Annotated in this window: 49 protein-coding genes and 1 other RNA gene (1 of these 50 only partly in view); 25 read left to right on the top strand and 25 right to left on the bottom strand. The window is 53.7% G+C overall.

Annotated elements, in window-relative coordinates; all coding sequences use genetic code 11:
- Positions 1 to 128 precede the first annotated feature (128 nt).
- Positions 129 to 1,403, top strand: coding sequence for a CinA family nicotinamide mononucleotide deamidase-related protein (locus ACMHXI_RS11945; RefSeq protein ID WP_044733472.1), 1,275 nt, complete (start codon positions 129 to 131; stop codon positions 1,401 to 1,403).
- Between the two features lie 86 nt (positions 1,404 to 1,489).
- On the opposite strand, the gene ACMHXI_RS11940 is transcribed toward ACMHXI_RS11945, so the two are convergent.
- The 3 genes from ACMHXI_RS11940 to argE all read right to left on the bottom strand — a co-directional run bounded on the left by ACMHXI_RS11940 (position 1,490) and on the right by argE (position 5,958).
- Positions 1,490 to 2,029 (bottom strand): DUF1439 domain-containing protein, encoded by a 540-nt coding sequence (locus tag ACMHXI_RS11940; protein WP_025011585.1) that lies wholly within the window; start codon positions 2,027 to 2,029, stop codon positions 1,490 to 1,492.
- Positions 2,026 to 4,662, bottom strand: a complete 2,637-nt coding sequence (ppc, locus tag ACMHXI_RS11935; protein ID WP_413735030.1) for a phosphoenolpyruvate carboxylase — start codon at positions 4,660 to 4,662, stop codon at positions 2,026 to 2,028. The genes ACMHXI_RS11940 and ppc overlap by 4 nt, the downstream gene beginning before the upstream one ends.
- Before the next feature lie 144 nt (positions 4,663 to 4,806).
- Entirely contained in the window at positions 4,807 to 5,958 is a 1,152-nt protein-coding gene (gene argE, locus ACMHXI_RS11930) for an acetylornithine deacetylase (protein WP_101058334.1), read from the bottom strand.
- Positions 5,959 to 6,222: 264 nt separating this feature from the next.
- On the opposite strand from argE, the gene argC reads away from it, so the two are divergent.
- The 5 genes from argC to argH all read left to right on the top strand — a co-directional run bounded on the left by argC (position 6,223) and on the right by argH (position 11,627).
- Positions 6,223 to 7,203, top strand: a complete 981-nt coding sequence (gene argC, locus ACMHXI_RS11925; RefSeq protein WP_144191256.1) for an N-acetyl-gamma-glutamyl-phosphate reductase — start codon at positions 6,223 to 6,225, stop codon at positions 7,201 to 7,203.
- Positions 7,204 to 7,236: 33 nt separating this feature from the next.
- Positions 7,237 to 8,019, top strand: a complete 783-nt coding sequence (gene argB / locus ACMHXI_RS11920) for an acetylglutamate kinase (protein WP_025011587.1) — start codon at positions 7,237 to 7,239, stop codon at positions 8,017 to 8,019.
- An 11-nt stretch (positions 8,020 to 8,030) separates the two neighbouring features.
- Entirely contained in the window at positions 8,031 to 8,936 is a 906-nt protein-coding gene (locus tag ACMHXI_RS11915) for an ornithine carbamoyltransferase (RefSeq protein WP_413735027.1), read from the top strand.
- A 34-nt stretch (positions 8,937 to 8,970) separates the two neighbouring features.
- On the top strand, positions 8,971 to 10,194 hold the full coding sequence (locus ACMHXI_RS11910) for an argininosuccinate synthase (protein ID WP_025889296.1): 1,224 nt from the start codon (positions 8,971 to 8,973) through the stop codon (positions 10,192 to 10,194).
- Between the two features lie 65 nt (positions 10,195 to 10,259).
- Complete coding sequence (argH, locus tag ACMHXI_RS11905) at positions 10,260 to 11,627, top strand: argininosuccinate lyase (RefSeq protein ID WP_413735025.1); 1,368 nt, start codon at positions 10,260 to 10,262, stop codon at positions 11,625 to 11,627.
- Positions 11,628 to 11,711: 84 nt separating this feature from the next.
- On the opposite strand, the gene ACMHXI_RS11900 is transcribed toward argH, so the two are convergent.
- Entirely contained in the window at positions 11,712 to 14,246 is a 2,535-nt protein-coding gene (locus ACMHXI_RS11900) for a penicillin-binding protein 1A (RefSeq protein WP_413735023.1), read from the bottom strand.
- 182 nt (positions 14,247 to 14,428) lie between these two features.
- Here ACMHXI_RS11900 and ACMHXI_RS11895 point away from each other — a divergent pair, with 182 nt between their 5' ends.
- From ACMHXI_RS11895 to ACMHXI_RS11855, 9 genes are all read left to right on the top strand, one after another.
- Entirely contained in the window at positions 14,429 to 15,508 is a 1,080-nt protein-coding gene (locus ACMHXI_RS11895; RefSeq protein WP_025011592.1) for a pilus assembly protein PilM, read from the top strand.
- Complete coding sequence (locus ACMHXI_RS11890; protein WP_044733478.1) at positions 15,496 to 16,083, top strand: PilN domain-containing protein; 588 nt, start codon at positions 15,496 to 15,498, stop codon at positions 16,081 to 16,083. The genes ACMHXI_RS11895 and ACMHXI_RS11890 overlap by 13 nt, the downstream gene beginning before the upstream one ends.
- Entirely contained in the window at positions 16,080 to 16,700 is a 621-nt protein-coding gene (locus tag ACMHXI_RS11885) for a type 4a pilus biogenesis protein PilO (RefSeq protein WP_144166169.1), read from the top strand. The genes ACMHXI_RS11890 and ACMHXI_RS11885 overlap by 4 nt, the downstream gene beginning before the upstream one ends.
- Positions 16,697 to 17,215 (top strand): pilus assembly protein PilP, encoded by a 519-nt coding sequence (locus ACMHXI_RS11880; RefSeq protein ID WP_413735020.1) that lies wholly within the window; start codon positions 16,697 to 16,699, stop codon positions 17,213 to 17,215. Before ACMHXI_RS11885 ends, ACMHXI_RS11880 begins: the two co-directional genes overlap by 4 nt.
- Before the next feature lie 21 nt (positions 17,216 to 17,236).
- Entirely contained in the window at positions 17,237 to 19,291 is a 2,055-nt protein-coding gene (gene pilQ, locus ACMHXI_RS11875) for a type IV pilus secretin PilQ (protein ID WP_413735018.1), read from the top strand.
- Between the two features lie 331 nt (positions 19,292 to 19,622).
- Positions 19,623 to 20,138, top strand: coding sequence for a shikimate kinase AroK (aroK, locus tag ACMHXI_RS11870; protein ID WP_025011596.1), 516 nt, complete (start codon positions 19,623 to 19,625; stop codon positions 20,136 to 20,138).
- An 8-nt stretch (positions 20,139 to 20,146) separates the two neighbouring features.
- A complete protein-coding gene (gene aroB, locus ACMHXI_RS11865; RefSeq protein ID WP_413735016.1) occupies positions 20,147 to 21,223 on the top strand; it encodes a 3-dehydroquinate synthase in 1,077 nt (358 codons plus the stop codon).
- Between the two features lie 16 nt (positions 21,224 to 21,239).
- On the top strand, positions 21,240 to 22,706 hold the full coding sequence (locus tag ACMHXI_RS11860) for an AAA family ATPase (protein ID WP_413735014.1): 1,467 nt from the start codon (positions 21,240 to 21,242) through the stop codon (positions 22,704 to 22,706).
- Positions 22,707 to 22,754: 48 nt separating this feature from the next.
- Positions 22,755 to 23,594, top strand: a complete 840-nt coding sequence (locus ACMHXI_RS11855) for a Dam family site-specific DNA-(adenine-N6)-methyltransferase (protein ID WP_071237680.1) — start codon at positions 22,755 to 22,757, stop codon at positions 23,592 to 23,594.
- A gap of 21 nt (positions 23,595 to 23,615) precedes the next feature.
- Here ACMHXI_RS11855 and ACMHXI_RS11850 read toward each other — a convergent pair whose 3' ends face one another.
- Complete coding sequence (locus ACMHXI_RS11850; protein WP_025011598.1) at positions 23,616 to 23,804, bottom strand: DUF2970 domain-containing protein; 189 nt, start codon at positions 23,802 to 23,804, stop codon at positions 23,616 to 23,618.
- Positions 23,805 to 24,155: a hypothetical protein gene (locus ACMHXI_RS11845; protein WP_025011599.1), complete on the bottom strand. Its 351-nt coding sequence runs from the start codon at positions 24,153 to 24,155 to the stop codon at positions 23,805 to 23,807. It lies immediately after the preceding gene.
- A gap of 192 nt (positions 24,156 to 24,347) precedes the next feature.
- On the opposite strand from ACMHXI_RS11845, the gene rpe reads away from it, so the two are divergent.
- Genes rpe through trpS form a run of 3 tightly spaced genes read left to right on the top strand, consistent with a single transcriptional unit; the run spans position 24,348 to position 26,719 of the window.
- On the top strand, positions 24,348 to 25,016 hold the full coding sequence (gene rpe, locus ACMHXI_RS11840) for a ribulose-phosphate 3-epimerase (protein WP_025011600.1): 669 nt from the start codon (positions 24,348 to 24,350) through the stop codon (positions 25,014 to 25,016).
- A 3-nt stretch (positions 25,017 to 25,019) separates the two neighbouring features.
- A complete protein-coding gene (locus tag ACMHXI_RS11835; protein ID WP_037475295.1) occupies positions 25,020 to 25,706 on the top strand; it encodes a phosphoglycolate phosphatase in 687 nt (228 codons plus the stop codon).
- An 8-nt stretch (positions 25,707 to 25,714) separates the two neighbouring features.
- The gene (trpS, locus tag ACMHXI_RS11830; protein WP_093981879.1) at positions 25,715 to 26,719 is read left to right on the top strand and encodes a tryptophan--tRNA ligase; all 1,005 of its coding nucleotides are present in this window, start codon (positions 25,715 to 25,717) and stop codon (positions 26,717 to 26,719) included.
- 57 nt (positions 26,720 to 26,776) lie between these two features.
- Here trpS and ACMHXI_RS11825 read toward each other — a convergent pair whose 3' ends face one another.
- Entirely contained in the window at positions 26,777 to 27,667 is an 891-nt protein-coding gene (locus tag ACMHXI_RS11825) for a LysR substrate-binding domain-containing protein (RefSeq protein WP_028780984.1), read from the bottom strand.
- A 122-nt stretch (positions 27,668 to 27,789) separates the two neighbouring features.
- On the opposite strand from ACMHXI_RS11825, the gene ACMHXI_RS11820 reads away from it, so the two are divergent.
- A complete protein-coding gene (locus ACMHXI_RS11820) occupies positions 27,790 to 28,665 on the top strand; it encodes a DMT family transporter (protein WP_342177003.1) in 876 nt (291 codons plus the stop codon).
- A gap of 31 nt (positions 28,666 to 28,696) precedes the next feature.
- Here the strand turns inward: ACMHXI_RS11820 and ACMHXI_RS11815 are convergent, their stop codons facing one another.
- The 4 genes from ACMHXI_RS11815 to ACMHXI_RS11800 form a co-directional block, all read right to left on the bottom strand.
- On the bottom strand, positions 28,697 to 29,266 hold the full coding sequence (locus ACMHXI_RS11815) for a BON domain-containing protein (protein ID WP_025011605.1): 570 nt from the start codon (positions 29,264 to 29,266) through the stop codon (positions 28,697 to 28,699).
- Positions 29,263 to 29,856 carry a phosphoheptose isomerase gene (locus ACMHXI_RS11810; protein ID WP_028780981.1) on the bottom strand — a complete coding sequence of 198 codons (594 nt, stop codon included), beginning with the start codon at positions 29,854 to 29,856 and terminating at the stop codon, positions 29,263 to 29,265. Before ACMHXI_RS11810 ends, ACMHXI_RS11815 begins: the two co-directional genes overlap by 4 nt.
- 96 nt (positions 29,857 to 29,952) lie before the next feature.
- Positions 29,953 to 30,279 (bottom strand): YraN family protein, encoded by a 327-nt coding sequence (locus tag ACMHXI_RS11805; protein WP_025889313.1) that lies wholly within the window; start codon positions 30,277 to 30,279, stop codon positions 29,953 to 29,955.
- 8 nt (positions 30,280 to 30,287) lie between these two features.
- Positions 30,288 to 32,117, bottom strand: coding sequence for a penicillin-binding protein activator (locus tag ACMHXI_RS11800; RefSeq protein WP_413735009.1), 1,830 nt, complete (start codon positions 32,115 to 32,117; stop codon positions 30,288 to 30,290).
- An 88-nt stretch (positions 32,118 to 32,205) separates the two neighbouring features.
- On the opposite strand from ACMHXI_RS11800, the gene rsmI reads away from it, so the two are divergent.
- Entirely contained in the window at positions 32,206 to 33,048 is an 843-nt protein-coding gene (gene rsmI / locus ACMHXI_RS11795) for a 16S rRNA (cytidine(1402)-2'-O)-methyltransferase (protein WP_144134328.1), read from the top strand.
- Positions 33,049 to 33,091: 43 nt separating this feature from the next.
- Positions 33,092 to 33,461, top strand: an RNA gene (rnpB, locus tag ACMHXI_RS11790) — RNase P RNA component class A.
- Positions 33,462 to 33,506: 45 nt separating this feature from the next.
- Here rnpB and ACMHXI_RS11785 read toward each other — a convergent pair.
- The 3 genes from ACMHXI_RS11785 to ACMHXI_RS11775 form a co-directional block, all read right to left on the bottom strand.
- Positions 33,507 to 34,301 (bottom strand): substrate-binding periplasmic protein, encoded by a 795-nt coding sequence (locus ACMHXI_RS11785; protein WP_082050117.1) that lies wholly within the window; start codon positions 34,299 to 34,301, stop codon positions 33,507 to 33,509.
- Between the two features lie 68 nt (positions 34,302 to 34,369).
- Positions 34,370 to 36,019: a ShlB/FhaC/HecB family hemolysin secretion/activation protein gene (locus ACMHXI_RS11780; RefSeq protein WP_345871148.1), complete on the bottom strand. Its 1,650-nt coding sequence runs from the start codon at positions 36,017 to 36,019 to the stop codon at positions 34,370 to 34,372.
- A gap of 156 nt (positions 36,020 to 36,175) precedes the next feature.
- Entirely contained in the window at positions 36,176 to 37,396 is a 1,221-nt protein-coding gene (locus tag ACMHXI_RS11775) for a threonine/serine ThrE exporter family protein (protein WP_413735006.1), read from the bottom strand.
- 216 nt (positions 37,397 to 37,612) lie between these two features.
- On the opposite strand from ACMHXI_RS11775, the gene ACMHXI_RS11770 reads away from it, so the two are divergent.
- Both ACMHXI_RS11770 and ACMHXI_RS11765 read left to right on the top strand, forming a co-directional pair.
- On the top strand, positions 37,613 to 38,017 hold the full coding sequence (locus tag ACMHXI_RS11770) for an MAPEG family protein (RefSeq protein ID WP_101058325.1): 405 nt from the start codon (positions 37,613 to 37,615) through the stop codon (positions 38,015 to 38,017).
- A 175-nt stretch (positions 38,018 to 38,192) separates the two neighbouring features.
- Positions 38,193 to 40,559, top strand: a complete 2,367-nt coding sequence (locus tag ACMHXI_RS11765) for a YgiQ family radical SAM protein (protein ID WP_335901472.1) — start codon at positions 38,193 to 38,195, stop codon at positions 40,557 to 40,559.
- A 58-nt stretch (positions 40,560 to 40,617) separates the two neighbouring features.
- Here ACMHXI_RS11765 and ACMHXI_RS11760 read toward each other — a convergent pair whose 3' ends face one another.
- Complete coding sequence (locus tag ACMHXI_RS11760; protein ID WP_335901471.1) at positions 40,618 to 41,229, bottom strand: TetR/AcrR family transcriptional regulator; 612 nt, start codon at positions 41,227 to 41,229, stop codon at positions 40,618 to 40,620.
- 559 nt (positions 41,230 to 41,788) lie between these two features.
- Here ACMHXI_RS11760 and ACMHXI_RS11755 point away from each other — a divergent pair.
- On the top strand, positions 41,789 to 43,246 hold the full coding sequence (locus ACMHXI_RS11755) for an MFS transporter (protein ID WP_208169141.1): 1,458 nt from the start codon (positions 41,789 to 41,791) through the stop codon (positions 43,244 to 43,246).
- On the opposite strand, the gene ACMHXI_RS11750 is transcribed toward ACMHXI_RS11755, so the two are convergent.
- The 5 genes from ACMHXI_RS11750 to speFL form a co-directional block, all read right to left on the bottom strand.
- Entirely contained in the window at positions 43,243 to 45,936 is a 2,694-nt protein-coding gene (locus ACMHXI_RS11750) for a DEAD/DEAH box helicase (RefSeq protein ID WP_413735003.1), read from the bottom strand. The two genes, ACMHXI_RS11755 and ACMHXI_RS11750, sit on opposite strands and share 4 nt — an antisense overlap.
- A gap of 272 nt (positions 45,937 to 46,208) precedes the next feature.
- Positions 46,209 to 47,363, bottom strand: a complete 1,155-nt coding sequence (locus ACMHXI_RS11745; RefSeq protein WP_107006159.1) for a porin — start codon at positions 47,361 to 47,363, stop codon at positions 46,209 to 46,211.
- Positions 47,364 to 47,440: 77 nt separating this feature from the next.
- A complete protein-coding gene (potE, locus tag ACMHXI_RS11740; protein WP_028780970.1) occupies positions 47,441 to 48,760 on the bottom strand; it encodes a putrescine-ornithine antiporter in 1,320 nt (439 codons plus the stop codon).
- Between the two features lie 58 nt (positions 48,761 to 48,818).
- On the bottom strand, positions 48,819 to 50,984 hold the full coding sequence (speF, locus tag ACMHXI_RS11735; RefSeq protein WP_025011933.1) for an ornithine decarboxylase SpeF: 2,166 nt from the start codon (positions 50,982 to 50,984) through the stop codon (positions 48,819 to 48,821).
- Positions 50,985 to 51,253: 269 nt separating this feature from the next.
- Complete coding sequence (gene speFL / locus ACMHXI_RS11730) at positions 51,254 to 51,352, bottom strand: leader peptide SpeFL (protein ID WP_352167380.1); 99 nt, start codon at positions 51,350 to 51,352, stop codon at positions 51,254 to 51,256.
- A 440-nt stretch (positions 51,353 to 51,792) separates the two neighbouring features.
- Here speFL and ACMHXI_RS11725 point away from each other — a divergent pair, with 440 nt between their 5' ends.
- The gene (locus tag ACMHXI_RS11725; protein WP_025011932.1) at positions 51,793 to 52,128 is read left to right on the top strand and encodes a YkvA family protein; all 336 of its coding nucleotides are present in this window, start codon (positions 51,793 to 51,795) and stop codon (positions 52,126 to 52,128) included.
- A gap of 36 nt (positions 52,129 to 52,164) precedes the next feature.
- Here the strand turns inward: ACMHXI_RS11725 and ACMHXI_RS11720 are convergent, their stop codons facing one another.
- The 5 genes from ACMHXI_RS11720 to ACMHXI_RS11700 all read right to left on the bottom strand — a co-directional run.
- A complete protein-coding gene (locus tag ACMHXI_RS11720; RefSeq protein ID WP_208155549.1) occupies positions 52,165 to 53,223 on the bottom strand; it encodes a porin in 1,059 nt (352 codons plus the stop codon).
- 103 nt (positions 53,224 to 53,326) lie between these two features.
- Positions 53,327 to 54,292 carry a formate dehydrogenase subunit gamma gene (locus ACMHXI_RS11715; protein WP_044733495.1) on the bottom strand — a complete coding sequence of 322 codons (966 nt, stop codon included), beginning with the start codon at positions 54,290 to 54,292 and terminating at the stop codon, positions 53,327 to 53,329.
- An 18-nt stretch (positions 54,293 to 54,310) separates the two neighbouring features.
- Positions 54,311 to 54,934, bottom strand: a complete 624-nt coding sequence (locus ACMHXI_RS11710; protein WP_208184366.1) for a molecular chaperone — start codon at positions 54,932 to 54,934, stop codon at positions 54,311 to 54,313.
- A complete protein-coding gene (locus ACMHXI_RS11705) occupies positions 54,931 to 55,479 on the bottom strand; it encodes a 4Fe-4S dicluster domain-containing protein (protein ID WP_107111687.1) in 549 nt (182 codons plus the stop codon). Before ACMHXI_RS11705 ends, ACMHXI_RS11710 begins: the two co-directional genes overlap by 4 nt.
- Positions 55,480 to 55,490: 11 nt before the next feature.
- Positions 55,491 to 57,671, bottom strand: partial view of a molybdopterin-dependent oxidoreductase gene (locus ACMHXI_RS11700; RefSeq protein ID WP_208184367.1) — the 3' portion only. 21 nt of this gene lie beyond the right edge of the window; 2,181 of the gene's 2,202 nt are visible here — the last part of the coding sequence; its start codon lies beyond the right edge, outside the window — the gene reads right to left on this strand; the stop codon is at positions 55,491 to 55,493.

The following is a 57,671-nucleotide window of genomic DNA, read 5'->3' as shown; positions in this document are numbered from 1 at the left end:
CTAAACTGCGTGTCATGCTGGTTTTCCACTCTCCCTGTTTCTCCCTTTCTTGTGTCTTCCAAGCCGTGCTTGCTATTCATCCAGCTGTTACTTAACGTATATGCAGTTTTTGCCAAAGGGATCTTTGAATGAAGTTAGAGATGATTTGTACCGGAGAGGAAGTGTTGTCCGGTCAGATAGTAGATACCAATGCCGCCTGGTTTGCCAATGTGATGATGGAGCATGGGATTGAGGTGCAGCGCAGGGTCACAGTGGGGGATAGACTCGAAGATCTGATAGCCGTATTTCAGGAGCGTAGTCTCCATGCCGATATCATTCTGGTTAATGGTGGTTTGGGGCCAACCAGCGACGATCTCTCGGCCGAAGCTATGGCCAAGGCTAAGGGTGAGCCTCTGGTTGAGAACGCCGAATGGCGTGCCAAGATGGAGGCCTGGTTCAGCCGTAACAACAGAGAGATGCCGGCCAGTAATCTGAAACAGGCTTTACTGCCTGAGTCTGCCGTCATGGTCGATAATCCGGTTGGCACGGCCTGTGGCTTTAGAGTCAAACTCAATCGTGCCTGGCTCTATTTCACTCCAGGGGTGCCATTTGAGCTGAAACATATGGTTCAGGAGCAGTTTCTGCCCTTTATCAAACAGGAGTTCGGCCTGGATGCAAAAGTCGCATTGAATAAGCTGTTGACCCTGGGCCATGGCGAATCGACGCTGGCCGATAAGCTGGAAGCATTGGAGTTGCCAGCAGGGATCACCGTAGGTTATCGCTCCTCTATGCCACATATAGAGATCAAGTTGTTTGCCCGCGGTGATAAGGCCATTGCACTGTTGCCCCGAGTAACCAATCATGTGCGACAGGTTTTGGGCACTGCGGTTGTTGCCGAAAATCGCGCGACACTGGCGGAAGAGATCCATCATAGGTTGTTGAATTCCGGCCTTAGTCTTAGCCTGGCCGAGTCCTGTACCGGAGGTATGTTGACCAGCCAATTGGTGGCTTTCCCTGGCAGTTCTTCCTATTTACATCAGGGGTTGGTGACCTACAGCAATGAGAGTAAGGTGCGTATTCTTGGGGTACAACCTTCAACACTGGATGACCATGGCGCTGTGTCGATTGCCACCGTTGAGGAGATGGCGATGGGGGCCAGGGAGATACTGGATAGTGACTATGCTCTGGCCACCAGTGGTATTGCCGGTCCTGATGGTGGCACAGAGGAGAAGCCTGTCGGTACTGTCGCCATAGCCTTGGCAACCAAAGGAGGTTGTTACAGCCAGATGATTCAGCTGCCAAGACGTTCTCGAGAGCTGGTTCGCAGCCTCAGCAGCGCAGTAGCCTATGACATGCTGCGTCGCGAGTTGCTGGGCGAGGCGGTTATTGTTGACTACTCCTCTATTGGTCGATTTGCCAAATAGTCAAAGGCAGCAATAGGTTAAACCAGTAATAGGTTAAATAAAAAGACGCAGCCAAGGCTGCGTCTTTTTTGTGCTCTGAATATCGATTATTTAAACTCCAGCACCAGCTTGCCTGGTTTAACCTGAAGGCTCTTGGTCATATCGGCCAGTCTCGCTTGGTTGCTGTCCTGGGGGTCCAGAACATAAACCGGCTGACTTTCGAGGAAGTTGCGGATAAAGCCCATCAACTGTGGGGCAATACCTTGCAAAGCCCGCTGAATATCCTTGGGATTGGACTCGACAGAGGTCAACTCCAAACCACGGAGATAGACGCCATGGGTTTGGTTGTCATACCAAGGCTTGGCCTCAAACTCTGTTGTCAGGCTGGCACGCAGGGGAAACAGCGGCGTTCTGAGTATCAGTTCCGAGGTGGCTTTCACCGCCATGGTATCCGGCTTGTGCCCCAATTTGACTGTTACCCGATTCAACTGGATCTCTGTTGCCAGTGGCCCCTGGGTGTCTTGCATATCCAGTTGCAGCTCTTTATTCAGATAGGATTCCAGCTGTCCTTCGCTGATGCTGTATTGGCTGACACAGCCGCCCAACATCAGCATCAACCACAGAGACAGCAGTAGGGGCAGCCTCATCCTGTATTCCTCATGCCCGCCGCGACACCGGCTATGGTCAGCATCAGCGCCAGTTGCAATTGTTCCGAAGTTTCCTGTTCCTTGCGACTTCGGGCCAACAGCTCGGCCTGCAGGAAGTTGAGCGGGTCGATATAGGGGTTGCGAAGCCGCACCGATTCCCTGTTCCAAGGAGTATGCGACATCAGGCTGTCAGAGCGGGTCAGTTCGAGTACCGCCTGGATCCCCTGTTGCAGCCTCTCCCTGAGGGCCTCCCCCAAATGACGCAGATCTTCAGGCACCAGGCAGGTGTCGTAATAGCGGGCGAGGTTGGGTTCTGCCTTGGCATACACCATTTCCAGCATGGAGATACGGGTGTTGAAGAAGGGCCACTGGCGTTCCATTTCCTGTAGCAGAGAAAGCTCTCCTCGCTTGGTCGCGGCTTCAAGAGCCTCACCGGCACCGAGCCAGGCCGGCAGCATCAAACGGTTCTGTGACCAGGCGAATATCCAGGGAATGGCGCGCAGGCTTTCGATACCGCCATCCACCCGGCGTTTGGCCGGTCGGCTGCCGAGTGGCAGTTTACCCAGCTCTACTTCAGGCGTTGCTGCTCTGAAATAGGCAACAAAGTCAGCTTCTTCCCTGACTATGCTGCGGTAGGCCAGTACAGACTCATCGGCCAGTCGCTGCATGCATTGCCGCCACTCCTGTTTGGGCTCAGGAGGTGGAAGTAAAGTGGCTTCCATCACCGCCGATGTGTAAAGCGCCAGTGACTGCACCGCCAACTTGGGGAGACCGAACTTGAAGCGGATCATCTCTCCCTGCTCTGTCACCCGGATCCGTCCGTCAACTGAGCCCGGAGGCTGTGACAGAATCGCCTGGTGAGCCGGGCCGCCGCCACGGCCGATAGTACCGCCACGGCCGTGGAATAGGGTCAGTTTGACGCCGGCCTTCTTACATACCGCAACCAGTTGCTCCTGAGCCCGGTATTGTGCCCAGGCTGCGGCCATGACTCCGGCATCCTTGGCCGAATCCGAATAGCCAATCATCACTTCCTGCATGCCTTTGGTGTAACCCAGATACCAATCGATATCGAGCAGGGCAGAGATACAATCGGCGGCATTGTTGAGGTCATCCAGGGTCTCAAACAGCGGCACTACCCGCATGGGATAGTGACAGCCGGTTTCCTTGAGCAGCAAGAGTACCGCCAGCACGTCGGATGGTTGGCTGGCCATGGATATCACATAGGAGCCCAGCGCTTGTTGAGGCTGAGTGGCTATCAAGCGGCAGGTTGCCAGTACCTCGGCCACCTCGTCTGATGGCTGCCAGTTTACCGGGATCAATGGTCTGCGATTAGCCAGTTCCCTGAGCAGGAATGCCTGCTTTTCTGTCTCATCCCAATGGTTGAAGTCACCCATTCCTAGGTAGCGGGTAAGCTCGGCAATGGCATTGGCATGGCGCTCTGCATCCTGGCGGATATCCAACCTCAGCATATGAATGCCGAAGCAAGCCAAGCGACGCAACATATCCAGCAGCAAGCCATTGGCTATCAGGCTCATGCCGCAATCGCACAGGCTTTGATACAGCATCAGCAGCGGCTTTTTCAGGTCGTCCTGGTGCCAGATGATGCTATGGCTATCGATTTCGGGCTGATGACCTTCGAGGCGGGCATTGAGATAGTCTATGGTGTTGCGCAGCTTTTGGCGCAGATCTCTGAGCACGTCACGATAAGGTTCACAGCTGCCGTTGGTATACTGGCTCAACTCCTCGTTGGCTTCTTCCATGGACAATTCGCCAACCAGAGAGACGATATCTTTGAGATAGAGTCTGGCGGCGGCATGGCGGTTACGATCCAATACTTCCTGAGTGACCTTGGCGGTAACAAAGGGGTTGCCGTCACGGTCGCCACCCATCCAGCTGGAGAATCGCACCGGAGCGATATCAATCGGTAGCTGGCTGCCGGTGCGCTCTTCTACCTGGTCGTTGAGCTGGCGTAAAAAGTCGGGAATCGCCTGCCACAGTGAGGTTTCGATAGTCGCCAAACCCCAGCGGGCTTCATCTACCGGCGTCGGGCGTTCGCGGCGGATCTCATTGGTATGCCAAATCTGGGCGATCAGCTGCCGCAGTCGCAAATTGATCTGCTTAAACTCGCGCTCGCTGAGCTGATCGTTTTCCAGAGCCGTCAGACAATCGACCACAGATGAGTACTTCTGGATCAGGGTGCGGCGGGATATCTCGGTCGGGTGTGCCGTCAGTACCAGATCTATGTTCATCTCCCTCAGACAGGACAGCATCTGCTTCTGATCTATCGGGCCGTTCAGCATACGTCCGAGCAGTTGCTCCACGGGATCCGGTACACACACCAGTTCATCACAGTTGCGGCTGATGGTATGAAACTGCTCGGCGATATTCGCCAGGTTGAGAAATTGGTTAAAGGCTTTGGTGACCGGCACCAGTTCGTCATCGGGCAAGGCCGTCAGCAGTTCCAACATCTGCTGACGGGCGCTTTCATCACCCTGACGGGAACTCTTGGCCAGTTGACGGATCTGCTCCACCTTATCGAGAAATGGCTCCCCCAGATCGGATCGCATGGTGTCGCCGAGGATCTGCCCAAGCATACTGACGTTGGATCTTAAGGATGCATACATATCTGCCATCGTGTTGATTGCTCCAAAGAATAGTGAGAAAGAGTCGTCGTTTCGGGCGGACTTGAGTAGAGCACAATAACCAGCACTGTGCCCTGTGGTCAATACGCTGAGGTATTTGCCTCACGTTGTTTCCAGTGGCTGTGGGCTGGATCATTATTTTATACAGGCATGATAAATAAGCTGTTTCAGCAAGTTTATCGTAGGTTTGATCTGCGCCGTATCCAAATATTCATCCGGTTGATGAGCCTGCTCTATGCTGCCGGGTCCCAATACCAGAGTGTGGCACCCCAGTTGCCGAATATAAGGCGCCTCGGTGGCATAGTTCACCACTTGAGGTGCCTGTCCCGCCAGGCTGGCGACCAGTTGGCTCCAGGGAGAGTCTCTATCATCGGCAAACGGCTCCGAGCCGGGATAGAGTTCGCTGATGGAAACTGACCCTGGGAATTGTTCGCAGACCGGCTGTAAATACTGCTGCAGCATGAGTTGCAGATCGGTCAAAGCCAAACCGGGAAGCGGGCGAATATCCAGATGCAGATCACAGCAACCACAGATACGGTTGGCTGCATCGCCGCCGTGGACATGGCCAAAGTTCATGGTTGGGTAAGGCACACTGAAGGCATCTTCGCGATAGTGTTCGCTCAAATGCTGCTTGAGTTTAAGTAGTCGGCCTATGATCAGATGCATCACTTCTATGGCATTGAGTCCCTTGGCCGGATCTGACGAGTGGCCGCTGCGGCCCGTTACCCGAATGCCTTGAGCCATGTGCCCTTTATGCATATAAACCGGCCGTAGGCTGGTGGGTTCGCCTATGATGGCAAATTCAGGCTTGATTGCAGCGTTGGCGGCAAAGGCCTTGGCCCCATTCATTGTGGTTTCTTCATCGGCACTGGCGAGAATATAGAGAGGTCGCTTCATTTGTGTCAGCGGCAGTTGTTTCAAGGCCTCCAATATCAAGGCAAAGAAACCCTTCATGTCACAAGTTCCCAAGCCATACCAAAGGTTATCTTTTTCGGTTAGCCGAAAGGGATCATGCTGCCAACGGCCTTCATCGAACGGTACTGTGTCTGTGTGCCCGGCCAGCAGTAGGCCACCTTGGCCAGTGCCCAGGTTGGCCAGCAGGTTATGTTTGTTGCGACTGCCGGACACCGGCTGGCGGCGGCACTCCAACCCCAAATCGGCAAACCAGTTGGCCAGCAAGTCGATAACGGCAGCATTGGATTGATCTTGCTCGGGCTCCAAGGCACTGATGGAGGGCGAGGCGATAAGCGCACTGAAGCTTTCTGTGAGTTCCGGCAGTTTTTTCATGACTATTCCGCAAAACATTAAAAATAACTATTCATATATATTGCATAAATAAATTGCTGTGTTAGTCTAGCAAACAGCTAAAGCCAGTGTCATCTTTCATGGTGACTAAATCCAGTGAGACTAAGTATGTTGAGTTCGACCTTGAGCTTGATTCAGACCAAAAACTGCAATAACTCCCTGCGACGATAAACTTGTCATTAGGCGCTGAGCCACGGGCTTTCGTTGTGCCCTTCCTTTTTTGATTAGCTTGAAGAATTAGAAACCATGAAAAATATCGCCATCATAGGGGCCAGTGGATATACAGGTGCCCAGTTAACCGCCCTGATCCAAACTGAGCCAGAGTTAAGCATTCAAGGGTTGTATGTCTCTGAAAATAGTCTGGATAAGGGCAAAAGCCTGGCCGAGCTTTATCCTGTATATCAACATATCTCTGCAGTGTTGCAGCCGTTAACGCCAGAGGCCAAACAGCAGATAGTGGCACAGGCCGACGCCGTGGCGCTGGCGACCGAACATTCGGTAAGCCTGGAATTGGCAGCTTGGTTTTATGCCCAGGGGCTGGCGGTATTTGATTTGAGCGGTGCTTATCGTTTCAGCGATGCTGCAAACTACCCCAAGTGGTATGGCTTTGAGCATGACCAAGCCGAAGTATTGGCACAGGCGGTTTATGGCCTGGCCGAGTGGAATGCTGAGGCCATTGCCAACAGCAAGATGATTGCGGTTCCCGGTTGTTATCCCACGGCATCTCTGTTGGCGCTTAAGCCGCTCAAGTCACTGATGACAGATGCCTTCCCCGTTATTAATGCCGTTAGCGGTGTGACCGGAGCCGGGCGCAAGGCGCAGCTGCACACCAGTTTCTGTGAAGTGAGTTTAACGCCCTACGGTGTGCTTGGTCACAGGCATCAGCCCGAAATCGCCAGCCAACTGGGGCAGGAAGTGATTTTTACTCCGCACCTTGGCAACTTCAAACGCGGCATTCTCGCCACCATTACGCTGCAGCTCAAGCCGGGTACCAGGACTGAGGACGTTGCCGAGGCTTACAGCATCTACCATGGCTCGAGCATTGTCAGCGTAAAACAGAACCAATTTCCCAAGGTGGATGACGTGGTACACACAGGCAATTGTCATCTGGGGTGGAAGTTTGATGAACAGAACCATTATCTGGTGGTGGCCAGTGCCATAGACAACCTGATGAAGGGCGCTGCCAGTCAGGCGCTGCAATGCATAAAGATTCACTTTAAATACTAATGATTCCCGGAACGGTTAGAGAGAGTTGTCACTATGAGCACGAAAGACAAGGTGTTGGTTCTGAAAGTTGGCGGCGCACTGATGCAGTGTGAGATGGGAATGGCCAGGCTGATGGATACGGCGGCGAAAATGCTGGCCCAGGGACAGAAGGTGGTTCTGGTTCATGGTGGCGGTTATCTGGTGGATGAACAGCTCAAGGCCAATGGCATGGATACGGTGAAGCTCGATGGCTTGCGGGTCACCCCGCCGGAGCAGATGCCGATCATCGCCGGCGCCCTGGCCGGTATGTCCAACAAGATACTGCAGGCGGCGGCCATCAAGGCTGGTGTCGCCAGCGTTGGCATGAGTCTGGCGGATGCCAACTTGGTCGATGCGGTAATTAAAGATGAACGTTTGGGGCTGGTGGGTGAAGTTTCCCCCAAAGACGGCAGCTATATCAATTTCGTCCTGTCTCAGGGTTGGATGCCCATTGTCAGCTCCATTGCAGTATCCAGCGAAGGGCAACTGCTTAACGTCAATGCCGATCAGGCTGCCACAGTGCTGGCCAAGCTGGTGCAGGGCAAGCTGGTGCTGCTCTCCGATGTTTCCGGAGTATTGGACGGTAAGGGGCAGTTGATCGCCAGTCTTAATCGTAGCGAAATCGACGACCTGGTGAAATTGGGCGTGATAGAGAAAGGTATGAAAGTCAAAGTAGAGGCGGCGTTGGAAGTCGCAGAACTCATGGGGCAGCCGGTACAGGTTGCTTCCTGGAGAGATGCGGCGCAACTGGCTGCATTGGCTCAGGGCGAAGCCGTGGGTACGCAAATAAAACCATAGGAGAAGGCAGTATGAAGCACCTGTTGACCATTAAAGAACTCACCCAATCCCAGTTGCTGGCGTTGTTGGACTTGGCCAAGAAGATCAAGGCCAATCCGGCAGACTACCGACACGCGCTTGCGGGCAAGAGCGTAGTGATGCTGTTTGAAAAACCTTCCCTGCGTACCAGGGTCAGTTTCGATATCGGTATCCATAAGCTGGGTGGTCACTGTCTTTATTTGGATCAACAAAATGGTGCTTTGGGCAAGCGCGAATCTGTTGCCGATTTCGCCGGTAACCTTTCCTGCTGGGCCGACGCCATAGTGGCACGGACTTTCAGCCACAAGACCATAGAAGGCCTGGCCGAGTTCGGCACTGTACCTGTGATCAATGCGCTGTCGGACTTGTACCACCCTTGTCAGGCCCTGGCGGATTTTCTGACCCTGTCAGAGCAGCTCGGTGACTTGAGCAAGGTGAAATTGGCCTATGTGGGTGATGGCAACAACGTGACCCATTCATTGATGATAGGCGCTGCTATTCTGGGTGCCAGCATGACGGTTATCTGCCCCGAAGGGCATTTCCCCGATGGTCTGATTGTCAATGAAGTACAGCAACTGGCGGCAGAGAATGGAGGCAGCCTGGTATTGACTTCGGACATCGCCGCCCTGGAAGGTCAGGATGCCGTCTACACTGATACTTGGATTTCCATGGGCGATCAAACAGAACTTTCTGATATTGAAACAAAATTTAATCCTTATCAGATCAATCAGCCGCTGATGGATCAGCATAAGGTGAAGTATTTTATGCATTGTTTACCCGCTCACAGAGGGGTAGAAGTGACAGATGAGGTGATGGATGGCAAAGGTTCTCTGATCCTGCAACAGGCAGAAAACCGCATGCACGCGCAGAATGCCGTTCTGGTAACACTTTTGAGCTGATGGCCAAGGGCCAGTTGAATCTAGGAAAATTAAGATGTCTATTGCACAGAAAAACACAGATGTGAAAAAAGTTGTTCTGGCCTACTCCGGCGGCCTGGATACCTCGGCCATTATTCCCTGGCTGAAAGAGAACTATAACAACTGTGAGATCGTTGCCTTTTGTGCCGATGTTGGACAAGGGGAAGCCGAACTCGAAGGTTTGACAGAAAAGGCGTTGGCTTCCGGCGCCAGTGAATGTCATATTGTTGATTTGAAAGAAGAGTTTGTTAAAGACTACATCTATCCCACCATAGCAACCGGTGCCATCTACGAGGGAACCTATCTGTTGGGCACCTCCATGGCCAGACCCATCATCGCCAAGGCTCAGGTGGAAGTGGCCCGTAAGGTCGGCGCCGACGCCCTGTGTCATGGTTGTACCGGCAAGGGTAATGATCAGGTGCGTTTCGAAGGCTGTTTTGCCGCACTGGCGCCGGATCTGAAAGTGATTGCCCCTTGGCGTGAGTGGACCATGGAGAGCCGTGAAGATCTGCTGGCTTACCTGGCCGAGCGCAACATCAAGACCTCGGCTTCGGCCACCAAGATCTATAGCCGCGACGCCAACGCCTGGCATATCTCCCACGAAGGTGGGGAACTGGAAGATCCCTGGAATGAGCCCAGCAAAGAGGTGTGGACCATGACAGTCGATCCGCTGGATGCGCCAGATGAGCCTGAGTATGTCAGCCTGAAAGTGGAAAACTGCCGGGTGACTGAAGTCAACGGTGAAGCCCTGAGCCCCTATGCGGCGCTGATGAAGCTGAACCAGATTGCTGCCGCGCACGGTGTTGGCCGTATCGATATCACTGAAAACCGGCTGGTGGGGATGAAGTCCCGTGGCTGTTATGAAACACCGGGCGGCACTGTCATGTTTGCTGCTCTGAGAGCGGTTGAGGAGTTGGTGCTCGACAAGACCAGCCGTAACTGGCGGGAACAGGTCGCCGCTCAGATGGCACATCTGGTCTATGATGGCCGTTGGTTTACACCTCTGTGCAACTCGCTGTTAGCGGCATCCGAGGCACTGGCCCAGGACATTAACGGCGAAGTGGTGATCAAACTCTTCAAGGGCCAGGCGGTTGCCGTGAAGAAACGTTCTCCCAACAGCCTGTATTCCGAGGCGTTTGCCACCTTCGGTGAAGACACGGTTTACGATCAGAAACACGCCGAAGGCTTTATCCGTCTTTACTCATTGGCGAGCCGTATCCGCGCGCTCAACAGCAAGTAAGCGTCAGTATATTAGGGGCGCATTGGCGCCCCTTAGTTTTTATGCCCGAGAAAGAGGACCTTATCATGGCTTTATGGGGTGGCAGATTCAGCGGCCAAAGCAGCGAACTTTTCAAGCTCTTCAACGATTCCCTGCCGGTGGATTTCCGTTTACTGGAGCAGGATATCCAGGGCTCAGTCGCCTGGGCTGAGGCGATAACCCAGGCCGGCGTGTTAACCCAGGAGGAATGCCAGACCCTGACTCAGGCGCTGGCTGAGTTGCTTGCAGAAGTTAAAGATACGCCGGAGCAGATCATCGCTTCCGGCGCCGAAGATATTCACAGTTTTGTGGAATCACAGCTGATCGCCAAGGTGGGTGACTTGGGTAAGAAGCTGCACACCGGCCGTTCGCGCAATGACCAGGTGGCGACCGATCTCAAGCTGTGGTGCAAACAGGAAGGCGCACACCTGCAGAGTCTGTTGATTGAAGTCAAACAGGGGCTGCTGGCCTTGGCCGAGCGTGAGTTGGATGCCGTGATGCCGGGATATACCCATCTGCAGCGGGCGCAACCCGTGACCTTTGGCCATTGGGCTTTGGCTTATGTGGAAATGTTTGAGCGGGATATTAGCCGCTTGCAGGATGCACTGAATCGCCTCAACACCTGCCCTCTGGGTTGTGGCGCCTTGGCGGGTACAGCTTATGCCATCGACCGTCAGGCGCTGGCGGCCAGCCTGGGCTTTGCCTCTGCTACCCTCAACAGCCTGGACAGCGTGTCTGATCGTGACCATGTCATAGAGCTCTGCAGCGATGCCTCTATCAGCATGATGCACTTAAGTCGTATGGCCGAAGATATGATCTTCTTCAATTCCGGCGAAGCCAACTTTATCGAGCTGGCCGACAATGTCACCTCAGGCTCTTCCTTGATGCCGCAGAAGAAGAACCCCGATGCGCTTGAGCTTATCCGCGGTAAAGCTGGCAGGGTATACGGCAGCTTGATGGGGATCCTCACCACCATGAAGGCGCTGCCACTCGCCTACAACAAGGATATGCAGGAAGACAAGGAAGGCTTGTTCGATGTGATGGACAGCTGGAGCCTGTGCTTGAAAATGGCGGCTCTGGTGCTTGAAGGTGTCAAGGTTAACCGAACCAATGCGTTGGCCGCAGCTCAACAGGGATACGCCAATGCCACTGAGTTAGCGGACTATCTGGTGGGTAAAGGCATGCCCTTCAGGCAGGCGCATCACGTTGTGGGTGAAGTGGTGCTGCATGCCATTGCCGAGGGTAAGCCGCTGGAAGCCTTGCCACTTGAAGTCTTGCAAAGCTATGCCGACATCATAACGGAGGATGTTTATCCGCATCTGGGTATAGACTCCTGCTTGGCGAAGCGCAATATTCTCGGTGGTACCGCGGTGGAACAGGTCAAGGCCGCACTGACAGCCAAGCAGGCCAAATAGAAGCTATCCCTCGGATTCGAGCCAAACAAAAACGCGCCAATTGGCGCGTTTTTTAATGTTTAGCAGACGGTGTTAAACAGACAGTTACTGGAACAGCTCTTCCGGCGGTGTTTCGATAAAGATGTCGCTGTCATCTTCGGCGCCGGTGGCGTACTCCTTGGGTTCGGTACCCTGAATAAAGTACTCGAAGTCGCTGGTGTAGTCTGTCTTACGCGACAGCTTGCCGCTATCCAAATCAATACGCACCGAAACGATTCCAGCCGGTGGAATGCTGGGTTCTTCCGGCGTTCCTTCCAGGGCATCGCGCATAAACTCGTTCCAGCCTGGGCCCGCGGTCTTGGCACCGGATTCGGCCCCTGAAATCTGATCTTTGGCGCCGCTGGCATTCCAGGCGGTACGTCCCAGCTCACGGCCATGGTCATCGAAGCCGACCCAGACGGTGGTGGCAAGCTTGGGATTGTAGCCACTGAACCAGGTGTCCCGCGATTCGTTGGTTGTTCCCGTTTTACCGGCTATGTCATGGCGTTTGACCACTCTGGCGGCGCGCCAGGCGGTACCGTTCCAGCCAGTGCCCTTGCTCCAGTTACCGCCACCCCAGATAACACTCTTGAGGGCATCGGTGATCAGGAATGCGGTCTGCTCGCTGATCACTTGCTTGGCGTGACGGGCACTTGGGCTATCACAGCTGAAAGGATCTTCCTGAACCAGGGGCTGCAGCGGCTGTTGCATAGTCAAATCGGTTATCGCGTTATCCGCCATATCTTCTTCAGGCTTAAGTGGCGCGTCGCAGGCCAGGGCAGGATGAGCCAGCTCAAGGATTTCGCCCTGAGCATTCTGGATCCGTTTGATGAAGTAAGGCTCAACCAGATAACCCCCGTTGGCGAAGGTCGAGAAGGCTGTGACCACCTGCAAAGGTGTTGCCGATGGCGAACCCAGCGCCAGAGACTCGTTGCGGTTGAGCTCTTTGGCATCGAAACCAAATTGCACCAGTTTGTCGATGGCGGCATCCAGTCCAACATAGCGTAGGGTTCTCACCGACATTACGTTGATAGACTGGGCCAGTCCCAGACGTAGCCTGGTGGGGCCGCCGTATACGTCGGGTGAGTTTTTGGGGCGCCATGCCGTACCTTGGCTGAGGTCGGGCTTGTTGATCGGCGCATTGTTGATCAGTGTCGCCAGGGTATAGCCTTTCTCCAGCGCCGTAGCATATAGGAAAGGCTTTATGTTGGAGCCCAGCTGACGTTTGGCCTGAGTTACCCGGTTGTACTGGCTCTGACTGAAGCTGTAACCACCGACCAGAGCCTGAATTGCACCATCTTTGGGATCTATCGAGACTATGGCGCTGGCAACCTGAGGCACCTGAGCCAATTGCCAGATATCGCCGTTGTTACGCACCCAAATCTGCTCGCCCACTTTCAGGAATTGTTCGGCTTTCTTCGGTGGTGCACTCTGGCGTTTGTCATTGATAAACTTGCGGGCCCATTTGAGGCCATCCCAAGGCAGAGTGAGTTTTTCTCCCGAGGCGAGCAGCACCTGTGCTTGCTGTTCCTCTACTTGCAATACGGCGGCTGGCCTGAGCTCCTGAATAGGCATAGTTTTCTTCAGGGTGGCAATCAACTCGTTCTCATCAGGCTGCTTGTCTGTCCATAGAACCGCTTCAGGGCCTCGATAGCCATGGCGTTCATCATAGGCGTAGACATTGTTGCGCAGTGCCTTCTGGGCTTTTAACTGCAGTGATGAGTCTATGCTGGTGTAAACATCGTACCCACCGGTATAGGCTTCCTCTTCACCATATTTCTGCACCATATAATCTCTGGCCATCTCTGAAATGTAGGGGGCGTAGAGATCGATTTCGGCGCCATGGTATTTGGCGGTAATAGGTTGAGCACTGGCTTCGTTATATTCACTCTGGGTGATATAGCCGACCTCCAGCATACGGTTGAGCACCAGGTTACGACGGGTCAAAGCTCGGCTGGGGGAGGTGATAGGGTTGAGTGTTGAAGGGGCTTTTGGCAAACCTGCGATAACTGCCATTTCAGCAAGCGTCAAGTCTTTGACTTCCTTGCCATAATAAACTTGAGCCGCGGCGCCAACCCCGTAAGCACGCTGTCCAAGATAGATACGGTTGACATAGAGCTCCAGAATTTCATCTTTGGTTAGCAGCTGCTCTATGTGGATAGAGATAAATATCTCTTTGACTTTACGAATAATTGTCTTATCTCGAGTCAGGAAGAAGTTCCTGGCCACCTGCATGGTAATGGTACTGGCACCCTGCTTTTTCTCGCCGGTGGCCAGCATAACCAATGCGGCGCGCACCACACCTATGGGGTCGATACCTTTATGCTCATAAAAGCGTGAATCTTCGGTTGCCAGGAAGGCCTGCAATAGTGGTTTGGGCACATCGGCCAACTCCAGCGGGATCCTGCGTTTTTCACCGAATTGCGAGATCAGTTTGCCGTCACTGGAGTACACCCTCAGTGGCGTTTGCAGTTGAACTGTCTTGAGTGTAGCGACATCCGGGAGTTCGGGCAGGACGTAGAAGTAGGCTCCAACGATAGCTGCAACCCCAAGAAGGGCCAGACTGAATAGAGCTATGAGTATACGTTTTAACCACTTCACGAGATTATTCCAAAACTTGCTGCGGGCACAATAGTATATAAGGCGTTTTGTGCAGGGTGAAGCAAAAAGGCAGCGTCAAAAAATTAGCCGTTGTAATGTGCTCAAACATTTTATACAAAGGGGCGTAACAATTTGAAAATGTGCTAATCTAAAACCTAACAATAACAAAGTGACAAAGGACTATGCTTTCGAATCTATGGAAGCGTCAGGCTCCGCAAATGGTGGGTATTGACATCGGTTCTCACGAGGTCAAAGCGATCCTGCTGGGCAAGACAGGCGATGGTTATAAAATCCAGGCTTATGCCGCTGCTCCTGTAAAAAAAGGAGCCATCAATGATCATGATATTCGCGATCCTGAAGCCGTTATTGAAGCAATGAGACAGCTGAAGAGGCAATTGCCCAAATCAACTAAATTTGCTTCTGTCGCTGTATCCGGATCAGCCGTAATGACTAAAGTCATCTACATGGACGCCTCCTTGAGTGAGGTTGAAATGGAGGCACAGATTGAGATTGAAGCGGATAACCTCATTCCCTATTCACTTGATGAAGTCAGCATTGATTTTGAAACGCTGAGCGTCAACAAGACAGACCCCAGCAAGGTTGATGTCTTGCTTAGTGCTTGCCGTACTGAAAATATTGATGCCAGAATCGATGCGCTGGACAGTGTCGACCTTGAACCTAAAGTTGTTGATGTAGAAGGCTATGCTCTGGGACGTGCCCATGAATTGATCCTGGGGCAGCTTCCGGATGGCGCAGCAGATCAGGTTGTCGCTTTGGTTGATATCGGTGCCAACATGACCACCTTCGCCGTGGTGGAAAAAGGGGAAACAGCCTTTATCCGTGAGCAAGCATTTGGTGGTGAACTCTTCACTCAATCTATATTGTCTTTTTACGGTATGTCCTATGAGCAGGCGGAAAAGGCCAAGATAGAAGGTGATCTACCTCGCAATTATATGTTTGAGGTGTTATCGCCATTTCAAACGCAATTATTGCAACAGATAAAACGTACGCTGCAAATATATTGCACTTCCAGTGGTAAGGATAAAGTCGATCATTTGGTGCTTTGTGGCGGCACTTCCAAATTAGAAGGTATGGCTAATCTTCTAACCAATGAATTAGGTGTTCACACTATAATTGCCGACCCCTTTCAGGGAAGTTTGCATGCGGACGATTCAGTAAAAAATGCCCTGCAACCCCATATCAGTAAATACATGGTGGCCTGCGGCCTGGCACTGAGGAGTTATGCTCAATGGCGAACATAAACTTATTGCCATGGCGTGAAGAAGCCAGGGAAAAACAGAAGCGCGATTATATAGGTATTCTGGCTGCTGTTTTTATTGGCGCCGCGTTATTGGTTTATTTGGCACTGAACTTTATCGACTTGATGACAGAGGATCAGCGTCAGCGAAATGCTTATCTCCAGTCAGAAATTAGCCTGCTTGACAAGCAGATAGCTGAAATCACCAAGATAAAACAGCGCAAAAAGGATATTGAGCGTCGCACCGAGATTATTCTTAACTTACAGCAGTCGCGTAATTTACCCACCCATGTATTGGATGAGCTGGTACGGGTTATTCCGCCAGGTATCTATCTTTCCAGCATAGAAAAGAAAGGCAGCCTTATCTGGATCGAAGGACGCAGTGAGTCCAATAACAATGTCGCCAACATGATGCGAAAAATTAAAGCATCAGAATGGCTTCAGGATCCGAGTATGCAGTCGATAGTCTCTCAACAGGAAGAACTCAGAGAGCTGCAACGCTTCAGTCTCAAAGTCAGTATCAAGGGAGCAAACCGGCTTGAAGGGACGGCACAGATGGCGAAAGGAGCGGGCAAATGAGTTTCGATTTGAGCCAGTTCAATGATCTGGACATGGAGAATATCGGCGGCTGGCCGACTCAGGTCAAGGCCGTATTTGCAGGCTTGCTGGCGATTCTGGTGTTCGTCGGTGGCTATTATCTGTTTGTTTCAGACGCCATAGATATTTACCAGTCTGAACAGGCGAAAGAGCAACAACTGCGTGATGATTTCAAGCAAAAGTATCTGTTGGCCGCTAACCTGAAATTATATCGGGAGCAATTGGTACAGATGGAGGCACAATTTGCCGAATTGTTGAAGATGCTGCCATCAGAGAATGAAATGCCGGGTTTGCTCGATGACTTGACCTATGTCGCCACAGATGCGGGTCTGAAGATCCAGAGTTTGGATTGGGATGCAGAGATCCAACGGGATTTCTATATTGAGTTTCCGATACGCATGGCAGTGACCGGTGACTATCACCAATTGGGGCACATGGTCGGCGGAGTTGCCAAGCTGCCACGGATCGTCAGCCTGCATGACTTTGTGGTTAAGCGCGATCCATCCGGCACCTTGGCAATGGAAATTCTGGCCAAGACCTACAGATTTAAAGAGGGAACGGAATTACCGCCGGAGAAGGCTAAGGGGAAAGGTAAATGAAACAACTCATCCCCCTGATCGCGGCGGCGTTAATGCTTGGCGGCTGTATCGGTGACAGAACAGATCTTGAAGCCTTTGTCACCAGCACCAAGGCTCAGCATGTTGCCAGGATCCAGCCGTTGAAAGAGCCGCCTCAGTTTGAGCATTTTGATTATCAGGCAGATATGTTGCGTAGTCCCTTTGTGCCGCCCTCCCGGGAACTGACGGAAGAGGTGATAGATACCACCAAGGATTGCCTGCAACCGGATCTCAAGCGTCGTAAGAGCCGTCTCGAAACCTATGCGCTGGACAACCTCAAGATGCGCGGCACCCTGAGCGAAGACAACGTGGTTTGGGCCTTGGTGGAAACAACCGATGGCAATGTCTATCGGATGGGAGTGGGCGAGTATTTGGGACTCTATCACGGCCGCATCGCCAAAGTATCAGCACAGAATATCGACATCATTGAATTAGTACCGGACGGTTCCGGCTGTTGGACAGAGCGCAACAGCAGCCTGGAATTGACCGGAGAATAACAAGCGAAGGATGAGGGAATAATGGAATCTTCTGCCGCGAATATCACCCCGAAGAATGCAGCCAAATGGATGCAGTTTATCCTGGGCAGCCTGCTCGTCCTGGGGCTCAGTCCCTACGCTTGTGCTGCCAACAAGCTGGTGGATGTAAAGTACCACGCCATTGTGGATCATCAACTGGAGCTGGAGTTGGTGTTTGACAAGCCGATATCTGAGCCGGAAATCAATTTGAGTGCCGATCCAGCCAGTATCCAATTGGACTTCAGCGACAGTATTTCGGCGCTGGAGAAAGCACAGATCCCTATTAATACTGCCGGTGTCGAGCAGCTGTCCAGCATGCAGGACGGCGATAATTTACGACTGGTTCTGGCACTGAAAAAAGTGAAACCTTATCAGGGTAAGGCGGTAGACAACGTTTATCGTTTGACTGTCAATGATGAGGTCATGGATCCCCAGAGCAAGGCCAGCAGTCCTTTCGTCAATAGCATAAAGAATATTGATTTCCGCCGCTTGGGTGACAATGGCGGAGAATTGCTGGTTGAGCTGCGTAATTCATCGGTTGCCGCCAATGTGGAGCAAGTTGGCTCCAGGCTGGAGCTGAAGTTGTATAACACAGATATTCCATCTGACATGTTATATGTCATGGATGTGCAGGACTTTGCCACTCCGGTGAAGAGCTTTGAGACCTTCAAAGAAGATCTGACTACCCGGGTGCTAATCGATATCAAAGGTGACTACGAATATAACTACAAGCAAGATGGCAATATGTTCACCTTGGCGATGAACAAGGTCGAGCGTGAAGTTCAACTGGAAGAAGAGAAGAAATACTCAGGTAAGACTCTGTCACTTAACTTCCAGAATATTTCCGTCAGGACCGTGCTGCAGATTATCGCCGATTACAATGATTTCAATCTGGTGACCAGTGATACAGTCGACGGCAGCATCACCCTGAGACTGGACGATGTCCCTTGGGATCAGGCGTTGGATCTTATCCTGCAAACCAAGGGGCTGGATAAGCGAATCGAGGGTAATATCCTGATGGTGGCGCCGGCGGAAGAGCTGGCCATACGTGAGGAAAATCAGCTCAAGAACAAGAAAAAGGTTTCAGAAGAGTTGGCACCGCTTTACTCAGAGTATCTGCAGGTGAATTACGCCAAGGCCAATGATATTGCCAACCTGCTGAAGGGAGAAGGCTCCAGCCTGTTGTCCAAGCGTGGCACTGTTGCCGTGGATGAAAGAACCAATACTCTGTTGGTTAAAGACACGGCCGATATTCTGGAAAATGTGCATAAGTTGATTGAAGTATTGGACGTGCCTATTCGTCAGGTGCTGATTGAAAGCCGAATGGTCACGGTCAAAGATGATGTTTCGGAAGACCTGGGTATCCGTTGGGGAATTACAGATCAGCAGGGCAATAAGGGCACATCGGGTAGCCTGGAAGGTGCTCAGGACATAGCCAACGGCACCATTCCATCAATTGGCGATCGTCTCAATGTGAATCTGCCGGCAGCACCAAGCAATGCTACCAGCATAGCTTTCCATGTGGCCAAATTGGCTGACGGTACCGTCTTGGACCTGGAATTGAGTGCGCTGGAGCAGGAAAACAAGGGTGAAATTATTGCCAGTCCGAGGATTACCACTTCGAATCAGAAAGCCGCTTATATTGAGCAGGGTGTCGAGATCCCTTACGTGGAATCGGCTTCCAGTGGGGCGGCAACTGTACAGTTCAAGAAAGCGGTACTGTCGCTGCGGGTAACACCTCAGATCACCCCGGACAACCGCGTGATACTGGATCTGGAAATTACTCAGGACTCGCAGGGTAAGGTAGTACAAACTCCGTTGGGAGAGGCTGTCTCCATCGATACCCAGCGCATAGGTACTCAAGTGCTGGTGGATAATGGTGAAACCATAGTTTTGGGTGGTATCTATCAACAGAACCTGATCAGCCGGGTCAGCAAGGTTCCTGTATTGGGGGATATCCCCTTGGTCGGCTTCCTGTTCCGCAATACTTCGGACAAGAATGAGCGCCAGGAGTTACTGATCTTCGTAACGCCCAAGATAGTGACCGAAGAAATCTAGGGAAGGTGTGAATGGGTCATCGTGGCGTTCTCTTTTGTAGAGCGTGGCTTGCACAGCAATTGGCATTCAAAGCATCTGATTGAAGGCATGCCGGGGTCAACCTAAGTTTTTTCCAAACCTGTAAAACCTCAATCAAAGCCAGTGCCAGTCGCTGGCTTTGATGTTTGGGCACCGGGAAATTTGGCTTTAATAGTCGGCATTACTTGCCTTGAATGTCCTTAAGCTGAGATAATCCCCGGTCAAGTCTCATTAGAGCAAGGTAACAAATCCCGTCGATTTGATAGTAAGTCGACATTCGGCAAACTTTTCATAAGATTCAGACGTACAAGAAATGGCTGAAAAACGTAATATTTTTCTGGTAGGCCCTATGGGCGCAGGCAAAAGCACCATAGGTCGTCATCTGGCACAAATGCTGCATTTGGAATTCCACGATTCAGATCAAGAGATTGAAAATCGCACTGGCGCTGACATTGCCTGGGTATTTGACGTTGAAGGCGAAGAAGGTTTCCGTCGCCGCGAGGCTCAGGTGATTTCCGATCTGACCGAGAAACAAGGCATAGTTCTGGCCACAGGTGGTGGCTCAGTTCAAAGCAAAGATATCCGCAACTTCCTCTCTGCCCGCGGTATCGTGGTGTATCTGGAAACCACTATCGACAAGCAAGTGGCCCGTACCCAGCGCGACAAGCGTCGCCCCTTGCTGCAGGTAGATAATCCTCGTGAAGTGTTGGAAGCACTGGCAGACGTGCGTAATCCTCTCTATGAGGAGATCGCCGATGTTATCGTCAAGACAGACGAGCAAAGCGCCAAAGTTGTGGCCAATCAAATCATTGAACAATTAGGCTTCTAGGACGCAAGATGCAACAGATCCGGGTTGATTTAGGTGAACGCAGTTATCCTATCTTCATTGGCCAGGGTCTGTCGGCCCAGAGCGATTGCCTGACGGCGAGTGTCTCGGGTAAAAAAGTCCTCATTGTCTCCAATGACACAGTAGCTCCCCTGTATCTGCAGTCTTTGCAGCGCCTTCTGCTGCCTGCGGCTCAGGTTTTTGCTCATATTCTGCCCGATGGTGAGCAGTACAAGACACTGGCACAACTCGAAAGCGTATTTACGGCTCTGCTTGAGCACAACTGCGGTCGTGATGTGGTGCTGGTGGCTCTCGGTGGCGGTGTCATTGGAGACATGGTCGGCTTCGCTGCGGCCTGTTATCAGCGGGGCGTGGACTTTATCCAGATCCCCACTACGCTCCTGTCTCAGGTCGATTCCTCTGTGGGCGGCAAAACGGCGGTCAATCACCCGCTGGGCAAGAACATGATAGGCGCTTTTTATCAGCCACAACTTGTGCTGATAGATACCCTGTGCCTGAAGACTCTGCCGGTGCGTGAATTTGCCGCCGGCATGGCTGAGGTGATCAAATACGGCATCATTTGGGATGCTGACTTTTTCCTGTGGCTCGAAAACAATGTTGAGTCACTCAAATCGCAGCAGCCAGAGGCTCTGGCTTATGCCATACGTCGCTGCTGTGAGATAAAAGCCGAAGTGGTTGCCGAAGACGAGACAGAGCAGGGGGTTCGCGCTCTGTTGAATCTGGGGCATACCTTCGGACATGCTATCGAAGCCGAAATGGGCTATGGCAATTGGCTTCACGGTGAAGCGGTTGCCGCTGGCACGGTCCTTGCTGCACAAACTGCAAAAGCCATGGAACTGATTGACGAGTCAATTCTCCGTCGCATCACTGTGCTGCTACAGGCATTCGATTTACCGGTAACCGCACCAGAGTCCATGGATTTTGAAAGCTTTATCAAACACATGCGGCGTGACAAAAAAGTTTTGGCTGGGCAAATTCGCTTGGTTTTGCCCACAGACATGGGTCAGGCCGGTATTTTTGCTCAAGTGCCGGAATCCCTACTCGAACAGGTGATCTGCCGCACTTGATCCTTGATGGGTAACAATGGTGGCAACCGAAGAACTTCTCCTGCCCTCGCAAGAGGCACTGTTACAAAGACTGCAGCATCTGGCCTGTTATGGTCAGCAGCTGGTTTTGTTGCAGGGGCAGGCTGGAGCAGGTAAGACACGACTGTTGACCGCCTTGGCCAATGTGCTCGATGAGCATAATCTGGCGTTGGTCAGTTGCCCTCAACATGCCGATGCTGCTGAAATAAGGCGCAAGTTGCTGATCCAGTTGCTGCCCGATCCCCTGTTTGACGACGAGCAGCCTCTGGCCGATACCCTGCTGCGCTATCTGGGTGAGATGCGCAAGCCTATCCACATTCTGATCGGCGATGCCGATAATATGCCCTTGGCGCTTTGGGCCGAGTGTTTATTGCTGACTCAGCTGCAGGCCAGAGGTGAGCCTATCACGTTGACCTGTTCTGTCTCTCCGGAGTTTGCCGAGCAGCTACAGCTTCAACTGCCCAAAGCACAGAAACAGCAGGTGTTGCCGGTTAAGCTTGAGCCGCTTTCTCTCGTCGAGCGTGAGGGCCTGTATCAGACACTGTTGACCCGCAGCGCAGTGCACACTTTCACGCCACGGGCCATAGTGGTCAAGCAGTTGGAGAGGCAACAAGGCACACCGGCCGAGGTATTGGCATTGCTGGAGCTGGCATTGAATGGTGAGCCGCCGAGGCCAAGGGTATTCCCTTGGAAGACCATACTGATATCGAGCCTTGCCGTGCTTATCTCTCTGGCGCTGCTCTCCTGGTATCTGCTGCGCTCGACCGAGCCTCTGCCTGAATTGCCCAAGTCAGCCTTGGTGCTGGAGCATAGTACAAGTCCCTTAAGCCAATTTGCCGAGCGTTGGCTCGATATTGACCGGGATCAGGAGGCGCTCTCAACTACGCCCGTTTACGTTCGCCTGGAACAAGCACAAAGCCAGGTAACAGAGCCGCAGGCGGTCTTGGAGCAAAAAAGCGCTCAGCATGTAGAGACTCAAGTGGTTACAGCGAGAGCCCCAGAGTCTGAATCTGAGCTATTGAGTGACGCCAAGGCAATATTGGATGTGCAAACCGCTCCTGTTACTACGCCGGTTACCCAAAAGCCGCAGGTCAAAGAGGCTGCTAAGGCTTCTCAAGATACCAAGCCGCAAGAAGTTCAGAATAAATCTGAGCTAGAACAAGAGTCCAGTGCCGGAGTGCTACCGACACAGGGTTATACTTTGCAGTTGGTGAGTCTGAAACGTGAATCGTCACTGACGGCGTTTATGGCCAAGCTGAAAAAAGTGGAAAATGTCAGGGTAGCCAAGCACAAGGATTGGTGGGTGGTATTGGTAGGGGAATATGCCAGTAAGCAAGAGGCCATCGAAGCCGGTAAAATGTTGCAGCAGACTTTGGGCCTGTCTCAACCCTTGGTCAAGTCATGGCAATCACTGCAGCACTATCGCTTACAAGCTGGCCTAAGTAACAGTGAAATTTCATCTTAAACGGAGTACAATCCTCACTTTCGTTTTTCCGGGCACCAATCAATTTTAATGAAGAAAAAACAAAGAGCCTTTCTTAAGTGGGCCGGTGGTAAATTTAAACTGGTTGATGCCCTGACTCAGCACTTGCCCAAGGGCGAGCGCTTGGTTGAGCCCTTTGTCGGTGCCGGTTCTGTATTTCTCAACACAGACTATCCGAGCTATCTGTTGTGCGATATCAATCGCGATCTGATCGATCTTTACTCTATCATTCAGACTCGTCCGGAAGCATACATAGGGGCGGCGGCGGAACTGTTTGTACCGCGGATGAACGATAAAGAGCAATACTATCTGGTCAGAGAAAAATTCAATCGCAGTCGTGACCCCTTCGAGCGGGCAGTCTATTTTCTCTATCTCAACCGCCACGGCTTTAATGGTCTGTGTCGTTATAACCGTAAAGGCTCATTCAATGTGCCCTTTGGTTCCTACAAGAAGCCGTATTTCCCTGAGAAAGAGATCCGCGGTTTTGCTGCCAAGGCACAAAATGCCGAGTTTCGCTGCATTGGCTACGAGCAGGCGTTTGCCCTGGCTAAAAGCGGTGACGTGATTTATTGCGATCCGCCATACGCACCTTTATCGACCACCGCCAGTTTTACCACTTATGTCGGTGCCGGTTTCTCTTTGGATGACCAGGCACTGCTGGCCAGGCATTCCCGTCATACCGCCATTGAGCGTGGCATTCCTGTGCTTATCAGCAACCATGATATTCCGTTGACCCGCGAGCTCTATCACGGCTCGAGAATGGAAGCGATACAGGTTCAACGTAACATCAGCCAGAAAGGCAGCACCAGAACCAAGGTGAATGAGTTGATGGCTCTTTACGACGAAACCTATCACAACGAGAACGACTGAAAGTCATCTTTGCCAAAGTAATCAGGCGAGTACTCGATTTACCAGCAGCAACAGACCTAGTACCAGTAGTGCGGCTAGCAACACGCCCGTGATGATATAAGGGAGAGGTGAGGAATTGGCGCTGAAGTCCCTGACGCGATTGGACTCACTCTGCACGCCGAAGAAGGCTGCCAGCGTACTGTAAAGGTAACGCCAGTAGCGGCCAAGCATCTAGAAACCGTTATTGGAATTCGCCGGAGCCATATCATCAACCGGTTTACGTTGATGGCCGTGCAGCAACTCCAACAAGTCAACAAAATGGAACTGACCCGAACGACTCTTGCCGCTGAGCCAACTCTTCCAGCTCAGATCATCTTCCTGAGTCGCACAGCGATTATTGGGATGGCTGGAAGGCAGGTTGGGATTGTAATCATTTTCCTGGCTGCAGCTACAGGCCAGATTATTGCTGGAAGAACCCAGGCTTTGGAAACCAACGGCAGTTGCTCCCACCACGCCAGCGGCGACAGCGAGTATGACTGCTGACTTGATGCTGTGTGTGAAAACCTGCGGTTTCTGGTTCATCCTGTTCCAATCCCAAATGTGACATCGGTCAATTATAACAAAGCCGTTGATAAATTGAACAGCTTTTTACCAAGTAACAACTTTATTCCAACTTATGGCGCTTTTCAACGGCAGAAATGGGCGCCAGGCTATAGAGCCCGAGCGCCTTGGCGGGTAAAATAGGCGACTTCTTAAACATCCTGTGAGAATGCTATGCGCCCATATCTTATTGCTCCTTCCATTCTGTCTGCCGATTTTGCCCGCCTGGGTGATGATGTTAAAGCCGTATTGGATGCGGGGGCCGACGTGGTTCACTTCGATGTGATGGACAACCATTATGTACCTAACCTGACCATAGGCCCCATGGTCTGCAAGGCGTTGCGTGACTATGGTATTACCGCCGATATCGATGTGCACCTGATGGTGAAGCCGGTCGATCGCATAGTGCCTGACTTTGCCAAGGCGGGGGCTTCTATCATCACTTTCCATCCAGAGGCCAGCGAGCATGTGGATCGTACAGTGCAACTCATCCGCGACAATGGCTGTAAGGCGGGTTTGGTTTTCAACCCTGCCACGCCACTGCACTACCTGGACTATGTGATGGATAAGCTGGATGTGATTTTGCTGATGTCGGTCAACCCAGGGTTTGGTGGTCAGTCATTTATTCCATCGACACTGGACAAACTGGCCGAAGTGCGTCGCCGCATCGATGAGAGTGGCCGCGATATCCGCTTGGAAGTCGACGGTGGGGTTAAGGTGGACAATATTGCCGAAATCGCCGCCGCCGGTGCCGATATGTTTGTAGCCGGTTCTGCCATCTTTAGCCAACCGGACTATAAAGCTGTTATCGACCAGATGCGCAGTGAACTGGCAGGAGTGTAAGTTATGATCGCAAGCAGTATCAGTGCGATCGCCTTTGATTTGGATGGCACTCTGGTGGACAGTGTGCCGGACTTGGCCGCTGCAACCCAGGCAACCTTGGCCGATATGGGACTGCGTGGTTGCACTGAAGACCAGGTTCGCAGCTGGGTTGGCAATGGCACAGAGATGTTGATGCGCCGCGCGCTGACCTCGAGCCTGGGCGATGAGCCGGATGCCTCTGTCATGGCCGATGCCATGCCGGTATTTATGAGGCACTATGAGGCCTGCCTCGAGCGTTACAGTAAGCTCTATCCCGGGGTTGAGTCCGTGCTTGGCACCCTGCAGCGACGAGGTTTCAAGCTGGCGGTAGTCACCAACAAGCCTTATCGCTTTACTGTGCCCCTATTGCAGGCCTTTGGTATTGAGTCGTTTTTCAGTGAAATTCTCGGCGGCGATTCACTCACCAAGATGAAGCCGGATCCCTTGCCGCTGACCCACCTGCTGGATAAATGGCAGTTGCAACCTCAGCAGATGTTGATGGTGGGCGATTCCCGCAACGACGTTCTGGCGGCGAAAGCCGCAGGTATTGCCTCAATCGGCTTGACCTATGGCTACAACTACGGTGAAGATATTGGGCTTTGCGGCCCAGATGCCGTATGCGATCATTTTGAGCAAATTTTGGCGCATTTGCCGCCACAGCAATCGGAGTAATGAAATTCATGAGCAGTCCCAAACCCATAGTATTGAGCGGTGCCCAGCCCTCAGGCGAGTTGACCATAGGTAACTACATGGGTGCCCTGCGTCAGTGGGTAGCCATGCAGGACAGCCATGATTGCCTCTATTGCGTGGTGGACCTGCATGCCATCACAGTGCGCCAGGATCCCAATGCCTTGCGTGAAGCTTGCCTGGATACTCTGGCGCTGTACCTTGCCTGTGGTGTCGATCCCAAGAAGAGCACAGTGTTCATTCAGTCCCAGGTGCCGCAGCACACTCAACTGGGGTGGGTTTTGAACTGTTATACCCAGATGGGCGAGCTGAGCCGCATGACTCAGTTCAAGGACAAGTCGCAAAAACACGCCAACAATATCAATGTTGGCCTGTTCGGTTATCCTGTATTGATGGCGGCCGATATCCTGCTGTACCAGGCCAATGAGATCCCTGTCGGTCAGGATCAGAAACAGCATCTGGAATTGACCCGGGATATCGCCACCCGCTTCAACAACGCTTATGGTGACACCTTCACAGTGCCGGAGCCTTTTATCCCTGAGCTGGGTGCCAAGGTGATGTCGCTGCAGGATCCCACCAAGAAGATGTCCAAGTCCGATGACAACCGCAACAATGTCATCGGCCTGCTGGAAGATCCCAAGGCGGTGATGAAGAAGCTGAAAAAGGCGATGACCGACAGCGATGAGCCGCCTGTCGTGCGTTTCGACATAGACAACAAGCCTGGGGTATCCAATCTGCTGAGCCTGATGTCCGGGGTGACAGGCCAGAGCATAGTCGAACTGGAAGCCGAGTTTGAAGGCAAGATGTATGGCCATTTGAAAGTGGCCGCCGGTGAAGCCGTGGTCGGAATGTTGGAGCCACTGCAACAACGCTTCCGTGAATTCCGCGAAGACAGAGCCTTCCTGGAGTCGGTAATGAAGCAGGGCGCCGAGAAGGCCCAGGCCCGCGCCGAAGTCACAGTGAAGAAAGTTTATGAGAAGATAGGCTTGCTGGTGTAAATCAGCCAATCTTGAGAGCCGACCTACAAGGTCGGCTTTTTTGTGGCTGCGTTCGAGTTACTGCGGTTGTGGCTGGCTTGCCATCAACATCAGCCAATCGGCAAAGGCCGCTATCGCCGGTTCTTTGAGGCGCCGCTCCTTACAGCAAAAAGTGAACTCAAACCCTGTATGCACGTCCGGCAGTTCGGCCTCAATCAAACGGCCACTGGCAATATCGTCCTCTACCATAAAGTCAGACGCCAGTGCTATGCCTTGACCGGCAATCGCGGCCTCAATGGCCATCAACACATGGCTGAAAATATGCTGCCTGTGATTGGCTGTCAGAGTCACACCGTTGGCCTCGGCCCAACGGTTCCAGTCCAGCCCCAACGGGCCTTCATCCACGGTCAACAGCGGATACTGCTGCAGACTCTGGATAGTTATCTGCCCGGCTCTGGGGGGTAATTGCGGGCTGCAAACCGGAATAAGCCGCTCCTTGTGCAGCACCGTCTGCCAGTAACCCCGTCGTTTGAGGCCACCACTGATAAAGAGATCGGCCACGCTGTCGCTGAGCTCGGGATCTTGAGTCACCATCTCCAGCCTGATCTGCACCTCGGGGTGACGGCGGCGAAAGTCGCTGAGTCTGGGGATCAACCATTTAACTGCAAAAGAGCTGTAAACCGCCAGTTTCAGCTCGCGATTGGGTTCACCGAACAAACGGCCAAGGTCAGCCAGCTCGTTGAATATTCGCTCCAGTTCCCCGTAGAGGATCTCCCCCTTGGGTGACAGTTTGAGGCTGCGCCCCTGACGTTGGAACAGGGACTCGCCAAAGTGTTCCTCCAGTAATCTGACCTGGTGGGACACGGCACTCTGGGTGATGCACAGCTCTTCGGCGGCGCGGGAAAAGTGACTCTGGCGCGCAGCTGCCTCGAATACCTGCAGCGCTCTCAAGGGGGGAAGTTTTCGCATCGGCTATTCTTTCCGGAAATTTAGTATGAATTTAATTCATTTATACGCAAAAAACATCATTTCAGTTTGGTTTTTAACCCGGATATGATGCCGCCGATTGAGAGTCGTTCAGGATAACCAAGATGCAGAGAACCGTTGCTATCGGTTTGATTTTATTGACCGTAGGAAATCTCTTCAGCGCTTTTTATGACGTGTCGGTCAAGTGGTTACCGGATGATGCCAATGCGGCGACTTTCCTGCTGGTGCGCCAGGTGACAGCGGTACTTATGTTGCTTCCCCTGTGGCTCAAGGCCGGTCGCCCGGGGACTTCTCACTTTAAGATCCACCTTTGGCGTGCCAACACAGGAGCTGTTGGCGCGCTCTTTTTGATTATTGGTTTGATGGCGCTGCCCTTGGCGACTGTCAGTTCACTGTTCTATTCGGCGCCTTTGATGATCATGGTGCTGGGTGCCGTATTCCTGAAAGAACATATCACGCCGTTGCAGTGGGGGATTGCGGCGCTGGGATTTGCCGGTATCTTGTTGATCCTCAGGCCCAGCGAGTTGGAGTTGGCCGGCATTGCCGTGCTGGTTTCGGCCTTTACCTTCTCCTTGAACCAGATGAGCCTGCGAAAGCTGCCCAGTACCGAGGCTGCCAGTCTGACTTTGCTCTGTTACAACCTGCTGAGTTTGCCGCTGATCTTGCTGGTGGCGCTGTCGCAACAACTGGCCGGGCTGAGCTGGCCACTGCTTGGAGTGGCGCTGTTATCCAATGCCTTCCTGCTGGCATATAACTGGTTCTGTGTCCTGGCCTATCGCAGGGCCAAGGCCAGTGAAATTGCCGTAGCCGAATACAGCGGGCTTATCTTTATTGTCTTCCTCGGTTGGCTGCTGTTCGATGAGTGGCTGGATACTTTGAGCTGGGTAGGGGCTGCCCTGGTGGTGCTGCCGACTTTGTGCCTGCCCGCCATCGCCAAGTTGATGAAAGCCCGCGAGCTGAAAGCACAAGAGCCGGTGTGACCGGCTCTCGTTCGACTCGATATAAAGGGCGTTAAGGGGTGACGTAGTCGAACACCTTGATAACCTTACGTACTCCAGCGGTATTGCGGGCGATTTCCACTGCCAGGTCGGCTTGTTCACGCTCGACCAGGCCCAGCAGAAAGACTTCGCCATTCTCTGTGATCACTTTGATCTTGGTGACATCCAGATTCTTATCGTTGAGCATCCGACCCTTGACCTTGGTGGTGATCCAGGTGTCGTTGCTGCGGGTAGTGAAGGACGTTGGGTTGCCGATACGGATCTGATTGTGGATCTTGCCACCCAGTTGCAGCTCTTTGACCAGCCGAATCGCCTTGTCCCTGAGCATGGAGTTGGGCGCCTGACCTATCATCAACACATTGCCGTTCATGCTGACACCGGTGATATTGGTCTGATTCTTCAGATCATCTTCCGCTCCCAGTACACTGGAGATACGAAAATCGGCATTGGTGTCATCCAACTGGGTCTTGAGCGAACGCTCATCGTTAACCACCATGGCGCCGCCAACTGCACCCACCATTACGGCTCCGGCACAGCCGGTCAAACTGGTAAGCAGTAGACACAGGGGCAGCAGACGTCTCATTGATGTTCGTCCTGCGGGAACAGGGTGCGGTCAATGTTGTCGCACAGGCAATGGATAACCAGCAGGTGCACTTCCTGAATGCGGGCCGTGACATTGGAGGGGACGCGGATCTCCACATCATTGGTGCTCAGCAATCCGGCCATGGCGCCGCCGTCCTTACCCGTGAGTGCCACTATGGTCATATCCCGGCTCAGCGCGGCTTCCATCGCTTTAATGACGTTGCCTGAGTTACCGCTGGTGGAAATGGCCAGCAGTATGTCACCGGGTTGACCCAGTGCCAGTATCTGCTTGGAGAACACTTCGTCGTAGCTGTAGTCGTTGGCGATGGCCGTCAGGGTAGAAGTGTCTGTGGTCAGAGCTATGGCCGGCAGAGGTGGGCGTTCCACTTCATAGCGGTTCAACAGCTCGGCTGAAAAATGCTGGGCATCACCGGCGCTGCCGCCGTTACCACAGGCAAGGATCTTATTGCCACCCAACAGACATTGCACCATCATTTCTGCGGCCTTGGCGATAGACTCAGGCAGCGCCTCTGCGGCGTCAATCTTGGTCTGAATCGACTCGGTGAAGCTGTCTTTGATACGTTCTAACATGGATAAGTCCTTCACTATCAAGTGTTGCTATCATGCCATAGGCCGGGGGCTTTGTTCAGGCATTAAAGTGTAAATTTGTTTCGGGTTAAGCGCTTACTAAAAAGCGTCCTGTAGCCATTGCACCTTGCCGGCATCAATGGCCAGTAGATCGAAGCGACAGGGGGCATTGATCCTGTGTTGCTGCAGATACTGGCTGGCGGCCTTGCGAAGCCGGGTTATCTGGGCCTGGCTCAATGACTGCAAAGCACCGCCGAATCGGCTGGGTGAGCGGTATTTTACCTCAACAAACACCCATTGGCTGCCCTGTTTCATCACCAAGTCCAGTTCGCCGAAACTGTAGCGCACATTCTGTTCGACAAAGGTCAGGCCCTGTTGTTCCAGATAGCGGCGAGCCAGACGCTCGCCTTCCTGTCCCAGATCCATAAGCCGACTTACAGTGGCCGCAAAACGCCGCGCTGGTATTTGGCCCAGCTGAGCTGACGATCGATCACGCCATCCGGGCTCACCGTCAGTTGGCCGCTGCGGCCACTGTACTGGTATCCGGGGAAGGCATGCATCTGGGCCAGACGATTGACCAGCTGCAGGGCATCATAGCCCATCACATACAGGCGTTTTTGGGCATTGCCCCAAGTGGGCCACAACTTGTTGACCACTTCGGTTTCTTCACTGGCCTGCAGCAACCAGGGGATATCACTGATGGTGATATTGTTCAGTTCAATCGCGGTTTGCTTGGCGTTGTCTTCCTGACGGGCGCGGCTACTGGTATACAGTGGCACTTGCTCGGCAAAGACACTGAAGTTGACATCGATAAAGGGTTTCAGCAGTGGCAAGTCCTGAATCCCCGAGATCATATAGATGGCATCGATATCGGTACGGGAGCGGAAGTCGGCCTTCACCTTACTGCCCAGCAGTGCCTTAATGGCTTGGATCCTCGCCTTGCTGTCCGTTACGCCGAGGGCGCTTTCCACGGTTTCGCGCATCTTGTCACCGTTATCATAGAAGTGAACCTCGGCATCACTGTCGGTCAGCTCCATCCAGGTCTGCTTGAAGCTCTGGGCCATACGTTGGCCTACGGCATCATTGCTGGCCAGCAGCAGTGGCACCTGTATGCCATCCTGATACATGCGTCTGGCGGCATCGCTGGCTTCCTGAGTGGGAGACAGGGCGAAGTAGTACTTATTCTGTTGCGGTTGCAGCTTATCTATTTGATTGAGAAACAGTTGCGGCGGGGTATCTGTCTTTGCAGCTTGCTGGGCCGCCATCACCTGTTCCACTTCGTTTTGCAGCAGCGGGCCTATCACAAATTCCGCGCCGCTCTGCAGCGCTTGCTGGTAGGCCTTGTCGGCACCTTGGGCCGTGTCGAAGAAGTTGAGGCTGACATTGCTGTCCGGGTCGCTCAGATAACTGGCCAGTATGCCCTGACGCACAGTGTTGGCGACTCCGGCTCTTGGGCCAGAAAGTGGTAGCAGCACGGCAATATTGCTGGGTCTGTATGGCTTGGCACTGAGCGCCAGCTGCAGATCCGAAGGCAACTGCACCGCCGCAGGATGATAAGGATTACGTTTCTGCCAATCACTCAACTGCCGAATCAGGCTTGAGGGATCCACCGCGTAGTGTTTGGCCAGATAAGCCAGCTGCAGCCAGCCGGTAAATACGGCATCGCTCTCTTGAGCGGCAAAGCTCTGCAGGGTTTCTTCCTGCAGTGGCTTGAGCAATTGCCAAATTTCATCGTTAACCTCGCCGGTCGCCTTCACCGGCAGATACTGACTGAGCTTACTCAGCTCACGCACTTGCTCCACGGGTTGCTGGTTGGCAGCAAACAGTCGGGCACGGGCCTGGTGATAACTGGCCCATTGCCAATCGGCCAGTTGCCAATTGCCGGGGTAATTCAGGGTACTCAGGGCCTCGGCGTTTTTGCCAGTCAGTTCTTGCAGGCGGGCGCTGAGAAAACGGTGCTCGGCCTGGATTTCATCCACCGGGCTCAGCCCGGCCTGCATTGAACGCAGAATATCTGCAGCGGCATCTGTATCACCTTGCTTGAGGTAAGCATTGGCGGCCAACAGCAGGTAACGCTCGCGGTTTTCCTTGCTGGGCGCCTTGGCGGCAAATGCCAAATACTCGGCCGGGGCTTGCGGGGCACTGACCAGAGAAACGACGGCCAGCTGATTTTTGTCTGCCGATGGCGTGCTGCCACAGCCCCACAGGCTGGCAAGCAAAATCGCAGCAGAAATGTATTTAACTCTATTCAGGCTTTTTAACACAGGGCTTCACTCTGGTAAGATGCTGGCTCTAGTTTAACCTTCTATTGTGCCTGACGAAAGTCTCGGCACTTTCATCTCCGAGGTAGTTATGGACCTGTCGGTCGCGCTGTATATAGTTCCCACTCCCATAGGCAACCTGGGGGACTTGAGCCCCAGGGCTCTGGAAGTACTGAATCGGGTGGCTTTGATCGCCTGTGAGGACACACGCCACAGCGGTAAATTGCTGAGTCACTTCGGCATAGATACCCGCACCACAGCGCTGCATGACCACAATGAACGTGCCCGTGCGCAGTGGATTGTCGAACGCCTCGGCGAAGGTGAAGCCATAGCGCTGATCAGCGATGCCGGTACGCCGCTGATTTCCGATCCCGGCTATCACCTGGTATCCCATGTGCGCGCCGCCGGTTATCCGGTGATCCCGCTGCCCGGCCCTTGCGCCGCCATTGCCGCGCTGTCGGCATCTGGCTTGCCCTCGGATCGCTTTTCGTTTGAAGGCTTTTTGCCGGCCAAAGACAAAGGGCGCCAGGATAAACTGCTGGCGCTTAGGGAAGACCCGCGCACCCTGATTTTCTATGAGTCTCCCCACAGAATTCTGCCCAGCCTCAAGTCGCTGGTGGAGGTCCTGGGGCCGGATAGGCAGATGGTGATGGCGCGGGAACTGACCAAGACCTTTGAAACCTTCCTCTGCGGCACCACGGCCGAAGTGCTGGCGCAGGTAGAAGCCGATGCCAACCAGCAGCGCGGTGAAATCGTGCTTATGCTGCACGGTTTTGTCAGTGAGGAAGCAGACGAAACGTCCGCGGCGGCGTTGGATACCCTCAAACTACTCTGTGATGAATTACCGCTGAAGAAGGCGGCCGCCATTGCGGCACAGATCCATGGGTTGAAGAAAAATGCTCTTTATAAAAAAGGGCTTGAGCTGGGCTGGTAAGGAAATGCCTTGGTGTGAAGCCCGCTATGGGCTATAATCGCGCCGAGTTGGCCGGGCAGTCGCTGCGTTCGCAAGAACGGGGAGGAAAGTCCGGGCTCCATAGAGCAGGGTGCCAGATAACGTCTGGGCGGCGTGAGCCGACGACCAGTGCAACAGAGAGTAGACCGCCTGCCTTCGGGCCGGTAAGGGTGAAAGGGTGCGGTAAGAGCGCACCGCGCGGCTGGTAACAGTTCGCGGCACGGTAAACTCCACCCGGAGCAAGATCAAATAGGGTTCCACTATTCTTCGGAATTAATGCGTGGCTCGCGTTGGAACCGGGTAGATTGCTTGAGCCTGTGAGCGATTGCAGGCCTAGAGGAATGACTGCCGCTCCTTCGGGAGAACAGGACCCGGCTTATAGGCCAACTCACCAAATAAAACTAGGCCGCCCGTGTTATCACGGGCGGCCTTTTGCTTTTCTACTCGAGTGGAATGTTCATGGCTTGGGCTTGCTCAGGCTGCCATTGGGCCGGTTCAACCTGCCAGCGCTGCAGTAACTGGTGCCAGGCTTCTCCCTGCTGCAACTCCAACAACAGCCGATTGAAGCGGGCTATGGTCTGTCGGTCATTATGACGGATATCGAATGCCAGACAGTAGTAAGTCTTGGGTTGGCTGGGTAGATAGTCCAAGCCTTCAATCCCCTGTTTCCCTGCGTACCAGCGACCGACATCCCGGTTGACAAAATAGGCATCAAAACGCTTTCTGGCGAGCATTTTCAGTGGCAATTCATCGCTTTGTGGAAAGGTAACCACCTGCATGGGGGGAACTTGTTGCCGGAGCAGTTCCTGATTCAATTTTTGCAGGGCATTGTGGGTATTGGATGGTGAGAACACTGCCACACGCTGATCCGATAACTGCTGCATCTGCTTCAAACTCAGTGCCTTGAGGCTGAAGAAACCATATTCAGACTGCAACAGGGGGACCGAGAAATAGTATTGTGAGGTGCGATAATCTGCCCAGGCCAGCCCCATGGCACCGGTTTCTCCCGAGTTCATCTGTTGCCTGGCGCGGCGGTTGGGCCACAGCTTGAGTTGGCAGCCTTCCTCCCAGCGCTGGCAGGCCAGGCGAGTCATCTCTACCATGACGCCCTTGAGTTCTCCTTCTTCCTGAAAGCTGTATGGTGCAAAATCAAAAAAGGCGATTTTCAACGTGCTTGCCTGTGCCGATATCAGGCACGACAGGCCGAGCAGCACAGAGGAAAGGAGTTTTTTCATGTCAGCTCCAGGTTGCTGTGACCCTTCAAGTTTAGTGTAGAGTTTGCCGCTGGGGTGGCAAAGTCAGCCTAGAAACTCTGCTTCACTTGAAAGCGCCATTCCCAGCCGTCCACTTCATCGCCCCGGGTAAAGGGCACGCTGAAATCGATATGGGCGACATGACCATAGCTGGAGCGGGAAGAGTAGATTCTGGCACCTATGCCGATAGAGCCTATGGGGCCTGAGACTTCGTTGTCTTTGGCCATGGCACCCCCAAAGGCCTGACCGACATCGATAAAGGCGGCCCAGCCCAACTCTGCCAGCTGGTAGAGGTTGATATTGGGGTAATAGCGGATTTCGCCGGTCAGCAGCCATTGATTGTCACCGTGCTGGTAGTCGTTGGGATAACCGCGAATGCCGGTTTCATCCCCCAGTGCAAAGGGACGGTCGATATAGTTGTTGTTGGAGTTGGACAGCCGCACCTTGGAATAGGCGGTCCACTTGGGGGTGAACTTATAAAAATACTCGGCGGCAACATTCACTTGATAAAAGTCCCGTTGCCGGGTGGCCAGAGTGGCTTCACCGCCAAATGCCAGCAACAGTAGTTCCTTACCCTCAAAATAGCCACGACTGCTGCGCCAGTTGAGGTGATAGCCAAGGTTGTCACTGTCTTTGGTTTCCAGCCCCAATTTAACGCTGTGATGCCAGCCGAGGTTGAAGTCTTCGTTATAGTTGACCAGGTGAATATTGGTCAGTACCCGAAAGTCATCTTGCAAGTACTCCCATTCTACCCAAGGGTAGAGAAAGTCTCTGTCCTGAGGCAAGGGCTGCTGCGGGTATTGAGGCAGGGCGTGAAAGCTGTGCTTATCCTGAGTGATCCCAAGGCGTAATCTTTGTCGGCTCTGGTTCTCTTTGGCGAACATAAAGCCCCAGTAGAGGTTGCGATAGCGGATCTCTTCATCGAACTCGTTGATGTCGAGGCCGTTTTGGCGAATGGTGTCGATTCTGTCTTCATCCAGATACTCGGCGCCGTAGGCCCGGGGGTCGTCCAGGGTATAGAAAGGCTTGTCGAAATACAGCTGTTTGGCCTGACCATCGCTGTTGTCATAGAAGTTGGCCGCCACAGTGGAATTTTTGATGATGTTCAGCGGCATTTCGAACGCGACTTTGTAGCCGGTTCTGTCCTCGTCGGATTGATACTTCAAACGGGTGCGGATCCCCAGACCCAGAATATTGTCGTCTTTCAACCCGACGGAGAAGCTGTTGTTGCCGCCGCTGCGTCCCAGGCTGATAGTGGGCAGCAGCGACCATTGATCCCAGGTTTCCACCAGCAAGGTTTCACCATCAGGCTGTTGATCGGCACTCGGGTCGGCCTTGACCACAGAGATCCTGGCGTCTCTGAGATAGGCTTCACGCCTAAGAATTCGCTGCGCTTCTTCCAATTGCCTTGGGGTCACTTCCTGCCCCTCCTGGATACTGAGGCGATTGAGGATCACCGACTCCCGGGTATTGATATGCAGGGCGTTGGCCCAATTATGCAGGAAGATGGCGTTGTCGGCAGACTCGTCGAAAATTGGGTTGCTGACCACCACAATTTTGCCAACCCTGAACCGCTCAGGGAGTGGATTTTGGCCTTGGGAAGACGAGGTTGTGCTATCGCCTTTGGTGCCTGTGTCGGCCAAAACGGAGAGGCTGGCAAACAGGGTTGCCAGAAGCAAGACACTGCGGCTTGTTGCCATAGACTGCCTCCTCTCGGTAGTGAATATCGGGCTGATATTCACACTTCAATAACACAACCGAATGGGCGGTTAGTCAAGGCGACCTTCGAAATAAAGTAATGATTTAGCTTGTAATAAATTACCACCCTCCGGCGCGAATGCCCACGGCAGCTGTGTTTAGAGAGTATTTCTCGGCGGCACCACCACGTTGGAGAAGATAAGCCCGGCGATCAGTGACATAAATATCAGAAAAATCTGCGACCCCAGATGCGACTGGTTCAACATGGTTTCACCCGAGATAAGCACATTGAGGCCGATATAGGTCTTGGAGCCAGGCACCAGGATGACTATCCCTTGCAGCAGGGCGATGGAGGCCGGTGCCTTCATCCAGCGGGCAAACAGGTTGGCGTAAATACCCACGGCCAGGGCGCCGAAGAAGATCCCCAGAGAATCCCCCAGATAGAGGCCGCCGAACATGGCAGAGAAGAAGGCCACAATACCCGCCAGTACGCCCCAAGGGGCATCTTTGAGCCTGGCCTTGAAGATAAATACCAGCGCCATGGAAAGTATGGGCACCGCCGACCAGATGGCCCAGCGAGGCAACGGCATGGGCTCAATATAGAGGGATTCGCCGAACAGGGCATTGCCTATTGCCACGCCGAGTACTGCGCCGAAGTAGAGTTTGAATAGCAGCATTACCGCATCCATGATCCTCATGGTGCCTGACATAAGATCCCTTGCCGCCAGTTCGGCCAAGCCCAGGGTCAGCGCCAGGCCGGGAATAAAGACGATGATCCCCGACAGTACCACCACGGGGATATTCAGCCCGGCATCCAGTTGCGCCAGGCCACAGGCGGCGAAACCGGCCAGCATGGCGGCCAGAGGCTCCAGCAGTTCGGCTATCCGCCGCGAGCGTTCGGCGCTGAATACCAAGCCATAGACCAGCATGCCTATCAAGGCCGACCAGAACACATCATTCCAACTGCTGCCCATCAGCATGGCAAAGGCGGCGGCCGAGGTGCCAAAGGCACCCAGGGTTAACATGGGGCCATAGGGATTGGGCTTGTTGGCTATCTCATCCAGCCGTTCCAGCGCTTCACTCAGGCTGCGTTGCCCCAGGCTCAGCTCCTGCACTAAGGCGTCGGTGCGGGCCAGCGACCCCAGATCCAGCTCGCCGGGTTTGACCCTGGCAACATGGTTGTATTCCTGATCTGTGTCGTGTTGCAGCACAAAGGTCATCGAAGTGGGCGAGATCAGAAAATAGCCTTCGATGCCGAGCGTCTTGGCCACTGTCTGCAAGTGGGTTTCGAGCCGATAAGCCGGAGTGCCGAACTTATGCAGGGCCTTACCCAACTTGATGATAAAACGGCGCTTTTCAATGAATTCTTGATTATCCACTCGGTTTCCCACTGTGCCCTTGGTTGGATGGACGGTTTTTTGCCCGCGCGGATTCTACAGTAAGGGGGCAGAATCCGGTTAATGACATTTTAAAAATTATTTCCTTTATGTGAGCTTAAGTGCAAGCTTGTTGCGTTAAGGTTGATTGGCTGCGCTTGGACAGCGTCGCATCAGCCAAGGCTGAACAGAGAATTTTAAAAGGAGATAAAAGAACTTATGTCATTGTTTATATCGGGTTTTTATGCCGCCTTGACGGGGCTTTTGGTCTTGGTTTTGGCCTACCGGGTGGTAGGGCTGCGCCGTGCTTACAAGATAGGTCTGGGCGATGGCGGTAACGATGCACTGCATTTGGCCAACCGGGTACACGGCAACCTGCTGGAAAATGCCCCGATAGCCTTGCTGCTTTTGGTGCTGGCCGAGGCCAACGGCATGGCCGGCGTTTGGTTACATCTACTGGGGACGATTTGGCTGGTGGCCAGATTGCTGCATGCCATAGGTCTGACCCAAGGCAAGGGCGGTTACCACCCGGGCCGCTTCCTAGGCACCTTGTTCACCTGGATAAGCATACTCGTGCTGGCGCTGTTTAACCTCTGGCAGTATGTGGGGCGCTTATTGCTCTGAGCCCGAGATAAGCCACAATCCTAGTAGGGCCTTGGCTTGCAGGCACAAACAAGGGGCACAAATAGTCGGCAATTGGTGAAAAATCAGTCACACTTAACCCGGCTAGCCTGTTATACTCCGCGGCCCTGAGGCAGCGTGGCTGCCGTGTGTCGAATCCTCTGATGGTCAGTCTCAAATGCAAGTCGAATCCAGCTTATTTCAGTATCCCAAGTATTGGGCCGAGTGTTACGGCACGGCTCCCTTTTTGCCCATGTCCCGCAAGGAGATGGAACAACTGGGATGGGACAGCTGTGATGTGATCCTGGTGACAGGTGATGCCTATGTGGATCACCCAAGTTTCGGCATGGCGGTGATTGGCCGTTTGCTGGAAGCGCAGGGATTCAGAGTGGGGATCATCTCGCAGCCGGATTGGTCCAGCAAAGAGGCCTTTATGAGCCTGGGTAAACCGAATCTGTTTTTCGGGGTCACTGCAGGCAATATGGATTCGATGATCAACCGTTATACGGCCGATCGTAAACTGCGCCACGACGATGCCTATACCCCGGGCAATGAAGGCGGCAAGCGCCCGGATCGCGCCGTGACTGTTTATACCCAGCGCTGTAAGGAAGCCTTTAAAGAGGTGCCCGTGGTCATAGGCGGTATCGAGGCCAGCCTGCGGCGGATTGCCCACTATGACTATTGGTCCGACAAAGTGCGCCGCAGTGTGATTTTTGATGCCAAGGCCGACATCCTGATCTACGGTAATGCCGAGCGGCCGCTGGTGGAAGTGGCGCACCGTCTCGCCAAGGGTGAAACCATGGCGCAGATGCAGAATATCCGCGGCACAGCGGTTATCCGAAAAGAGCCACTGCCAGAATGGCGCGGCATGGACTCGCGCAAGATAGATCAGTTGCACAAAATTGACCCTATCCCCAATCCCTATGGCGCCGATGATGTCGGCTGCCAGAACTTGTCCGGTCCATCCGACAAGAAGATCTTCGACAACGACGCTCCCAAGCCCATCAGCGTGCAGCCACCCAAGCCAAGGCCCTGGGAGCAGACCTATGTGTTGCTGCCGGCCTTCGAGCGGGTGAGTGAAGACAGATACCTGTACGCCCATGCATCGAGGATTTTGCATCAGGAGCAAAACCCAGGTTGTGCCAGAGCCCTGTTCCAGCCCCACGGCGATCGTGGTGTTTGGGTCAACCCTCCGGCCTGGCCGCTCAACACAGATGAGATGGATGCGGTATTCGACTTGCCTTACGCCAGGGTGCCACACCCGGTTTACGGCAAGGCCAAGATCCCGGCCTACGACATGATCAAGACCTCGATCAATATCATGCGAGGCTGTTTCGGTGGCTGCTCATTTTGCTCGATAACCGAGCATGAAGGGCGAATTATCCAGAGCCGCTCGAAAGAATCAATTATCAAAGAAATTAAAGATATACAGCAAAAAGTGCCCGGCTTTACCGGGGTGATTTCCGATCTCGGCGGCCCAACGGCCAACATGTATCGTCTCGGCTGCAAGAGCGAAAAGGCCGAAAAGACCTGTCGGCGCTTATCCTGTGTCTTTCCCAGTATTTGTGGCCATTTGGACACAGATCATCAGCACACCATAGATCTTTACCGCGCCGCCCGGGATGTTCCCGGGATCAAGAAGGTACTGATCGCCTCCGGCGTGCGGTATGACCTGGCGATTGAAGATCCGCGTTACGTTAAAGAGCTGGCCAAGCACCATGTGGGCGGCTATCTCAAGATAGCGCCGGAACATACCGAAGAGGGGCCTTTGTCCAAGATGATGAAGCCAGGTATGGGCACCTACGACAAGTTCAAGGAGCTGTTCGACCAATACTCGGCCGAAGCGGGTAAGCAGCAGTATCTGATCCCCTATTTTATTTCGGCTCACCCGGGCACCACGGACGAGGATATGCTCAACCTGGCGCTGTGGCTCAAGGAGCGTAAGTTCAAGCTGGATCAGGTGCAGAACTTCTACCCATCGCCTATGGCCAATGCCACGACCATCTACCACACAGAGCTGAACTCGTTGAAAAACGTCAAACACAGCAGCGAAGAGGTGCCGGTGGCCAAGAAGGGGCGTCAGCGGCGACTGCACAAGGCCCTGCTGCGCTATCACGACAGCGCAGGTTGGCCGCTGATCCGCGAGGCGCTTATCGCCATGGGGAAACAGCATCTTATCGGCACTGGGCCACAGCATCTGGTGCCCCCGGAAGGCCGCGCCGAAGCCTGGGCCGGTAAGCATAACCGCAAGGGGGCCGACAAGGGTCGCCAGGGACTCACCCGTTTCAGCGACAATCAGTTTGCAGAGCGCAGCGGCAAAGCCGCCAAGGGTAAGTCCACCGAAGGGGCCAAAGGCGGTAACAAGGCCGGAAAAGGCAAGAGCGGCGACCACACAACAACAGGCAAAGTGGCAACAGCTAAAGGCTCCAAGCCCGGCAGTGGCAAAGCCAGACCCGGAGCCAGACCTGTCTTTGGCCATGCTCAGAGCCACAGTCAGGGTAAAAGTCAGGGTAAAAGCCAGGGCCAGAGTAAGAAATCAAAGTAAAAACCCAAGACGATAGAGGGCGCTAGCAAGCCTTTGTTCTAAACAAGGGCTGCGTAGGCTAACAGCCCAGCAGACGCCGGAATTCCAGTGACAGATCTTCGCCGAGTTGTTGCGCCGTCGCTTGGCGGTCCTTGATGCCGTTATGCATGGCGTTGTCTACCGCGCCATGCATGCCGTGATAGAGGATGATGGCGCTCAGATCTGGCCTTTCCAACTGCCAGGCGCCATGGCGCTTGCCGCTTAGCAAAAGCTCAATAATCTGCGCCAACACCCGATCCCGCTCGCTGTTGCCGTGACCGTGGTAATAGTTGTCATGGAAGAGCAGGTCGTGCAGCTCTATACCGGCCAGATAGGCGTTGACACTGGCCCGGCACCAAACATCCAGTCGTGTCGGCCAGTCATCGCTATCGCAGGCATCCATTGCCAGTTGCACCTGCTCGACAAAATGCCGGCTAAAGCGTTGCCGCAGAGCCGAGAGTATCTCCGGCTTGGCATTGAAGTAGTGGTAAAAAGTCCCCTTGGCGACCTTGGCCTCGCGCACTATGTCGCTGACTGTAGTGGCTTCAAACCCCTTCTCAATAAATAACTTCTGTGCCGCATCCATGAGTTCATCGAGACGAACCTCTGCCGGTTTAGTGCGTGGAGCTCCCGGGGTGCTGTTATTTGTCATTAGCCATACCACTCAATATAAGAAGTTTGATCTGTCAGGAAACAGCGTCGGCCAGGATAATGTTTTTCTTGGCCGATTGGCCGCCAAATTCTTTCATACTCGCCGAGTGAATCAAGCCCCTGTGCATAAGGAAGGTGCGAATAAGTCCTCGTGGCCTTCTCTTTTGTAGAGAGTGGCTTGCACAGCAATTGGCGTTCAAGGCATCTGACTGAAGGCATGCCGGGGCCTGTCGAAGTCGGATAACGCAGAGAGCCGGTTGCTGTGAAAGCCCCGAAGGGCGTGGCTTACAGGCCTGCCTGCGGTGTTGTGCTTCTTGCAGAGGACTAGGGCCATTTGCTGCGAACCACGCCTTGCATCCAAGCCAGTAAGCCGACGCAGAGCACACATGGGATTTGTTCGCACCTTCCTCAGGTCAGAATCGGCACTCATCCTACCTAAAGTGCTGAACCAAGGCCAGATGCCGGCTATCCAGTGATTGTAAATGTAATTGACCGACGGTCGGTCGAAATCTATATTGAGAATTATTCTCAATAATAACTGAGCTTCAAGGAGGAACAGCATGTCTTCTCTGCGTCAGGTCGCTCTGCTTGCGGCCATCTGTCTGGGCACTTTTATGGCGACTCTGGATATCAGCATAGTCAATGTCGCCTTGCCGACCATGAAACAGGAGTTGGCAATCAGCATGGCGGATTCCCAATGGGTGGTGAACGCCTATGCCCTGTGTTTATCGGCTTTAATTCTTTCTTCCGGGCCGCTGGGGGACCGTTTTGGCCGCAAGTTGTTGTGGCTCTGCGGGGTCGTGCTGTTCACTCTGGGTTCAATCGCCTGCGCCATGGCAGACTCTCTGTGGCTGTTACTCCTGGGAAGGGTGATTCAAGGGATTGCCGGTGCCGCCGTTATCCCAGGAGCCCTGTCTCTGTTGACCCACGCCTTTTCTGACGTTGGCGCCCGCACCCGGGCGATAGGCATCTGGTCATCGGTCAGCGCCCTGTCTCTGATACTGGGGCCGATAGTCGGCGGTTTGCTGGTGCAGCATGTGGGTTGGCAGAGCATTTTCTGGATCAATGTCCCCATAGGCTTCATCGCATTACTGCTGGGGGCTTGGGGGCTGGACGAGAGTGCCGACCCGGAACAGGCGGCACTGGATTTTGCCGGGCAGTTGCTCAGCATACTCTTCCTTGGGGGACTGACCTATGGCCTTATCGGCTTGGGTGAGCATGATTGGTTGAGTTATCACACCTTGGTGCCGCTGCTGTTGGCCGCCATTTTGTTTGCGGTCTTTATCCGGGTTGAACTTAAGGCGCCGCGGCCACTGCTGCCGCTGAAGCTGTTTCGGCAGCGGGACTTTAGTTGCTATAACTCGGCTTCCTTTGTGTTGGGCTTTTCTGCCTACAGCAGCGTGTTTTTTATGTCGCTGTTTTTTCAGGAAGCGCAGCGTTGGGATGCTGCCGAGGCCGGTTGGCGGATGGCGCCCGAGTTTATCGCCATGGCTGTGGCGGCCATGGGGTTTGGCCGCCTGGCGGCGAACTTTGGAGTCAGGCGACTGATGAATCTGGGGTATGGATTGATGGCTTTGGCGCTCATGTTGCTGTCAAACCTGCAAGGGGAAACGGCTTATTTTCTGACGGCGGGCTATCTTGCCCTGCTTGGTTTGGGAATGGGGCTGGCGGTACCGGCAACCAGTGAGCTGGTGATGGCCAGTGTCGGAGCTCAGCGCTCGGGCATGGCTTCGGCCACCATGAATGCCGTGAGGCAGACGGGTATGACCTTGGGGATCGCCCTCTTGGGTACTCTAATGAGTCGGGTCATCTACACGGCCAAAGAGACTGAAAGTGGGGGACAGTTTGAACCGAGTGGGATAGCGGCGATAAATCATCAGGCGGTTGCCGCCGGCTTTGGGGTCGCTATGTTTTGGGCCGGCGTGCTTTGTTTGGGGATGACCTTATGGTTACTGCTGCTGCGTCATCCCCGTTTGGGTTCGCTTGCGGCCGCCAAAACCGCTTCTGATGATTGTTAACTCTGGGGTTCCCGAGTCAGCTTACTGCGAATGCGCTCGATACAGGCACCGGGATTCTTCAACCAGAGTCCATAGCTGATGGGCAACATGGGCACCTTGGCCCGCTGCAGTATCTTGTATGTGTCCAGTTCAAAGAAGTCCATCCAGGGGCCGGGAAAGCCGATGAGATCCAGCGCCAGATACTCGCCCTGCCAGCGGCAGAGGATATCCACCTCTGTGCCGGCTATCTCATAGCCCGGCCAGGTTTCGATATTGTGCCCGGCCAAGGCGTCACAAAGCTGGCGCTGAAACTGATCCAACTGGTCATTTTGCCTGTGCCGAGCATTGAATTGACGGCTGGATTCCAGATAGAGGCGCAGCAGTGAGTTGCTCGGCAGCTCTTGGGCCGCTACCGAAACAAACAGGTGCTGTTGTTCCCTGGCGCGGGTAATGGCTACATTGAACACATCTTCGCGGTTGAGATATACCGCGGCTCTCTTGCTCTGTGGGTCAACGGCGAAGGAGAGATACATAATGTCGCGTTCCTCTCCCTGAAAACCAAAGGGGGTGTCGGCCCGCAGGCGATATTTTTCCAGCTCGGTGGCGGAAAACTGTTTGAACAAAGCATCGGCCAGCGCATCGGCCTGAGCCCTAAAAGGCGATAACACTCCCAGCGACTTGGGCATTCCCGCTTGTTCGCAACTGTCTATCTGCTGCCTTATCAGGTTGCACAGTGCACTGACTTCAGCCTGGTTGACTCCCTGTTCACTGCGCTCGCCCATCACTGAGTGCAGATGCAGATGGCCGCTGCTGGTACAGGGTCTGTGCTGCATTATCCGTAGCCGCTGCTGATAAAACTGCGAGTTGCTGAAGCTGATAAGCTCGGGAGCGCTGCGAAAGTGCTCATCGAGAAAGGCGATCTGCTGCTGGGAGGCTATCTGCTCGGCCACCAGATCCAAAATCGATTTATCGCGATAGCTGCAGATGCCGGATTGCGCTGTGGACACGCCATGCAGTTGTTGCAACGCCTGCTCTTTGCTGCGGGACAGGAAAGAGATATGCCTGAGTTGCTTGCCATCGCCGACCACCAGGGCCCGTTTGGCCCGAAACAGCGCCGGTAAGGCGCTGGTGATATTGCTCTGGCTGGCTTCATCGAAGATAACCAGATCGAATAGCTCCCGCTGCAGCGGCAATACCTTGTGAAGGGTGTTGAGGCTCACCAGCCAGATGGGAAACGCCTGCTGCAACATCTGGTAATCCAAGGTATCGAACAGTGCAAACTGCCGCTGTGAGGTGCGGGAACGAATCGCTTGATTGAAAGTTTGCAGCTGTTGCCTGTGGTTGTTCAGCAAGCCGTCGACCCGGCTGGCTTTGACATTTTGCAACAACTTGGCTGCCAGCGCCTCTTTGGTTGTCAGGCTATCGTTCAACTCATCCAGGGTGTCCCAATGTTGGTTCAGGTTTTCCATGCTGTGGCCAAACAGAGCAAGATAGAGTTGCAACAACCAGCGCCGCTGTGAGCGTTCCAGTTTGTGCAGCCTTTGACCGCGGCGAATGGCGCGGCGTAAAAATCGCAGCAGCCGGCGTTCTGAGTTGTCCAGTTGCCGGTTCAATAAATTGAGCTGGCTTTCCAACTGCTGCGGGGGTGTGTGCTCAAGTGAATGATAGCCGTCCAGCAGATTGCTGAGATAATCCTTCAGCTGTTTCAGGAAGGCCTTTTGTCCCGCTCGCAGGCTGATGTCCTTGAGCCCGAACTGACTCTCAAGCTTGTCGTTAATGACATCGAGCGCATGTTCGTTGTTGGCAACGATCAGCACAGACTCGCCCCGGGCCATATGTTCGGTCGCGACGGCGGCTATGGTATAGCTCTTGCCGGTTCCTGGCGGCCCGACAACGCAGCCAAGACTGTGGCTGGCGCCTATCTCCAGCACTTGCTGCTGTGCCCGGGACAAGAGGCAGGGCAGGTACTGGCTTTTGAGGCGGCGCTTGGCTTCGGTCTTGGGTGGCAGTTGTGTTCCCATCAGATTCTGCAGCGGCGCCGAGAGTTCGGCCGCATTCATCATGGCAGAGATCTCATGCAGAATGCCGCGACTGGCGCTGGGGCGTTTCAGAAACACCAGTGCCGATGCCGGCACCAGAGTTAACTTACGCTTGCGGGTCAGGCGGGCGAGGCTGTCATAGCCTGTCAGTTTGGGGAATCCCAGCAGCCCCAGGGTATCTATGTTCTGGTGGCTCTGGCTCAACAGCGAGGTCCAGCTGTCGGGGCGCTCGGGAGCGAAGATGGCATCAAAGCCGGCTTCCATAGTGTCTTCCGGCAACAACAGCCGCAGCAAGGGCTCGTTAATCTGCAGGGCCCCCTCTTTGAGGGAAACATAGAAGCTGCCGTCATCCTCTTCCAACTGGGCTTCTTTAAAAACCAGAGGGCTGAGTACAGTGCGGGTCTGCCCCTCTTCCTTTAGCTGGCCGACCACGAAATGGGAAACATAGAGCAGTTGGCGCTCGCGCTGGTACATGGCTATTCTGGGTAGGAGCTGCGCCCCGGCTTCATGGGCGATTGGCTGTCTTGGCAGGAAGCCTGAAAGCAGCGAATCCTCGCCCTCAATAAACAACCTGTCTTCCTGGTTTAGTTTGCCAAGGTGCCACAGATTAAGGTCGACACAATCTTCCTTATAGCAATCCTGGTAGTAAGCGAGTAATGGTTTGGCGGGCATGACCTTGGCTACTTTTTTGCGTTGGCGCGACTGCATCCTCTGAAGCCGCGGGATGGCAAGTATCCTAACGGTTTAGGCGTAAGCTTTCCAGAAGTGCGCCATGATGCCGGTTGTTTTGAGTGGAGCCTTGGGGGGCATATCTCCCGCCAATCTTTTCGGTTTCAAGTAAAAAAAACCACCCTGGAAGGAAGTGGGGTCAGGGTGGCCGAGCGTGCCTGGCAAAAAGGGTACTGCCAGCAATGGAGCGGGAGTGTGCCGCTATAGAAGTTCAGTTAAAAGAAGTAGTTGATCCCCACTGCGAAGTTATTGTCCTGGGCGGCATCTTCGGCCGGGTCATCCATGTCGCTGAAGTCCAGTTTGGCCTCAAAGAACATCACAGTGTCTCTGCTGTATCTATAGTGCAGACCCACCATGGCAAACTGGCGACGCCAGTTCCCTTGAATGGCGCTGTGCTGATCTGTATCCAGATCCAGGTAGCTCAGCATGGCAATGGGCACAAAGCCGTTGTCGTATTGGTAGGCCACCATCAGTTCGGCGCCGGTGGCGTCGTACAGTTCACCGCCAACCAGTTCGTTGTTGTCACTCTTGTGGGCGTTGAAACCCACATACAAACCGCTGGCTTCACGGTTGGGTGCATAGTGATAATAGTCGCCATACATGGCACCTATGCCTACTATCTGGTTGGTCACCTTGAGTTCGCTGCCTTCCAGGTGGCCATCGATATCACCACGGTTGAAGCCGGCCAGTAGTTTGAACTTGTCGGTGACGCTGTAGGTCAGGCTGGCACCGTAGCTGGAATCAAAGTCCAGTTCAGAGTTGGCCAGTGGTTCGCCGTTGCTGTCTTGTACCGAGACCTCACCATCTTGCTTGGCGGCGTATTGCAGTGCCAGATGCAGCGGGCCAAAGTCATTGCGGTATTGGAATGCGGCATCGGCGCGCCCGGTACCCGTCAGGCCACCATCGCCGAAGGTGTAAGCGCCGACGGCATAACCGGCCACGACATTGGGTAAGTCAGTGGTACCGGCCACATCATAATAGGCGCCCCACTGCTTCCCGAAGGTCAGGCTACCCCAGGTATCGTGGGACAGACCGACATAACCCAGGCGGTTGTTAAGGAAGTCATCGGTTTTCTCTGCGGCGAGTCTGCCGCCCTGTAGCACCAGATTGTCATCACTGGTGACCATGTTGATGCCCCATTCGGTGACCGCATAGGCGGTCCAGCCGTTGCGCTCTTTACGCTCGAAGCTCAAACGTATCCTTGACGTGTCGTCAATTACCGAGGTCTCGTGGCCATCATTGTAGGCGGCGAAACCCAGCCATCCGCTGATGCCAAAGCTATTGGTATCATCGTTGTACAGATCGATTGCCTGGGCTGAGCCGCAGAGCAGCAGCGCAGGGATTGCCAGCGCCAGTATTGTCTTGTTCATAGTCCACCTCATCCAATATTGTTATTGATTTAACTTTTGGGTGGGCGCGCACGCAGGGGAGTGCACACCCGTAAGCCTTAAGCGTGTTTCAATTTTTGCTTGTCGTTTTTGTTGGAAATAATGCCGAACAGGGTCCAACCGAAGAAGGTTGCGATAGAACCCAGCATCACGGCGGTTTCACCTGAGCTATAGAGGGCATAGAAGCTATACAGGGCACCAATTACCGCCATAAAGTTGGCAATTCGGGCCTGTTTTACAGGGATATTCAATTGCTTTTGCATCACACCCAGAGCAGCCATGGAAAGGATGTAAGGGATGATGTTGGTGACCACGGCCAGGTTAACCAGCGCCTCAAACTGTTTGCTCAGCGATGGGCTGATGGTCATCAGTGACAGTACCGTTTGTACCGAAACGATGATCAGCATGCCGACAACCGGGGCGTCTTTCTTGGTCACCTTGGAGAAGGCTTTAGGGAAGAAACCTTCATCGGCAGATGACTTGAACACCTGGGCGATGGTGAACTGCCAACCCAGCAGGGAACCGGTACAAGAGATGATGGCACAGGCCATGACGATGGAACCGATAGTGGGGTTGAACATTTGCGCAAAGGCCAGACCGAAAGGTGCGTTGGACAGCGCCAGCTCACCGTTGGGCACAATACCGGCGATCACGTTGGTAGAGATGATGTAGATAACCGCTGCACCTATGGTGCCGCCCATTACCGCGATAGGCACGTTTTTCTCTGGGTTCTCTACTGCTTCAGAGTTGGCACAGGCAGATTCCAATCCCAGGAAGGCCCACAGTGTCATGGCGATTGAGCCACCCAGAGCCTTGAAGAATGGCATGTCGTGGGGGTTCCAGGCCGCTTTGTACAGGTCAAAGTCGAACCAGAACCAACCTATGAGGGACACCCCGATAACCGGAATGATAATCCCCCACACGGTAACACTGGATACCTGACCTGTGATGCGGGCACCACCGAAGTTGGCCACAGTGGCCAGCCAGAGCACACCTATTGTGGCCAGACAGATAGCGATGGGGCTGAGTTCGACACCGAACAGCACGGCACCATAGCCCACGGCGGAAATCGCGATGGCCACGTTGGCGATCAACAGAGATACCGCATAGGTATAGTTGGCCATAAAGTTGCCACTGCGACCGAAGGCATACTCGGCATAACCGCCCATACCACCGGATTTTTTGCTGAACATACCGCACTTGGCAAAGGCATAGGCCAATGCCGTTGAACCCGCCGCCGTCACCAACCAGGACAGAATTGAAATCGTTCCCACCTGAGCCAGCTGGGTTGGCAGCATAATGATACCTGAGCCCATCATGTTCACTATGGTGAGTATGGTTAGCTGAACCACGCCAATTTTATTATTTGCTTTGCTCATAATTATTTACCTAAGTCATGTTGCCAGGTGGCGGGGCGCCATGCCCCGCCGCTTATGGTTAAGCTTTCAGGACATAGCCCATGGCCTGTTGCCGGCCTTCAGGGGTTTGTTCCAGATACACGCCTTGCAGCTCAGGTGAGAAACCCGGCAGCAGATTGATCCCTTCTTCCAGGGCGAGGAAGTAACGTTGAACCGCGCCACCCCAGATCTCGCCGGGAACCACACAGAGCACTCCCGGTGGGTAAGGCAGGGCACCTTCGGCCGCGATGCGTCCTTCCACCTGTGACAGGGGCACCAGCTCCACATTGCCGCGGATAAACTCTATGTTGGCTTCCTGTGGGTTCATCACGGCTTTGGGGAAGTGGGCCTGGCGGAACATCTCTTTTTGCAGCTGTTTTACATCATGGCTGACATAGAGGTCATGCATCTCCTGACACAGCTGGCGTATGGTGTAACCCTGATAGCGTTCCTTGTTGGCGTTGTAGACATTGGGCAGCACTTCAGACAGCGGCGCATCTTCATCGACCAGCTTCTCGAAGCGGGCAATCTGAGATACCAGATGCTGCATCTTGGCCATGTTTTCGGCCGGGGTGATCAGGAACAGAATCGAGTTGAGGTCGCACTTCTCCGGAATGATGTTATTTTCACGCAGGAAGTTGGCCAGAATCGTCGCCGGAATACCGAAGTTGGTGTACTTGCCGGTTTCGGCATCGATACCCGGAGTCGTCAGCAGGAACTTACAAGGGTCGACGAAGTATTGGCCTTTCTCATATCCCTCGAAGGCATGCCATTTCTGACCGGGTTCGAATTCGAAGAAGCGCAGGTCATCGGCCATCTGTTCGGTTTCATGATCCTGCCATGGGGTACCTTCTATCATTGGCGGAATGAATGGCTTGATATATTTGCACTTTTTCAGCAGTAGTTTACGGGCTTCGATACCGGCTTTCACCGCCTCACGCCACAGGAAGCGGCCACTGGCGCCTTCGTGCATCTTGGCGTTGACATCCAGTGCGGCAAACAGCGGATAGAAGGGGCTGGTGGAGGCGTGCAACATAAAGGCGTTGTTGAAACGTTTATGGTTGCAGTATCTGTCCTGGCCCTTGATATGGCTGTCTTTCTTGTGGATTTGCGAGGTTTGTGAGAAACCGGCCTGTTGTTTGTGTACCGACTGGGTCACCAGGATCCCCGGATCTTCTGCGGTCAGCTCCAGCAACAGCGGTGAGCAGTCGTTCATCATGGGTATAAACTGCTCATAGCCCACCCAGGCGGAGTCAAACAGTATGTAGTCACACAGGTGACCTATCTTGTCCACGACCTGACGGGCGTTATATATGGTGCCGTCGTAGGTACCCAGCTGGATCACCGCCAGACGGAAGGGGCGCTTGGCATCGGCACGGCTGGGGTCAACCTTGCGGACTTCTTCGCGCAGATAGTTTTCGCTGAAACAATGGGCATCGATACCGCCGATAAAGCCGAAGGGGTTACGGGCAGTTTCCAGATAAACCGGGGTAGCACCGGCCTGGATCAGCGCTCCGTGGTGGTTTGACTTATGGTTATTGCGGTCAAACAGTACCAGATCGCCCTTGGTCAGCAGCGCATTACACACCACCTTGTTGGAGGCTGAAGTGCCGTTGAGGACAAAGTAAGTCTTGTCGGCATTGAATACTTTGGCGGCATGCTTCTGGGCATCACAGGGGGCGCCTTCGTGGATCAACAGGTCGCCCAGTCTGACGTCGGCGTTACACATGTCGGAGCGGAATACTGTTTCGCCAAAGAAATCAAAAAACTGACGGCCAACAGGGTGCTTACGGAAGAACTGGCCGCCTTGGTGTCCTGGGCAGGCAAAGGTGGAGTTACCCATTTCCACATATTTCTTCAGTGTACCGAAGAAAGGTGGCAGCAGGGCCTGCTCATATTTATTGAGCGCGGTTTCTACCTGTTTGCCGTAAAACTCAGTACTGCTGCTGGCGCACAGCTCAAATACGCCGGTAATGGAAGAGCAGATATCATCGGGAAAGGCTTCTTCACAACATACGGCAACGAAGATCGGCAGTTTCAGGCCTGTGTTATTGATTTTGTCAACTATACCGTTATTAACGTCTGTGACTGAAACAACCACGGCACCAATATCGCAAAAGTCGGTAGTTAATACGTTGACCACTTCTCTTTCAGTATCAAAACAAGAACGAACAGATAAACTTGCTGCAATTTTTAGTGATTTCATAAAATAACCTTATTTAAAAAAGTCAGCAGGGCTCGTATCGGAAAATAAATTCCAATATTAAAATTTAGATAAAGTCAGCCCTGGGCTGATATATTCAAGCAGCGATATTTATGTAAGGCGTAGAGATACCATGACGAATGCTTCGTCAGAGAATAAGGTATAAGAAAGCCTTACCGTTACGCGTGCAGGATATTACCGGCCGAGTAAAAGCAACTAATTGTATGTATTGGGGATGCTAAGGAGATGGATGCGCGGAGCAGCCTATCTCCTCAGTCAGCGATGATTGAGGCGGGGAAAAAGTAGGAGTAGTCAAAATAGTCACGATGGGTTGGCATCATGATATGTCGGGTGCGCCTTATATGCGCCATGATTTTGGACTTTCTCTTCATATACAACTCCATTACGTTTAGAGAAAAGCACTGGTGATAACTTAATTGCGAGTTTATATCCGGCCAAAAAATAAAAGTATGAGCTAAGTCATAGTTCCAATCACTTGTGAAAAAGTGTATCTGCTTATTTTAAATTTTTATTGTTTTTAATGAATTGTACCAAAAAACTACACTTTATATTTATATATTGTTTTGGTTATACATAAAATAAGGAACATTTAAAATAAATGGATATGTATGATATATCGATATATTTGAGATTATATTGCGATTATTTGATTAAATATTCACTTTATTAAGACTGTTGCATAAAGGTAAATGAGTCGGCGGATTATTCCAGTATCAGATATTTGTATGGTGCTTGACGTTGTCGGGGCCAGGGTTGAATACTGTCCTCTATATCAGCAGTGGAGAGTGAGATGGAACAAGAGCAGTACAGCGACAGTGGTTTCTGGGCCAAACTCAAGGGTTATGCCAGGCAGGCCGGCAGGGAGGTAGTGCAAAAGGCGCTCTGGCTATACTATGCCGCCCAAAGACCCGATACCCCCAAATGGGCCAAGACGGTGATCTTTGGCGCCCTGGCGTATTTCATTACTCCCTTGGATGCCATTCCGGATCTGACGCCCTTGGTGGGTTTCAGTGATGATCTCGGTGCGCTGGCAGCGGCACTGACCATGGTGAGCCTCTATGTGAATGCCGAGGTGAAGCAGGAAGCCGATCAGACGCTGAAGCGCTGGTTTGGGGATGAGCAGTAACTCAAGGTTGGCCGTCCCTGGCCCAATGGAGAAGGTTCAGAAGCGCCAGTTCAGATCGAAGTCGTAGCGAATGCCTATGGCAATGCTCTTGTCGGTGGCACCTTGTTCGTTGTCTTGCTGCAGGTACTCCAGGTGCAGGCGTACATTGCCGGCGGGGTTCCATTCCAGCGTGGTGTTGAAGCCCTGATAATCCAGGCTGATATCGGGCTCCAGGCCATCATCGAAGCGGAAGTAGCCCAGCTTGAGTTTGTAGTCCTGCCACAGCGGGATGGCCAGCGCGGCGTCCAGGGTGCTGCCGTCCCTGTCTTCGGAGCCTGTCAATTGATAGTCTTTATACTGGTAGGCGAGCGCCAGATAGATGCCGTTGTCGAAGCTGTAGGCCACAGCGGCGGCGCTGGTCTTATCCTTGCCTGTCTTTAGCCCACCCTCGAAATTGTCCTGTTCCAGATAGCTCACCCCCAGATGCAAACCATGCCAGTCAAAGCCCAGACCCGCATTGATGGCATCGGCGCCGCTGTTATCGCCTTCACCATCGAAACGTGCCGAGGCCATCAGGGTAAAGTGTTGCAACTTAAACTGGTACAACGCCAGGTTGTCGGCGAAGAAGGGGCTTTCCTGGTTGTAGGCAAACGGGCTGTTGGCGTTGTTGAATATGTCTGTGTATTCGGCCACCAGGGTGTACTGCACCGGCCGCTGGCGGCCAAAGCTGAGTTGACCATAGGGTGAATCCACCCCGGCAAATGCCAGCCTGGCATCGCCGAAGCTGCCATCACCATTGAGGTTGATTTTCCATTCACCCTGAGCCAGCAAGGCCCAGCCGGGGGCAAATTCGGTGCGGCCCTTGACGCCGATACGGGACAGGGCATCGCCCACATCCCACTCATCTGTGATGTCACTGTCGCTGTAAACCAGGGTCGGGCGCAGTGAACCATAGAGGCTGAAGCTGGTGTTCTCGGCACTGGAGCTGACTTGTTGCTGTTCCAGGCGTTGCAGGCGCTGGTCAATCTGCTGCCAGTCACCGTTGCTGTTATTATCGGCCGCCATTGCTGTCAGCGGCAGGGCACAACTGAGTAAATACAGGGAAGATGTTCGCATCTGTTTGTCCCTCATTTGGGTATAGGGATCCCCGACCCATCAGGGCCGTGGTTGCCATAGGTTTGGAAAACCCTCCCCCGGGAGCAGGAGGAGGGCGCAGGGGTTATTTGCCTTTGGAGAGGCTGTCGTACCAGAGGTTGTGGTGCTGTTTCGCCCAGTTTTCGTCGCACTTGCCACTGAGCATACATTCCATACCGCCTTCAGAGATCACTGTGGCCATATAGATGTGCACTATTGTAAAGGCGCCGAGTACGAAGGCACTGACTAGGTGGAGGATCAATGCCAGATTGGCACCGTCTTTGGTGGCAACCAGGCTTGGGAACATAAGCACCAGACCCGAGCCGACCATCAGGGCGCCGAACAAGGCGAAGCACCAGAACCAGAGTTTTTCACCGGCATTGGCAAAACCGGCATCCGGATGCTTGCCCTTGAAGGGACCGAAGTTCAGATAGCCGCCAACCACTTTGAGCCAGCCGATATCACAGGCTTCCGGCAGTTGCTTACCGGCCCATTTGACCACCATGACCGCCCATCCCAGGATGAAGGGGAAGGCCATCAGGTCATGCAGGGCTACCGAAGTGCCGATAAAGCCGGTCCAGTGGGAGGCGCCCATGTTGGGTTCCAGCCAGAAGCGGCCGGCAACCATGATAAGGCCTGTGATGATTAGCAGCAGGCAGGCGATGGCGCCCACCCAGTGCACCAGCACATCCATGCCACTCCAGCGGTCAACCTTTTTGCCGGAAAAGCCCTGGCTCAGCTTGGCTTTACCATTGATGGCCACGAACAATGCCAGCAGTACTATCATGCCAAAGAAGCTGTAGCTCAGGAGGTCGGCCCACCAGGAGGCCGGCGCCAGAGTATCGAGATACCCTTGATTGACGGGGGGCAACGCGTCCGGGAACTGTGCCTGTTGCGGCATGCCCCTGAGTTCAGGGATATCGCCCTGAATCGCCACTTCCTGTATCGGTTGCCACTGTTGTGGCTCGGGTGTCAGAGTGTCGGCGGCCAGCAGCGGTAAGCTGAATACTAAGGCCACAGCACCTGAGATAAAGGCATTCAAACTTTTCATGTCAAATCCTTAAACATCTTAATGATGCTTTGCAGTCGGAGTCTCGACCCCGGAATTCTTCAGTCTGGAAGTGAGGAGGTCTTCCAGCACCTGGGCATAGCAGCGCCAGAAATCCAGCCGTGCATGTTGGCTGATCCCCTGGGCAAACGCCTGATACCAAGTGCCCAGGTGTTGCTCGAGGAAGACTTGCGCCAACTGCTCCAGCTCATCGGCTGCGGCCGGGTCTTCGTTTTGCTGCTGATGGCGCAGGGCCTCGGCACAAAACAGAAACTCCAGCTCATTGCCTATATAGTCCGCCGGTTCGTTGAAACCTGTATCCGTCACCAGTCCCAGCTGCTGGTAGAAGTCGGCGACCTCCAGAGTGCGATCCGTATGGATCTGCCGGCCGACATCGCGGTAGACAGACTCATAGGGAGGCACCAGTAACTTGGTGGGGCCGATACACATACGGTTGAAGTCACACTCAAGTTCCAGAGGCTCTGATTGCCAATGTTTGGCTTGTTGGAGCAACTCTGGATAGCGCTGCTCCTGTTCCAGCCAATCGATAAGCCGCTTGAGCGATTCAGGGCTTGAGGGGGCAAACAGCATTCCCTTCAAGGCCTGATAGCCGCTGGCGACCGGACCGAGGTCGAGATGTGTCATGGCCGCTCCTTGATGATGACCATATTGGGCTTGGTGATGCAGTCGCCGTAACCTACGCCTTGTTTACTGGCTGAAGGTTTCTGGGCCAACACCTGCTGTACTCTGTCGGTATCCAGACACTTGACCGGACAACCGTCGACACAGGCGGGCTTGAGACCCTGATCGATAAGCTCAATACACATGTTGCACTTGGCGGCTTTGCCATCGGTTTTCAGCATGACTACCGCATCATAAGGGCAGGCACTGACACACAGGCCGCAACCGCTACATTTCTCGCGGTTGAGTACTACCAAACCATCGTCACGCACTGTATAGGCCTGAGCCGGGCACACCATGAGACAGGCCGGGTTGCCGCAATGCATGCAGGAATGGCTGAGCCACACGTCCACCATGCCGTCGTCACGTTTGACTTCGTAGCGGTCTACCTTGCGAAAGCGCACGTCTTCCGGCAGCTCATTGTGGATCTGGCAGGCTATGGTGCAGGCCTGGCAGCCGACACAGTTTTCCTGTCTGAAGACGAATCCGAGTTGATGTTTGTTTTCCATGAGGATCTCCTTCAGGCTTTGGCCAGTGCCACGCGGGTTGAGTGATAGGCCGAGCAGCCGCCCATATCGGTCAATTTGTCTGTGGTCAACGAGTTGGTGCAGCCTTCGGTGCCGTTGGGATTGAGCCTGAGCCAGTTACACTTGGGAGTCATCAGCGAGCCCTCTGGCACACCTGTGGTGACCATGGCCACAAATTTGGCTTCACCTCTGTGGTTGCTGAGTTTGACTGTGTCGTTGTTGGCAATGCCGTATTGCTGGGCATCTTTGGGATTGATCTTGACGTAGTAGGCTGGAATGGCGCGGATATATTTCACGTTGTAGAAGGAGCTGTTAACCCGCTGTGGTACCCCGGAAGATAGCAAGCGGAATGGCAACTCTCGCTCTCTGGGTTCCATCTCATCCTCTGGCAGGCCCCAATCCAGTACCGGATGGAAACCTGCATCGGCCATCAACTGAGAACTGAATTCAATCTTGCCGCTTGGGGTTTCATATTTACCGTCGGCCAATACGGGCTGAGGAATGTCCAGCTTGATGTATTTCTCCTTCATCAGCCGGTCATAGGTTACTCCTTTATAGTACTCGGAGTCGGTATCCAGCAGCTCGCGGATCACATCGTCATTGCTTGCCCGGAAGGCGGGGTCTTCAAAGCCCATTGCCTGGCCCAGCTCGCGGAAGAAGGTCCAGTTACACTTGGTTTCACCCAGAGGTTCAATCACCTTCTGGCACACCTGTACATAGTAGCCGTGGTAGTCGCCGACAATATCATCGGTTTCAAACTGGCTGGCAGCCGGGACTATAATGTCGCAGTACTGCAGAGAGTCTGTCATTACCATGTCGTGGCCGACAACAAACAGGTCTTCGCGCTTCATCCCCTCGAGCACCGCATTGGTATCGGGTGCCACAACCACAGGGTTACCGTTATAGATGATCATCCCGTGGATCGGCTTGCTGGGCTTGTCGTGGCTGGTGGGATTGGTTGGATGCAGCGCCTTGGCCAGCTCTGTCATATTGATCCGCTGGGCATCCGGATTCGGGCGCATATATTTGCCGCTGGCCTGGTACTGATTCAAGCCACCACCGGCATGAACGTTGTCATAGATAAGGCCGTTACCGCGCTTACCGAAATTGCCTGTGACCGCCAGCAGCATGGCGACGGCACGAGACATACGGGCACCGTTGAAGTTGCGCTGGAAGCCATAACCCATACGCAGCATGGTTTTTTCGTTTTCACCCAGTACCTGGGCAAACTCAAACATCTTGGCTCTGGGTACCCCGGTAATGGCTTCGATTTCGTCGTAGCTGATTTCGTCGAGGCGCTTGAGCAACTCGTCGTAGCCCATGGTCTGTTCGGCAATAAATTCATGATTAACCAGATCTTTTTCTACAAGATACTTCATGATACCGGCACACAGTTGTACGTCTGTGCTGGGGCGAGGTTGCAGGTAGATGTCGGCCTGAGAGCACAAAGGTGTGCGCTGTGGGTTGACCGCCAGCAGCTTGGTGCCGCGATCCCTGGCCTGGTTGATGAGCTTGATGGCTATGGTGTTGGAAACGACTTCATCGTGTCCCCAGGTCAGATAGACGTCACTGAGCAGCACATCTTCAGGATCCGGGCCGAGGAAGGTGCCGTAGAGTGACTTGAGGCCGTCGTAGGCGGCGTAGGTACATACCTTACGTTCCAGAATGGAGGAACCGATACGGTTCCAGAAACGCTCGCCGGAGGCCGACATGCCGATGGCACCATAGTTACCCGAATAACTGTAGGGCAGAATTGCTTCCGAACCGTGCTCATTGATGATCTGCTTAAAGCGGCTGGCGATCTTGCTGTAGGCCTGATCCCAGGTGATCCGGCGCCACTTGCCTTCACCCTTCTTGCCCACCCGTTCCATAGGGTGCAGGATACGGTCGGCGGCATAGGTGTATTGCACGTAGCTTTGCCCCTTGAGGCAGGGGGCCTTGCCAGTCTTGGCCTGTTCCTCGGCGCCGGTGACATAAGTCATTCTGCCGTCCTGAACCCGGAACTTGAGCAGACAGCGGGCGGCGCAGTTACGCAGGCAGCTGTGGTACACGACTTTGCCGTTACGCTTGGCCAGCAGCCCTGAATTGGCTCCCGCCTCTTTGGCATTGGCAACACCGGGAGTCAACCCTGACAGGGAGGAAAGCACGGCTGTGGCGCTGGCCCCCTGTAGAAA

Origin of the sequence: Shewanella sp. BJSY2023SW005, assembly GCF_047314585.1 — a bacterium.
Taxonomy (GTDB): Bacteria; Pseudomonadota; Gammaproteobacteria; order Enterobacterales; family Shewanellaceae; genus Shewanella; species Shewanella algae.
This window is presented reverse-complemented; position numbering and strand designations above follow the sequence as displayed.

Bases quoted from the DNA above. Each gene is read 5' to 3' on its own strand.
- ACMHXI_RS11945 (WP_044733472.1), top strand. From the start codon at position 129: ATGAAGTTAGAGATGATTTGTACCGGAGAGGAAGTGTTGTCCGGTCAG.
- ACMHXI_RS11940 (WP_025011585.1), bottom strand. From the start codon at position 2,029: ATGAGGCTGCCCCTACTGCTGTCTCTGTGGTTGATGCTGATGTTGGGC.
- ppc (WP_413735030.1), bottom strand. From the start codon at position 4,662: ATGGCAGATATGTATGCATCCTTAAGATCCAACGTCAGTATGCTTGGG.
- argE (WP_101058334.1), bottom strand. From the start codon at position 5,958: ATGAAAAAACTGCCGGAACTCACAGAAAGCTTCAGTGCGCTTATCGCC.
- argC (WP_144191256.1), top strand. From the start codon at position 6,223: ATGAAAAATATCGCCATCATAGGGGCCAGTGGATATACAGGTGCCCAG.
- argB (WP_025011587.1), top strand. From the start codon at position 7,237: ATGAGCACGAAAGACAAGGTGTTGGTTCTGAAAGTTGGCGGCGCACTG.
- ACMHXI_RS11915 (WP_413735027.1), top strand. From the start codon at position 8,031: ATGAAGCACCTGTTGACCATTAAAGAACTCACCCAATCCCAGTTGCTG.
- ACMHXI_RS11910 (WP_025889296.1), top strand. From the start codon at position 8,971: ATGTCTATTGCACAGAAAAACACAGATGTGAAAAAAGTTGTTCTGGCC.
- argH (WP_413735025.1), top strand. From the start codon at position 10,260: ATGGCTTTATGGGGTGGCAGATTCAGCGGCCAAAGCAGCGAACTTTTC.
- ACMHXI_RS11895 (WP_025011592.1), top strand. From the start codon at position 14,429: ATGCTTTCGAATCTATGGAAGCGTCAGGCTCCGCAAATGGTGGGTATT.
- ACMHXI_RS11890 (WP_044733478.1), top strand. From the start codon at position 15,496: ATGGCGAACATAAACTTATTGCCATGGCGTGAAGAAGCCAGGGAAAAA.
- ACMHXI_RS11885 (WP_144166169.1), top strand. From the start codon at position 16,080: ATGAGTTTCGATTTGAGCCAGTTCAATGATCTGGACATGGAGAATATC.
- ACMHXI_RS11880 (WP_413735020.1), top strand. From the start codon at position 16,697: ATGAAACAACTCATCCCCCTGATCGCGGCGGCGTTAATGCTTGGCGGC.
- pilQ (WP_413735018.1), top strand. From the start codon at position 17,237: ATGGAATCTTCTGCCGCGAATATCACCCCGAAGAATGCAGCCAAATGG.
- aroK (WP_025011596.1), top strand. From the start codon at position 19,623: ATGGCTGAAAAACGTAATATTTTTCTGGTAGGCCCTATGGGCGCAGGC.
- aroB (WP_413735016.1), top strand. From the start codon at position 20,147: ATGCAACAGATCCGGGTTGATTTAGGTGAACGCAGTTATCCTATCTTC.
- ACMHXI_RS11860 (WP_413735014.1), top strand. From the start codon at position 21,240: ATGGTGGCAACCGAAGAACTTCTCCTGCCCTCGCAAGAGGCACTGTTA.
- ACMHXI_RS11855 (WP_071237680.1), top strand. From the start codon at position 22,755: ATGAAGAAAAAACAAAGAGCCTTTCTTAAGTGGGCCGGTGGTAAATTT.
- ACMHXI_RS11850 (WP_025011598.1), bottom strand. From the start codon at position 23,804: ATGCTTGGCCGCTACTGGCGTTACCTTTACAGTACGCTGGCAGCCTTC.
- ACMHXI_RS11845 (WP_025011599.1), bottom strand. From the start codon at position 24,155: ATGAACCAGAAACCGCAGGTTTTCACACACAGCATCAAGTCAGCAGTC.
- rpe (WP_025011600.1), top strand. From the start codon at position 24,348: ATGCGCCCATATCTTATTGCTCCTTCCATTCTGTCTGCCGATTTTGCC.
- ACMHXI_RS11835 (WP_037475295.1), top strand. From the start codon at position 25,020: ATGATCGCAAGCAGTATCAGTGCGATCGCCTTTGATTTGGATGGCACT.
- trpS (WP_093981879.1), top strand. From the start codon at position 25,715: ATGAGCAGTCCCAAACCCATAGTATTGAGCGGTGCCCAGCCCTCAGGC.
- ACMHXI_RS11825 (WP_028780984.1), bottom strand. From the start codon at position 27,667: ATGCGAAAACTTCCCCCCTTGAGAGCGCTGCAGGTATTCGAGGCAGCT.
- ACMHXI_RS11820 (WP_342177003.1), top strand. From the start codon at position 27,790: ATGCAGAGAACCGTTGCTATCGGTTTGATTTTATTGACCGTAGGAAAT.
- ACMHXI_RS11815 (WP_025011605.1), bottom strand. From the start codon at position 29,266: ATGAGACGTCTGCTGCCCCTGTGTCTACTGCTTACCAGTTTGACCGGC.
- ACMHXI_RS11810 (WP_028780981.1), bottom strand. From the start codon at position 29,856: ATGTTAGAACGTATCAAAGACAGCTTCACCGAGTCGATTCAGACCAAG.
- ACMHXI_RS11805 (WP_025889313.1), bottom strand. From the start codon at position 30,279: ATGGATCTGGGACAGGAAGGCGAGCGTCTGGCTCGCCGCTATCTGGAA.
- rsmI (WP_144134328.1), top strand. From the start codon at position 32,206: ATGGACCTGTCGGTCGCGCTGTATATAGTTCCCACTCCCATAGGCAAC.
- ACMHXI_RS11785 (WP_082050117.1), bottom strand. From the start codon at position 34,301: ATGAAAAAACTCCTTTCCTCTGTGCTGCTCGGCCTGTCGTGCCTGATA.
- ACMHXI_RS11780 (WP_345871148.1), bottom strand. From the start codon at position 36,019: ATGGCAACAAGCCGCAGTGTCTTGCTTCTGGCAACCCTGTTTGCCAGC.
- ACMHXI_RS11770 (WP_101058325.1), top strand. From the start codon at position 37,613: ATGTCATTGTTTATATCGGGTTTTTATGCCGCCTTGACGGGGCTTTTG.
- ACMHXI_RS11765 (WP_335901472.1), top strand. From the start codon at position 38,193: ATGCAAGTCGAATCCAGCTTATTTCAGTATCCCAAGTATTGGGCCGAG.
- ACMHXI_RS11760 (WP_335901471.1), bottom strand. From the start codon at position 41,229: ATGACAAATAACAGCACCCCGGGAGCTCCACGCACTAAACCGGCAGAG.
- ACMHXI_RS11755 (WP_208169141.1), top strand. From the start codon at position 41,789: ATGTCTTCTCTGCGTCAGGTCGCTCTGCTTGCGGCCATCTGTCTGGGC.
- ACMHXI_RS11750 (WP_413735003.1), bottom strand. From the start codon at position 45,936: ATGCCCGCCAAACCATTACTCGCTTACTACCAGGATTGCTATAAGGAA.
- ACMHXI_RS11745 (WP_107006159.1), bottom strand. From the start codon at position 47,363: ATGAACAAGACAATACTGGCGCTGGCAATCCCTGCGCTGCTGCTCTGC.
- potE (WP_028780970.1), bottom strand. From the start codon at position 48,760: ATGAGCAAAGCAAATAATAAAATTGGCGTGGTTCAGCTAACCATACTC.
- speF (WP_025011933.1), bottom strand. From the start codon at position 50,984: ATGAAATCACTAAAAATTGCAGCAAGTTTATCTGTTCGTTCTTGTTTT.
- speFL (WP_352167380.1), bottom strand. From the start codon at position 51,352: ATGGCGCATATAAGGCGCACCCGACATATCATGATGCCAACCCATCGT.
- ACMHXI_RS11725 (WP_025011932.1), top strand. From the start codon at position 51,793: ATGGAACAAGAGCAGTACAGCGACAGTGGTTTCTGGGCCAAACTCAAG.
- ACMHXI_RS11720 (WP_208155549.1), bottom strand. From the start codon at position 53,223: ATGCGAACATCTTCCCTGTATTTACTCAGTTGTGCCCTGCCGCTGACA.
- ACMHXI_RS11715 (WP_044733495.1), bottom strand. From the start codon at position 54,292: ATGAAAAGTTTGAATGCCTTTATCTCAGGTGCTGTGGCCTTAGTATTC.
- ACMHXI_RS11710 (WP_208184366.1), bottom strand. From the start codon at position 54,934: ATGACACATCTCGACCTCGGTCCGGTCGCCAGCGGCTATCAGGCCTTG.
- ACMHXI_RS11705 (WP_107111687.1), bottom strand. From the start codon at position 55,479: ATGGAAAACAAACATCAACTCGGATTCGTCTTCAGACAGGAAAACTGT.